Source organism: Arthrobacter sp. Bz4, assembly GCF_003075455.1.
In the GTDB taxonomy this organism is placed as follows: Bacteria; Actinomycetota; Actinomycetes; order Actinomycetales; family Micrococcaceae; genus Arthrobacter_D.
On sequence record NZ_QDAE01000004.1, the window covers coordinates 114910 to 172580 of the forward strand.

The following is a 57671-nucleotide window of genomic DNA, read 5'->3' on the forward strand; positions in this document are numbered from 1 at the left end:
ATCTTGCCGCCTTCGGCGTGCACGGCGTCAGTGACCGAGCGCCAGCCAGCAACCTGCTCAGTGGTGTGCAGACCGGGGGTGAACGGGTAACCCTGGCCCAGGGCATTGGGCTGCGTCCCCTCGGAGATGATCAATCCGGCCGACGCGCGCTGCGCGTAATAGGTGGCCATCATGTCGGTGGGAACGCCGTCGTCGTCGGCCCGGGAGCGGGTCATCGGCGCCATGACGGCGCGGTTGGCGAGCTGGAGACCCCCGACGGTGGTGGTGTCAAAAAGTGTTGCGTCAGCCATAGCGATGCCTATCGGTCGATTGGTTGGTACGATAAACAACGTACAACGATGAAAGCCTTAGTACAACTTTCGTCGTACTAGATCTCGATCGAAGGACTCATTCATGAGTGCAGAACCTCTCCCGCGGCAGGTCGGGCACCCGCTGTCCGACGAGTTCCGTCTAACCGAGGTATTGCATGCACTCTCGGATCCGCTCCGGCTGAGCATCGTGGCAGCCCTGGCGGAATCCGGCGCCGAATTATCCTGCAGCGCTTTCCACCTTCCTGTCACCAAATCAACCAGCACGCACCACTTCCGTGTTCTTCGCGAGGCGGGCATCGTGCGACAGCGGTACGAAGGGACAGCTCGGATGAACAGTCTGCGCCGGGAAGACCTCGACGCCGTCTTTCCAGGGCTGCTGACGTCAGTGCTCGCGTCGGCGGGCCAGAACCAATAGATATTGAAGGCGATAACATTCGATTTTGATTATGCTCAATACCCGCGCGATTAGAGATGACAGTGAATACTAAACCCACACAGGAGATCACTCCCTGGCGTGGTCTTTTCGGCATCCCGTTGATCACCACGGTGACCTTCATGGGACTGATGCTGATCACTGCTGTCATTAGCGGGCTGCCGGTGCGTGATCCTGACGGCTTCCTGGGCCCCAGCTATGTGCGGCTGCCGCTAATCGTTTTCCTGGTGATGATCGCCGATGTTGTGCCACGAGTGATCGCACAGCGACCTTCGGTCAAGGGCATGCTGGGTACCGCCGGAGGGGTCATCAAGTCACGCTGGACGCTGCAGCGAATTGCTGCGATTACTGCCGGGATGGCGAGTTTTTACCTCGCGTATGTGGCGTATCGGAATTTGAAAAGCTTTTTGCCCTTTCTTAGGGATCGTCTGACGGACTCCATGCTGGTAACCACCGATCGATGGTTCGCTGGGGGTGGTAACCCGGGTGACGTCCTTCACGATTTGTTGGGAACGGGCTTCGCAGCGGAATTCCTCTCGGTCGTTTACGTGTCTTTCCTGATTTTTGTCCCCGTGTCGCTTGCCGTCGCGATGGTCTGGTCCGATGACCTCTCCCGCGGAGCCTGGTACGTAAGCGCTCTCTGTTTCAACTGGATTCTCGGTACGGCCGCCTACTATCTGCTTCCGTCCTTGGGCCCGATCTACGTAGAGGAGTCGTCCTTCACCGACCTGCCGGTCACCGCGACGTCGGACTTGCAGGATTCGCTCTACGACAACCGGCTGGCTGTCCTTGTCGATCCTCATGCGACGGAGTCGGTCCAGGGCATCGCGGCGTTCGCCTCGCTGCATGTGTCCATCGTGTTCACGGCGGCCCTGATGGCGCAGCTAGTCCGTTTGCCCAGGCCGGTTCGTTGGTTGTTGTGGGCCTACGTTGCCCTGACGGGACTGGCGACCGTGTATTTCGGTTGGCACTACATTCTCGATGTTCCGGCAGGCCTTGCAATCGGGGGCTTGTCCGTCTGGTTGGCGGCCTTGGCCACCGGCATCATCCGTTTCCCGGGTCGGAGCCGGGACATCGCGAAGCTTCGTCCGATGGCCTAGTCAAGTTACTGAATTCCTGACGCACTCCTGAGCGAATATTGCACCTCCGAGGTAGGTCGCCAATCTAGGCTAAGTCGAGAGTCTCACGGGGGAGAGATATGACTGCTGGTGCGGGCGCTGCTGAACAGGCGCGGCGGGCGTCACAGCGGGTGGTGCGCCTTCAGAATGAGTTGGCGCAGGCTACTGAAACCGTGGCTCGGTTGCAGAGTCAGCTTCGGCATGCCGAACGGACGCACCGGGCCTGGAACGCTGGGGCTGCTGGGGAGTTGCTGGTAGCAGACCGCCTTGACCTGCTTGAAAGCCATGGCTGGCTTGTGCTTCACGATCTGCGCTGGCCGGGGAGACCTAAAGCCAACCTCGACCACGTAATTGTTGGGCCCGGCGGGGTGCTGGTGATCGATGCGAAGAATTGGGCTGGTGACGTTCACCTGCGGCGCGGAGAACTGGTCCAGAACGGGTATCTCAGGGTCAAAGAGTCGGCGGCTGCCCTGGAGCAAGCGAGTGCTATCGCAGCCCTGCTCGAACCCCAGCACAGACAGTTTGTTCAGACGTGGATTTGTCTGGTCGGTCAGCCAGATCTGAAAGGAGTGACCGCTTTGGGTGTGCGGATTGAGGGGCTGAACACAATCGCACCGTCTGTTAAGGCTCTCCCGAGAGTTTTAGAGCCGGAGTTTGTCCGCGCAATTTACCACTATCTCTCACGACTGCTGGCCGGAAACACGAGCCCTGTGCTGCTGACAACCGCAGGGGCCGGAGCCGAGGATGCGGCCGTCTCAACCTTGCGCCGACGTCGGACAGGTCCGGGGCGCTCCGGACGTATCCCGGTTGGGCGGTCTGCGCAGACAAATGACTCCGGCAACCCCAGCAACCCCGGATGCTCACGCGCCGCGGGTCCGCATCGCCGGTCGGGTAAATCCACAAAAGTGACGAAGGGGTATGGCTGTCTGGGAGTATCCGTACGACTGGCAGGAGTCGCCCTGGCATTAGCCATCACCGTTAACCTTTTGAGTGGACTGGCTCAATCGCAGTTAATCCAACCGCAACCCGATCCGACAATCACCAACCAGACGGCGAGCCCTGGTGCTGGGTAGCAAAGATTAACTAAGCACCGAGATCCTCGGGGTCCCGATTTAAAACGTGCATGCACCATTTAATTCGGACATAACTAGTCTGCGGGTCCCAAGATCCGCTGCGCGTCGGCTTGAGACAGCAACTCCTCAGGACTGACGACCGCGCCCCGCAGAGATGAAGAGCCGCGGAGTAGTCGGCGAAGCTCGGCTGGCGAATAGGGATTAGGCGCCCGGAGATGCGCCATTTCATGGCAGTTGGCGCACATCGGGACCAGGTCGGTCAGTGGGTCCAGCACATAGTCGGCGGTCAGTTGCGGGCCGGGCACGATGTGGTGGACCTGGATGAAGCCAGCACCAAGGGCGCCATAGGTCTCCTCGAAGTTGAAGCGGCAGACGGTACAGCTGCTGCCATGGTGGGCGATGCTTTGACGGTGAGCTTCGGGGTCGTGCTCGTAGCGGTTGACGCGGCTTCGCAGCAGGGCGCTGGCGGGAAGTGTGCCAGCGGTCGGGTCGACGGGATGAGCCTCCGACGACGGCGCATAGTCGGCCCACACGGCCCGGAGGAGCTGTTCATGGTCGACGGTGAGAACGGCCGCGCCATCGTCGAAGGGGAGGCCCGGCACGCGGCCGAACAGCACTGCCTCGGGGATGTGTTCGCCGCGGGGGAGGAGGAGGTCGACGTCGAGGAGTCCGCCGTCGTCGGGCGTCGTGACGACAGTCCCGTGACCGAACAGGCCTCGTTCGTTGGCGCCCTGCAGAACCAGCCAGACATCAGTGCCGGGGGGAACGGGCGGAACGACGGCGGGCCACCGAACGGAAGCGAATCCGGCGTCGTGCACGGCATCCTGCACCGAAGAGTAGGCGAACTGCCACCCCTCCCGCAGATCGGGATTCCAGCCGAGCATGATTGCCGTCATGGCACTCATTGTGCCACCAGCCTTAACGGCGTTGGCCGTGAACCGAACGTCCGGTGCACGGCCAACGCGATGGTGCGGCTGTTTAGGCTGGGTCGGTCGAGCCTTCGGCTGCCGGGGTGGCGTCCGACGCTGACGCGGCGTCGGCTGCCAGGGTCTTCCGGCGACGGTAGAGCTGAACACCGATCGCAACGGGGATCGCGGCCAGCGCGGTGGCACGCATCCAGGGCCGGTCGAGGACGTGGCCGGTAACCGAGTCCAGGGACACAGCGCCAGCGCCCGCGATGGCGAATGAGGTGGCAGCGAGTCCCAGCACGGCCGGGTATTCGAAGCCTCCCTCTGTCGCGAAGAAACCGTTTGGCGTGTGGACGCTTGCCGCGACACCCATGGTCGTCGCGGCAGCAGCACCGGCAGCCGGGGTACCGAGCCCGACGGCGAGTGCCAGACCCGCGCCAGCCTCACCCAATCCGGCAAGGACGGCGCTGGTCTTTGCCGGGCGGAAACCCATGGCGTCCATACCCTTGCTGGTTCCGTCGATGCCTCCTCCGCCGAACCAGCCGAACAGTTTCTGTGAACCGTGGGCGACGAGGACGCCGCCAAGGGCTACCCGGAAGATGGTCTGCGCGGCGGTTGCTGCAACCGGCGTGTTTGTTTGATACGTCATGGAATTCCTTCGGTGGGGGGTGTGGTGCTGCGGACAGCTCTCCTTCTATAAGGCATCCCGGAGCCAGTTTCTTCCCCGGAAGCCGAAACCGGTCAGGACCTCCGGCGGGCGCGCAGCACCGCATCGTGGATGGTCAGGGCCTCGCCGTCGTGAGTCTGCACCCGTTCCCGCGACTCGGTCACCATGTCCCACTGCCCCGGATCCAGGAGCAAACCAATCTCCTCGGCGGTGTAGAAGAGGTCGGAGCGGGGAGGCCGGTGCGCGCCAGATTCCATGTCGGTCGGGTGGTGGCCCACGATCAGCAGGGTGCCGCCGGGCGCGACGGCGGCCGCCAGCCGGGTAAATAACGGTTCACGCTCTTCCTTGGGCAGGTGCATGAACTGGGCTGAGATGAGGTCGAAGGAGGACACTGGGGGAGCCCACTCCAGCAGGTTCTGGCGGGTCCAGGTGATCCGGGCGGCCGACGCCTGATCGGTTGCAGCATTCTCGGCACCGCGGGTGAGGGCCACCTGGGAGATGTCGACGGCGGTCACCGTCCACCCCTGGCGGGCGAGCCAGATGGCGTCTGCGCCTTCTCCGCAGCCGACGTCGAGCGCAGTTCCCGGCGTCAGGTCGGCTACCTCGGTGACGAGTTGTGCGTTGGGCTGTCCGCTCCAGACGGAGGGCCGATCGTTGTAGAACGCGTCCCAGTACGTCTGGTCGTATTCGGTGAACGCCTGCTCGGGGGTGTCGTGCGGCTGGTGGTCGTGGGAGGTCATGAGGCGGTCACCTTCGAGGTTGAGTTGGTTTGGTCGAGGCCGCGGTGCGCTGCGAGGTCGCGCTGCAGTTCCTCTTCCATAAGGACCATGTTAATCATCGCGCCGGTCCACGAGCCATCGGCCGCCGACCCGAGCACCCGCGGCAGATATCCGACGGCGACTAGCCGGACGACCGCTCGTCGCACCACACCCGCAGATGGGCCCAATCTGTCAGCCACCCATTGACTGTTCCTGTGGTCAGACCTAAGGTCTTATTCGTTGGTAGAAATCTTATTCCACAATGTGGAAGTGCTTCGTCGTGTGAAACGCGCGGTCGGTGGCGTTCATAGTCGTGGAGTCATTCGGTAGCCTCAGTCAAAGGGGACTGGTTTATGGACAATCTTGCGGTGCTTAGTTTGTTGGCGTTGGCGCCGATCCTGGTAGTGGGGGTATTGCTGGCGGGGTTCCGCTGGCCAGCGAAATACGCCATGCCGGTCGGCTACGTTTTAGCAGTGCTGGTGGCACTGCTGGTTTGGGAGATGGATTTCACGGGCGTTCTCGCGGCGTCGCTCGAAGGGTTGATCGTCGCCGCGACCCTGCTCTATATCGTCTTCGGTGCGCTGCTGTTGCTCTCGACGCTCACCATCGGTGGCGCCATGGCGACCATCAGGGCGGGCTTCAATAACATCTCGGCCGACCGCCGGGTGCAGGCCATCATCATCGGCTGGCTGTTCGGCAGCTTCATCGAGGGTGCGTCGGGCTTCGGTACGCCGGCCGCCGTCGTCGCCCCGTTGTTGCTGGCCATGGGCTTCCCGGCGATGGCAGCCGTCATGGTGGGTCTGATCATCCAGAGCACGCCGGTGAGCTTCGGCGCAGTCGGTACGCCCATCCTGGTGGGTGTGACCAATGGGCTGGGTGGAGACCCGGCAGTGGGCGAGCGTATCGCCGTGCTCGGGCTGACCATGCCGGAGTACGTCTCGAACATCGGTTTCCAGGTCGCAGCCATCCACGCAATTGTCGGCATCCTGATCCCGCTGATCCTGGTCTGCATGCTCACCGGTTTCTTTGGCCCGGAGCGGCGTTTCCGTGACGGCCTGGCCGTCTGGCCGTTCGCCATTTACGCGTCGCTCGCGATGACCATCCCGTATGTGACCGTTGCGCGTTTCCTCGGACCGGAGTTCCCGTCCCTGTTCGGTGGACTGATCGGGCTGATGCTGGTCATGTTCACCTCCAGCAAGGGCTTCCTGATGCCGAAGGACACCTTCGACTTCGGGCCGCGCTCCTCCTGGTCCGACCGCTGGATGGGCACCATCGAACCGTCCGAGGCAACTGACGTCCGGACCCACATGAGCATCATCAGCGCCTGGTCGCCCTACGTGCTGATGGCGGTCCTGCTGGTCGGCACCCGGGTGATCGCTCCGCTGAAGGAGTTCCTGACCGGAATCCAGATTCCCTTTGAGAACATCCTCGGCACGAGCATCACCACCAATGTGCAGCCGTTCTACTCGCCGGCGTTCCTGATGATCCTCGCCGCCATCTTCGGTTACCTGATTCACCGGATGAACGGGCAGCAGATTGCCCAGACGCTGAAGGTGTCAGGAAAGCAGTTGGCTGGCACCGCCGTCGCCCTGCTGTTCGCCGTCCCGCTGGTGCGGGTGCTGATCCAGTCGGGTCCGGACCTCAACGACTCGGGTCTCTCAAGCATGCCGGTCACCCTGGCCGAGGGCGCCGCAGCCATCTCCGGTGTCTCGTGGCCGGTCATCGCGCCGTTCATCGGCGCGCTGGGGGCGTTTGTTGCCGGGTCGAACACCGTGTCGAACCTGACCTTCGCCCAGTTCCAGTTCTCCACCGGTGTGGCCATCGGTGTTCCGCCTGAGCAGGTTGTCGCTGCACAGGCGGTGGGCGGTGCCGGTGGTAACCCGATTGCGATCCACAACATCGTTGCGGCCTCCGCGACCGTGGGCCTGCTGGGCAGGGAGGGTGACCTGCTCCGCAAGACCATCCTCGTGACCCTGTACTACTGTCTCGCGGCCGGTGCCGTGGCGTCGCTGTTCATCTTCGGCTTCGGCCTGAACCTTGGCACCTTTGTGCTGGTGGGGCTGCTGATCGGACTGGTCTTCCTGGCCCGATGGATGATGCGCTTCCAGGGCAAGGATGCGCTCTCGCTGGTCGGCGGTGGATCCGGGAATGGTGATGGTGCTGTCAATAGTGCTGGTGCGACGACCGGTAGCGGCTCGACCACCCGCCGGTCGACCGGACGCGGTTCGACTGGGCGCGATTCGGCACCGGGTGACGACGACGTCGACAACCGGGATCGGCTCTAAGCCACACCGGCGTGTCTAGGTCACTCAGCAGGGCCTAGGCACGACCAACGAAGGGGCGGCATCCACAGAACCCGGATGCCGTCCCTTCGCACGTCACAAAGAAGTGCACGAACCGCACGGCGTCCACGGAAAAGTGGTCAACCCGCAGGATTGCTGTTGGGCGACCACTCTTGTGCGGCTACGGCACTTCTCTGCGCGCCAGCCTGTTCGTCTTCGACACCCGGGCTGGCCCGCACCAGGAAAAGCGCACAAAAAAGAGGGGCGGCCCGGGTAGCCGGGCCGCCCCTCGCGAGAGACCTAGATGGCCTTGCCGGGGTTGAGGAGTCCGTGTGGGTCGATAGCGTCCTTGATGGACCGCATCACGTCGAGGGATACCTCGCCCAGTTCGGGCAGCAGCCAGTCACGCTTGAGCAGCCCGATGCCGTGTTCCCCGGTGAGGGTGCCGCCGAGGCTCTTCGCCAGGTAGAACATCTCGCCGAGTGCGACCTTCGCCGGCCCCTCGGTGACCGAGTCCTCGGGATTCAGGACCAGCATGGGGTGCAGATTGCCGTCCGACGCGTGGACCACCGAGTAGATCCGCACCCCGGTGCGCTCGGAAATGTCCTTCAACCCGACCGCCACCTCGGCCAGCCGGCCCCGCGGCACGCCGATATCGCCGATGGACACCCGGCCCAGTTTCTCCAGGCAGGGAATGGCTTCCCGGCGGGCGGTAATGAGTTCCGCGGCGTGTTCGTCGTCCTTCGCTTTCTCAATCGAGGTGGCGAACGGCCTGATGGCCTCGATCAGCACATCCTGTTCCAGATGGGCGCCGTACCCGTCGGTCTGAGCCAGCAGGAACGCTCCGCCCTGCGACCGGTAGGTGGTGCCCATCGCCATATCAATCGCCTCGAGCGTCTGGCCGTCGATCAGCTCCAGCATGGACGGCTGAATCCGGGACGCGATGACCGCCGATGCCGCCTGCGCCGCGGTGGCGAAGTCCGGGAAAAAGGCCGCGACGGTCGCCGTCGCCACCGGGAGCGGGCGGAGCCGCAGCGTCGCCTCGGTGACGACGCCGAGCGTACCCTCGGAGCCGACGATCAAGGCGTTGAGGTCATACCCCGAGACGCCTTTCATGGTTTCGCGGCCGGTCCGGAGCTGACGGCCATCGGCGAGCACCACGTTCAGTGACAGCACCGCGTCCCGGGTGACACCGTATTTCGCGCAGCGCATGCCGCCGGCGTTGGTGGCGACGTTGCCGCCGATCGAGCAGATGGATGTGCTGGCCGGATCCGGCGCGTAGAACAGTCCGTATTCTCCGACGGCGGCGTTCAGGTCGGCGTTCAGGACTCCGGGTTCGACGACGGCGAGCTGCTCTACCGGGTCGATGCGCAGGATTTTGTTCATCCGGGATACGTCGAGGACCACCTCGCCGGACCGTGCGGAGGCACCGGCGGCCAGCCCGGTGCCAGCACCACGCGTGACGATCGGGGTACGGTGGGCGGCGGCCAGCCGGAGGGTGGAAACGACGTCGTCGGTGGTCTCGGCGAAGACAACCCCGTCCGGCAGGGACTGCGAAACGTAGCCGGAGCGGTCGGTACTCGCATCGCGCCGGTCTGCTTCGGACAGGGAAGCTGACCGTGCCCCGGCCAGGACGGCTGATGTGGAGCTGGTGTGCAGTGACATTGGCGTAAAACCCCTTTGTTGTACGGATCAGCGGTGATCAATGACGATGCGTTTATTCGCATTGTGGAAGAACACTTCTGCTGATTGGATAAAATCCTAGGGGGTCTCACGGGGTGGGTCAATGTAGCTGCGCCGAATGCCCTCGCCTGTGCGACGGAAGGATGCCACTGCCCCGAACCCAGGACCAAACCGGGCGGGTCAATGAAACGCGGCCGGGGGTCGCGCTGCGGCGCAGTTCGCCTACGCTACAGCCGAGGCCTGACTATTCGCCGGGCTGTACTCGGCCCGGACCAGGATGGGGAGGTGGTCTGAAGCGCCGCGCGGCAGGGTCTCAACGCTCTGGATGTCCAGCCCGCGGGAGGTCGCGAAATCGAAGTGCCCCCGGAAGACTCGGTACCGGGTATAGGTCCTCAGATCGCTGAGCGACAGGTCGTACCCGGAGTCCTTCATATGCCTGGTGAGACGCTGCGTGAAGAACGGGTAGTTGAAATCGCCCAGCATGAGGGTCGCCACTCCAGTGCCCATCCCGAGGAGCTCGGCGTGCGAGGCATGGATCTGTTTGCGGCGCAACGAATTCGACGCCGTCAGCGGAGCAGCGTGGAAGGATCCCACCACGAGGCCTTGATTGGTCTGGTTCTCGATCAACTGGAGGCCGATCAGTCGCTCATGTGCGGGAGCGAGCACTCGGTCGTGAAGCGACTTTTTCAGCATCATCGCCCTGGTATGAAGGGCGGTGAAGCGCTCTTCCCGATAGTAGAGGGCAAGCCCGAGCCGGTTTTCCCGCGTGGCAATCGCCAACTGCAGGTCGCCCACGGTTGCCGGCAGATCGGAGGCATCGCACTCCTGAAGGCACAGCAGATCGACTGCGTACCGCTGGACAAGGTCCTCCAGCTCATCGCTGGCCTTGTGTTCGCGCAGGTTGTAACTGATGGCCCGTATCAGGTGAACACTCCTTCATCTGGCTGATGACAGCAGGATTATTGTACGCACCTCAACGATAGACAGGGTAGGAGGGCTAATTGGTCTGGCGGCAGAAAACAGATCACTGACTGAGCTTGCCGCCCGGGTCGTCTCGGCGCGCCTTCGTGGCATCGAAGCATGCTGTGCTTGGCTCAGCAGATGGGTGATGAGCAAACCAGTGCCGCGGTCGAAGTTTTTGGTACGTCGATTAGCCTGATTGATGTGCTGACCGCCGTTGGCATCCTGGTTGCGGCTGGTGTGACGGCGTTCGTGCTGCGCAGAATCATTTTGCGTCGCTCCCGCACCCAGCAGAGCACCCATCTCTCAACCTGGTACACCCTGTCACGGCTGGTTGCCTACACCGTTCTGGCGGTCGGCTTCTTCCTGGCGATTTCAGCGCTCGGGGTGCCGCTGAGTGACTTCGCCGTGTTGGCTGGCGCACTGGGGGTGGGCCTCGGTTTTGGGCTACAGGCAATATTCAGCAACTTCATTTCGGGCGTGGTGCTGCTGCTCGATAAGTCGCTGAAGATCGGCGATTTTGTGGAACTCGAGTCCGGCGTGACCGGCGAGGTGCGCGACATCAAGATCCGAGCGACGACGATCGTCACCAACGACAACATTGACATCCTGGTTCCGAACTCCGAGTTTGTCTCCGGCCGGGTGGTGAACTGGACTCACCGTGACGTGCTGCGGCGACTTCGCGTGCCCTTTGGGGTTGCCTACGGCACGGAAAAGAACGTGGTGAAGAAAGCGGCCCTCGAAGCGGCCGCAGCCGTGCCCTTCACCCTTCACCTCGACGGCCCCCAGCGGCCGCAAGTCTGGCTCAGCAAGTTCGATACGAGCTCGCTGAACTTCGAACTGGTCGTCTGGCTCAACCCCGAGGCCACCAAGAAACCGGTGGCCGTGACGGCGGCGTACAACTGGGCGCTGCACTCCGCCCTGCAGGCGCATGGGATCGAAATTCCGTTCCCGCAGCGTGACCTGCACGTCAAGACGCTTTTCGGTCTCAGCGACGATGATGCCCGGCATGCACTGGGACTGGCCGGGAACCTCACCCCGGACGAGGCGGGTGCCCGGCACTCACAGTCGACAACCGAAGGCGAGGACAAAGACGACAACGACCATAACGATGCCGCCGACGATGTGGGTGCCGACAATGTCCCCGATGACACCGCAGCCGGGGCTCGTTCTGCTACGGACGATTGACCCGCCCCGCCGGTGCAGCTAGGAAATCTGCAGCCCACCGTTGATGTCGTAGGTGGCGGCCGTGATGTAACCGGCGTCGGGGCCGACCAGGAAGCAGATCAGGGCGGCGATGTCGTCGACAGTGCCGACCCGGCCCATCAGGATGTCCTTGGACATGTCCTGCTTGCGTTCCTCGGTGAGGGTGCCGCCCATGATGTCGGTGTCCACCGGGCCGGGTGCCACAGCGTTGACGGTGATGCCGTGCTCGCCCATTTCGCGGGCCAGCGCCCGGGTGAAGCCGATGATGCCGGCCTTCGACGCGCTGTAGGCGACCTTCGAGTAGGTGCCGCCGCCGCGCTGCGCCGAAATCGAGGAAATGCTCACCACGCGGCCGAGCTTCCGCTCGATCATCCCGTGCAGAGCGCGCTGCGTGACCAGGAACGTGCCGGTCATGTTGACGGCGAACACCCGGTCCCAGGCCGCCTTGGTCTCCTGCATGAACTCGGTGGGGGAGCTGATCCCGGCCAGGTTGACCAGCGCGACGATGGGCGGCACCGAAGCTTCAACAGTGGTCAGAGCCGCATCAACCGAGGCCTCATCCGACACGTCAGCGGCGACGCCAACCGTCTGCACGCCGTGGCGCTGGGCAATGTCCGCAGCGGCTTCTTCGGCTGCGGCGCCGTCGATGTCCAGGATGGCGATGGACCAGCCGTCGCGGGCCAGCCGGTCGGCTGTCGCGCGGCCGATGCCGCGGGCCGAGGCTGCGCCGGTGAGGACTGCTGTGCGTTCTGTCGGGAAGGTCATGTGGTCTCCTGCTGTTGTTTTTCTGGGTGAATGAAGTGCTCGTAGTCGTCGTACGTCTGGTTGATGTGGGCCTGCATCGCCCTGCGTGCCACCTCGGGGTTGCGGGTGCGGATCGCGTCAAGCACCAGGCGGTGGTGCTCGATGGCGTGCTGCTGCACCTCGTGGAACGACGACGTTTCACGCCGCATCGTGTACAGCAGCTGGCTGAGCGGTCCGAGGATCACCGGCACAAAGGGATTCGCCGAGGCGCGGAAGATCGCCTCATGAAACGCAAGGTCGGTGGCTGTCACAGCGTCAAGGTCCTTCGCCTCATGCGCTGCCTGCAACGCGACGTTGGCTTCCTCCATTCGCGCGAGGTCCTCATCGGTGGCGTGCAGCGCGGCCAGTTCGGCGGCACCCGTTTCCACCATCCGCCGGATTTCGAGGAGCCGCAGCGAGATGTCGGGGGAGTCGGCGGTGGTCGACGCGTACCTGACGATTGCCTGCAGATCGGTCCACTGTGCCGCCGGATTCACGTAAGTGCCAAGCCCCCGTTTGATCTGCACGATGTGCTGCGCCTGGAGCTGCTTGAGCGCCTCGCGCACCGTCAGCCGGCTCACCTCGAGGGAAGCGGCCAGATCGTTTTCCGGAGGCAGCGCGGAGCCGGGTGGAAAGGTGCCGTCGATGACCTGTTCGAGGAGGTCATCGAACACCGACTCAGCGAGCGGCTTCCGTGCCATCTGCATCCCCTCCAACGGTCCTGCGCCGGGGTGCCACCACTTTGATCACTGCTGAATCATCGGCGGTACCCAACCCCTGTGTCTGGCCCAGCAGGAACAGCTGCTCGGCGGCCGCAGCCACCGGCGCCGCGAGTCCCGCACTCCGTGCGGCTTTGCCGACGATGCCGAGGTCCTTCACGAAGATGTCCAGCCGGCTCAGCACGTCGGCGTCGCCGTCGTACCCCTGCACCATGCGCGGACCGCGGTTCGAAAGCATGAACGACGACGCCGCCCCGGTCTCCAGTGCGGCCAGCGCCTGCTGCTGGTCCAGTCCGAGTGCATCGGCCAGGGCCAACGCCTCAGCGGCTGCGGCAATGTGCACACCGCACAGCAGTTGGTTCACGGTCTTCATCGCCTGACCGTCACCGGCCTTGTTCCCCACCACGGTCAGCGTCGAAGCAAGTCGCTCCAGCACGGGGCGCGCCGTCTCCAAGACCACGGGGTCGGCGCCCACCACGATCAGCAGGTCGCCTTCGCCGGCTCGCACCGGGCCGCCGGATAAGGGTGCGTCGACCAGGGCCACGCCCAGTGCGCCGAGCCGCTCGGTCCATGAGGCGACGGCGTCCATCCCCACGGTGCTGGTCATGACGACGACGGCGCCCGGTGTCAGTGCCGGGGCAATGCCGTCCTCACCGAAGAGGACACCTTCCACCTGGGCGGCGTCGCGGACCGCGAGTAGAACCAGCCCGGCACCGCTGACGGCGTCGGCGGCCGTCGTGGCACAGGTCAGCCCGGTCGCTTCGGCCCGTTCCCGTGAGGCTGGCATCGGGTCATACCCGGTGACAGTGAAGGCGCCTGCGAGCCGGGTTGCCATCGGCAGGCCCATGGCACCGAGGCCCAGGACGGCGACCCCAGTCTGGTCGTTATTGGCAGTCTGCGAGGTGCTAGACGTCATCGGGTGTTCCAGTCGTAGTGGGGGAGGCAGTAACGGGCGAGCGGAGGATGTCCACCACGTCAGCGAGGGAGTCGTCGGTGCCCACGTTGCCGGCGAAGACCACGAACGGAATGGAGAGCGCCGGGCCGTCTGCCGGCTGCCAGAGGGAGACGATGCCCGGCAGCATTGGCCCTCGCACCAGCGCGTGACGGATGGACAGCCCGTGGGCGGCGACGTCGGAGGAGGTGATCCCGCCCTTGGCGATCACAAACCTCACGGGAGCCGTCGCGATGGTGGAGCTGACGACGTCGACTATTGCCTGCGAAATGGTGCGGGCGAACTGGAGGCTCTGCTCTGGATCGTCGGAGCGGATCAGGCGGCGGCTGGTGTGCAGGATGACTTCGCCGGTGGGCAAGCCCTCGACGACGGCGCGGACGGCTTCGGCTACTCCGGCATCCCGGCGTTCGGGATCGAGGACGGCTTCGACGTCGAGCTCAACGAGGCGGGCCTCGGGTCGCCGGGCCACCAGGGCATCCAGCTGCCGGGTGGTCAGCCCCACATGGGAGCCCACCACAATGAGCCCGCCCGAGTCTGGGGCGTCCAGATCGGCGAAGACTTCCTCCGCCGTCAACGGTGGGCGTTCTTTCTGGCCAATCCGAGCCCTGACGAAGGGTGGCCCCACGCGGTAGAGCAACTTCTTGCCCCGGCGTTCGGCTTCCTCGAGGCCCAGGGCGAGGGCCCGCAGGTCATCCTCGGTGACGGCGTCGACGACGATCGGGACGGCGTCGGCCGCCTGATCGAGGACATCGGCGATGCCCTGCGAGCCGCCGCGGATGGTCGACAGGTCCAGCCGAATGGCGGCGTCCCCGGAACCGCCGGTCTTCTCGGCCACGTAATCGCCCAGGTCCGAGGACGTGAACCCGAAGGTGGCGTCCTTGGCGAACTCGGTGTCGGCCACGGGGGTGAGGGCGCCGTCGTTCCCGCGCAGGTAGTGGACGCTGCCGATGGTGACGCGACCGGCGTCGGGAAAGGCTGGAACCATGACGACACCGTCGGTCTCGGTGCCCGCGAGCGAGAGCAGGGTGGCGGCGATGACGTCGGTCTCGAGCGGGAAGTGACCGCGGAGGGTCGAGTCGCTGCGGCTGACAAACCCGATGGTGACTCCGGCGGCCGTTGCGGCGTCGAGGGAGTTGGTGACGATTTCGCGGTTGCGCGACGCGGTGGTCTCGGGGTCGAGACTGCGGGTGTTGGTGAGGACGTAGACCGCTGGTGCCGGTGCGCCGCCGATGCGCTGGGCGAAGGCCCACGCGAAGTCGCTCGGCTCCCAGGAGGTGAGGACCGGCAGGTCGGCGACGGACTGGGTGCCGGTCGGGTCGTCGTCGAGCACCACCAGGATCCGTCCGGACGCCTGTACGGCGGCAGCGATCACCTCCGGCTGGATGGCCTGGACAGCTGGGTAGCCGCTGAGCAACTCTTCTTCGAGTATCACTAGTCCGCACTTTCGTCACTGGGTCTTCGCCACAGGCACTTGTCAGATGTCTTATGTCTGGTGCTATTGTGACAGGCAGCACAGTGCCCGTCAAAAGAATCGACCAGGCCGGTGTGAACCCCTGAGGTGGCAACGAGGCCTGCTCAGTGACCGAGGAGCAGTACGTGGATATACAACTTCTTTTGGCGCTCGTCCTGGGTATCGCCACCATCATTGTTTTGGTGCTGAAGACCCGGCTCGATGCGTTTGTAGCACTCTTGATCGCTGCGCTGGTGACCGGCATTGTTGCTGGCCAGGCGCCGCTGGATATCGTTTCGGCAATTACGACCGGCTTCGGTAACACCCTGGCGTCGATCGGCATTGTGATTGGCCTGGGCGTCGGAATCGGCAAGATCCTCGAGGTTTCGGGGGCGGCTAACTCGCTGGCCATGGCCTTCCTGAAGCTCTTCGGCAAGGGCCGTGAGCCCTGGGCCCTGGGTAGCGTGGGCGCGCTGGTGTCCATCCCGGTGTTCTGCGACTCCGGCTACGTCATCATGAACCCGCTGGCCCGCTCGATTGCACGGGTCAAGCGCGCCGGGTACATCACCCTCGCGCTGGCCCTCGGCTGCGGCATGACGCTGACCCACCACCTGGTGCCGCCGACGCCCGGCCCGCTGGCCGTCGCCGGCATCCTGGGCGCCGACCTCGGTGCCTTGATCCTTGCGGGTCTTGCGTTCACTGTTCTGCTGCTGCCGATCGTCGTCTTCTACGCTCAGTGGATTGGCCCGAAGATCGAGCCATCCATGAACGAAACGGTTCGCGAGGCTGTCTACGGCACGTCTCACGCCAGGACCGGACGTCGTAGCGGCGGCACCGCTGTTGTCGACCACGACGGCGGCGCCAGCACCGATGACGATGCTCCGTCGATGGACATCGACAACACCACCCTCGGCACTCCTCCTGCGGGCGCCAAGCCTCACCGGGTAGGCGCGTTCGTTGCGTCGCTGCCGCTGCTGGTTCCACTGCTGCTCATCATCATGAACACCGTCAGCGGTGCGATCGACCAGAACAACCAGGGCGTTGTGGGCACCGGGGAGTACACGCCGTCATCGTGGGTTGTTCCCCTCGCCTTTATCGGTAACCCGGTTGTGGCACTGGTGATCGGCGTCATCCTGGCCGTCTACGTGCTGCTGCCCCGCTGGACCCCGCGTTCGAAGGTGCAGGGCTGGTTCGGTGAGGCTGCTGCCTCGGCCGGTCTGATCCTTCTCATCACCGGTGCCGGTGGCGCACTCGGTCAGGTGCTGCGTAGCTCGGGAGTGGGCGACGCCCTCGCCGAGGCAATCGCCAGTACTCCGCTGCCAGCGTTCCTGGTGCCGTTCCTGATCGCAACGTTGGTCCGCATCGCTCAGGGTTCAGGCACGGTTGCGATGATAACCGCGGCATCAGTGACCGCGCCGCTGGTCGGCTCACTTGGTATTGATCCGATCGTTGCGGCGCTGGCTTGCACGGCTGGTTCGATGGTGTTCAGCTACTTCAATGACTCCTACTTCTGGGTGGTCACCCGCTTCTCCGGTCTGGAAGGTGTTGCTGCGCTCAAGGGCTGGTCGGGCATTACGACGGCGGTCTGGGCGGGTTCGATCCCGCTGCTGTTCATCGCCAACGCGATCCTCGGCTGATCTAGCTGATTTACCTTAACAGTGGCCGGGCGGCTCGGATGTGTATCCGAGTCTCCCGGCCACTGCTGTTTCTAGCGGATCTGATCCGTAGGCTATTTGCTGTAGTGGTAGCGGCATTGTGCGATGCGGATCTCGTCCGCGACCACCTTGTAAACCAAACGGTGCTCGTCATTGATCCGGCGGGACCAATAGCCCTGAAATCCGTGTTTGAGTGGCTCGGGCTTACCCATGCCCTCGTTCCCGTTCCGCTGGATGTCCTTAATGAGGACGTTGATCCGCTTCAAGATTCTGCGGTCTTCGGCTTGCCACCAGACATAGTCCTCCCATGCCCGCTCATCCCAGAGCAAGGTCATTCGGCAAGCTCGTGGGCAACCCCATCGCCTCGCTCCAGGTTCTCGATGGCACCAAGGAGTCGGCGGGCATTCTCTGGGCTGCGGAGCAAGTACGCAGTTTCCTTCAGTGACTGATAGTCCTCAAGGGAAACGATGACTACCGGCTCCTTCCCTGCGCGGGTGATCACCACCTCTTCGCGGTCGTCGAGTACTGCATCGAGGGTTGCGGCGTAGTTTGCACGTGATTCTGAGTAGGTCATGGTCTTCATAGCATTCTCCTTACGTACGTAATATTGTACGCTCCAGAGTTTGTCTTGTCGCGGGTTCCCCGCAGCTGTTCATCACCGACTCAATCCTTGGCTGATTCAGCTCTTCCCGGAAGATCTGATCCATGATGCCTACAGCTGGGGGACGCAGGGGCCGGTGCCGAGCAGAGCGAGGCCAGCTCTGTCTCCGTCGCCGAGGGCGGTGAGGCCGTTGTTTCCCTCGTGCATGAGTTGGCTGGGGTCATCGACGTGATCGAGCCCGACGACGTGAGCTAGCTCGTGCACGATGATGGCCCTCACCTGGTCGCGACCATCCGGGTATTGAATGATGTTGGTAAGGTCAGGCGCGTCGAGCTGGACCTGGCCAGCGACATAGACAAAGGGCTTGCTCGGGGTGTGAGCGTAGGGGCTGCCGCCGAGACCGGCGACGTCCCCTTCCAGGCCAGGGATCTCTGCCGGGCTGGTCCAGGTGATCAGGATGGGTGCCCATCGTTTGCCGTAGCGATCAGGCTGGTAGGTCTCCCGGTCCTCACTGGGTGCCTCGGTGGTGATACCGCGGTAAACGAACGTCAGTCCGGTGGCAGCCGATATTTCGGCGACGGCTTCCTCAATCAGTCCGTCGGATCCCGCGGGAGCGAAGTCAGGCCGCACCACATAGTGCACCGGTCGACACGGGTCGTAGGCCACGAAGTCTTGAGAACTGTCGGGTGATTCGTGCAGCGCAAATGACGTGGATCCATTGGTTGCCGGCGGGAGGCCTAATGGGACATCCGAGGCGTCGACACCGCGAGGTGGGACGGGGGATCCAGGAAGGTGGGGGAGCGCAACGGCGAGGATGTAACGGTCGAAGACTGTCGGAGTCAGGTACAGGCCGACCACCAGGGCAATAACTCCAAACGTGCCGAGTCTCAGTCCGCGGCCGGTGGACCGCCGACGTCGTTGCCTGCGGATGCGCTTGGGTTTGGTGTTGTTGTCCTGATAAAACCAGTCACGATCCATCGCCCCCATGGCATTGCTTCCCCCCGAGATTTCTGCTGTTCCTGGTTCAGCATTACCGATGCCATCGTGTGGACGGTGTTTCCTTCGGCAATCCTGATGGAACGCTGAGCCAAGTTTCGAAGTAGATCGCAGGGTCCACCGTAGGCTTCAATCACGAGCATGAGCCGGGGGACATCATGCGCTGGGGGTCCAGGCGTTCAAGTTCTTCTACCTGTGTGTCGCGTTGTGCTAAATCCATTCGCGTTATCAGTCCACGGAGAACAAGTGAAAACAATCAGAGCTGCCCTCATGATGCTCGCGGTGCTGGTGATTGGCGCCGGTACCCTCGTCGCACCGACCCAGGCAACCGCCGCGACAACGTTCCGGGATGTACCGTCCACCAGCCAGTTCCACACCGAGATCACCTGGCTGGCTACTCAGGAAATTTCGATGGGATGGCCGGACGGCACATTCCGACCATTGCAGTCGGTAGCCCGTGACGCGATGGCTGCCTTTCTTTACCGGTTGGCCGGCGAACGGCTTACATGGCACCTAAGCAGTCGTGGTTTACCGATGTGCCAGTGGGAACCAAATTCTACAAAGAGATCCACTGGCTTGCATCGGAAGGCATCACCACCGGCTACCCAGACCGAACCTTCAAGCCTCTCAGCTCAGTCAACCGGGACGCGATGGCGGCTTTCCTCTACCGTTTCTCCGTGAAGCCAGCGTTCACAGCCTCCAAAACCAGCGCGTTTCGTGATGTGCCCACCAACAACATGTTCTACAAAGAGATCAGTTGGCTCGCGAACACCGGGATCTCGACCGGCTGGCCCGATGGCCGATTCCTACCACTGCAGGCGGTCAAACGTGACGCCATGGCAGCCTTCATGTACCGCACTAAGACCGAACTTCCGCTGAACCGTCCAGCCGAATACGGGTCCACCGCGATCCAGGTTCTGCAAACCATCCCGGTCAAGGGGCGGGCACCGAAAACCGGGTATAGCCGCGATAACTTTGGGCCATCCTGGTTTGATACCGACAACAACGGCTGCGACACCCGCAACGACATGCTGAAGGCGCAGCTCACTAACATCACCTACACCTACGGAACCTGTCAGGTAGCAACGGGTGTCCTGAACGATCCGTACACCGCCATGGTGATCAACTTTGTACGCGGAACCACCACCAGCACCAAGGTGCAGATTGACCACGTTGTCGCGCTCTCCGATGCATGGCAGAAGGGCGCGCAGCAGCTAAGTGCCGACCAGCGGCTGATCTTCGCCAACGATCCACTGAACCTGCAGGCCACCGATGGTCCGACGAACGGACAAAAGGGCGACGGCGACGCCGCCACCTGGCTTCCGCCGAACAATTCCTATCGCTGCACCTACGTTTCCCGCCAGATCTCGACCAAGGCAATCCACGGCTTGTGGGTGACTCAGGCGGAGCGAGATGCGATGGCAGGTGTGTTAAGTAAGTGTGCCGGACAACCAGCAGCGGTGACTCAGCCGGCTCCGGTTGTGCTGACTCCGGCCCCAAAGCCTGCGCCGGCCCCAAAGCCTGCACCAGCTCCAGCACCGAAGCCGAGTCCCGCGCCAAAGCCAGCGAATCCCGGAGATACCAAGAACTGCGGTGACTTCAGCACCTGGCGGGAAGCTCAGACCTGGTACGAAAAGTACTTCCCGTACTACGGCGACGTGGCTCGGCTCGATGGCAACAACGATGGCATCGTCTGCGAGTCGCTTCCCGGCGCACCATAAGGACGACAGTAAGTATTGACCGGGGGCCGTGTTTCATCCTGGCCCCCGGTTGTCGCTGCTAGGCTTCGCTGAGTGACCGATCTTCCCTGTTTGTCTCTTCTCCGAACCATCGCCCGAATCGTGCTGGGCGCGTTCCTCCTCTTCGCCGGGGTGGCGCACCTGTTTTTTGCCCGCGCCGAGTTCGCGGCCCAGGTCCCCGTATGGATGCCGCTCGATACTGACTTTGTGGTGGTGGCGTCCGGGATCGTCGAGGTGGTTCTGGGGGCTGCGCTCATCTTCCTACCGCGCTGGCGAGTCCTCGTTGGCTGGATCGTCGCGGCCTTCTTCGTCGCTGTTTTCCCAGGCAACATCGCCCAGTACGTCGACGGTGTCGACGCGTTCGGTCTGGATACCGATAGTGCTCGTCTGATCCGCTTGTTCTTCCAGCCGGCCCCGATCGCATGGGCACTGTGGTCGACCGGAGCCTGGCGGGACCGCGGCTTGTTGCGCAAATCCAGCGAGCGCCGCGGCCAGTAGGTCAAAAGGCCTTTCACCTGGTTAACCATCAGCACACCGTCAGAATCTATCCAATACCGGCGAGGACGTGCAGCCCCGCACAGGTGTCGATTGTCTGGATGGACAGTGCACCAATCTCATCGGTGGTCACAGCATTGAGACGGGTTCTGTGGATAATCTCCATTGAATGCCATGGCAGCGGTCGGTCAGGTAAATGCCTAGGGAATCCCGACATACTCTAAACAGGTGAATGTTCATATGGGGATGGAAGAGGATCAGCGCGATGAGTCTTTCGACGCGCGGCTCCGGCGCGAAGCTATGGCATGGTTGGCGATACGGACCAACGACGGAGCGGACGAGCTTCACTGGAGCGACTACGAGGATTTCACTTTTGATGGCGAAGCGTTCAAATTGCGGGACCGTTACAAAGGAATTTGGAAACCTCGACGGCTAGATGCGGCACTCTCCTTCAGCACTACCTTCCGGGCTCCAGGGCAGTCGCGTCCGTACGAAGATGACACTGGGTCAGACGGATTGTTTCGTTACAAATGGCAGGGTGATGACCCTGACCATGCTGACAACCGGGCTTTGAGGCAAGCTCAAAAACTCGGACTTCCTTTGATTTGGTTTTTTGCGGTTCGCACCGGTTGGTACTTACCGGTTTTCCCGGTCTTTCTCCTGGAAGAAGAAGCTCACCTGAAGCAATTCGTCGTCGACCTCGATCCGTTGCGGGCTAACGTGGGCAACTTACCGTTAGAGATCAACTTCCCCTTACATTTTGAGCGTCGCTACCGGAACCAGCAGGTAAAAAGGCGGCTCCATCAGGGACTATTTCGCGCCGACGTGATGCGTGCTTACGCCACGAAATGTGCTGTGTGTTCCCTAGGACACAGGCAGTTACTGGATGCCGCTCACATTGTCCCGGACTCGCACGAAGATGGCGTTGCCACCGTCGCCAACGGTTTGGCGCTCTGCAAGATTCATCATGCGGCCTTTGACGTGAACATTCTTGGCATCCGCCCAGACCATGTAGTAGAAATTCGGGCCGACCTTCTAGAGGAAATGGACGGTCCTATGCTCCAGTTTGGGTTGAAAGAACATCACAATACGAGGTTGATGAACGTTCCTCCACGAAGGGCAGACCTCCCCAGCGGAGATCTGCTCGAGATTGCTTACCAACGGTTCCGCAGCGCAGGGTGAGCCATCGGTCCTTAACTTGATCGGCCCCTCGGTCACTATGTAACTCGCACCAGTACATTTCCACTACTTAGGAACTCCGGCATACAATGCTCCGATTCAGCGGAGGTCGGGTCCGCCCGCCTCGGCGAGCTCGTTAAGCACGCTAATGGCTTCATCGGCGTCGTCTGATAGATCGTCACTGAATGTTTCAGGTATTTCTTCGTTTGCGAGATGCGGATACTTTTCAATAAGAAACCGGCGCCGGTATTCGACGTCCGCGACATCGACAATTGATTCGAGGGTTGTCCAATTGAGGGTAAACCCGACGAGGACGCCGACGGCAGGCACCACCTTGCCGAGCCCCTGCTTCGTCAGACGTTTTCCAAATGCCTTAGAGAACTGTTTCGATACCTGCGAGATAACGGACCTGTCCAGAACCTCCCAAGTTTTTCCGCGGACCAAAGACTGGGTAAGTCGCGAAATGTCGGAAAGTGCAGCAGTCTTGGCGCTGGCTGAGGCGGCGGTGCCCGCATTAACGACAGACAAGATGAAGAGCTTTTCCGCAGGCTCTTCAGGGTCATAACCGTAGAGCAGCGAGATATGACCAACCGATCTAGAGGCGAGTCCTAGAACCAGCGCGGCGTCACTTACAAATGCTCCGGCAATGGCTGCGCCCGACGGTGCCGCTGCCGCCCCGGCAGAAGTGGCTGTTGCGAGTTGCCCACCCGAAATGACTATTCCGGCAGTTGCTCCAGACATTGCTGCAGCAAGAGGATAGAGCCAACTCGTTCCTCGTCCATGGACCGCATCTATCTGTTCAAGGTCGAGCTGTCGCAAATCAAGAAGCCTTGCCACATCGTGACCGTGCTTTTTATGGCTTGCCACAACGCGTTTGGGGGAAAGCCCGGCCCGTGAAACGCGTCCCGCCGTCTGTCTCACAGACCCAAAAGCAGTGTCGCTCCAATTTGGAAGTGCGTTGGCTGCCTTTCGAGCGCCGGCTCCAACCGTCTGTGTGCCCTTTGCGACCACGGATTGACCCCGCGAGACGGCAGATTGGGCGCCGGGGTGGCCGTTTAGAAACTTTGTTGCATGCTTACCGATGCTAGTCGCGCCATTAGAAACTTGCTGTCCAGCATTCCTCATCGCCCTTGAGAGAGGACGGCCTCGGAATCGTTGGATGTTGCGCCATGCATCGAGTTCATACTCAGAGGGTTCAATCATTCTGCAATTATGCCTTAATGACGACGAAAATTTTTGGAAATAGCGACACTTCGAAGGTCGATTGGAAAGGAAGCCGTTTTGGGGGTTCACGGAATTCTTTATGCCAATGATTTAGGTGCTTTCCCCAGCCGCGGCTGACCGAATCAAATCAGCTGGTAGCTGCCGGACTCCACTTTTCCGCTCTTCCGAGCGCTCGTTCCAACTCTCGCCCACCGGCCTCCGCAAGCAGCGTCGAGTCCCCGACTACAACCAGAAGGCTTCGCGCACGGGATAGCCCGACGTACAGTTGCTCGGCAGCACGATCCATCTCTTTGAAGCCGTCAACACACAGGACGACTACTGAACGCTCGAGACCCTTGAATCCGAGGACGTGCCCATAGAACTCGGTCTCCATCGCATGAAAGTCGCGCCAGTATTCGTCAGTGGTTCCACTGTCGAAGTGTTCCTGGTGGATCGGGTGACGGCGGCGGGTGGTGAGCAGGGCGATCTGGTTCGCGGCCCAGCCATCATTGATGAGGGAGTCAATACAGTCACTGGCGATGTCCAGCGCGTCCTCGGTGGCGCACTCTACCCGGCGAACGGGCAGTCCCGTACCGCCGCGGGGAGTGAAGTGCTCCCCGGCGAAAGACTTGAATACTTCGGCTATACGGCGTGTGTTCCGGAGGTTGTCGTCAATGTGGATGGGAACGAGCTCTGCTGCCGGCCCCTGGGCGAGGTCTGCGGTGGCCCCACCCCAGCGGCGGTACACATCCTGCCGGTCGTCCATGAACGCATAGATCTGGCCCACCAGGGGGTCTTTCAAGCAGGCGAGCAGAGCTTCCCACCACAGCGGCGCGAAGTCCTGCGCCTCGTCGATGATGACCGCATCCAACTTCTGCTCCGATGGCAGGCTGGCAGCCTTCTCTATCAACAGGCGCGGCATGTCCTCGTCGAAGTAGGCCTGTCCGGTGCCGTCCGGGATGCCAAGGGACCGCACAAAGTCGTGGAACTCGCCCGTGAAAACCGGTTTGGCTTGCCGCCACCCCGAGACCTGGTTCTGCAGGTGCTGTCCCAGGCCCTTGTTGTAGCAGAACAGGCCGACCCGGTTGCCGTCGCGGCATAGTTGGCGCGCTTTCGCGACGGCCAGCCAGGTCTTGCCGCTGCCCGCTCCGCCGGTGAATCGGATCCGCGGAATGTCGCGGGTGGCGGAGAGGAGCCCGCTCTGCCGCTCCGTCAGATGGTCCTGCAGATCCTCGAGTTCTTGTTGGTTGGTCTCCGATCCCGATGGCGTCTCAAGCTTCCCGTCCAGCCTCTTGCAGATTCGTTCCAAATACTGCGGCGCAAGCGGAATGGCTCCGTTGCCTTCAGTTTCGATGGCACGGCGGATTTTGTCGGCGGGTGACTGGAGGTCGTCCTGGTCGAGCAGGAGAACCCGAGGGCAGCCGGTCATAGACCAGTTTGATGGGACGGGGGTATAGGGCAGAGCAACCATGTAGGCGAAGCGGCTGGTCAGCGGCGAACCGAGCTGGCCGACGATCCAATCCCGAAAGGCATGCATTGAACTCTGCGATTGGGCAACCGGACTTTTGAGCCTATGGCGCCCGTCCCTATCCGACTGATACCACTGGGCGCTATCAATGCTGATCTGCCCGCCCTTGACTTCGATGGCGGCGAGCCCAACCCCGGGCCACAAGACGAGAATGTCGATCTCGCACTCGGCGCGACCATGACGGACCTGTACCGAATGGGCAATCACGACGTCGTCCGGCAGGGAAGCGCGCAGCCGCTCCCAGACAGCCCGTTCAGCGGACTGGCCGTCTTCGAACTCAGGTTCCCCCGGAATGCAACGCATTATTTCCCCCATTTTCTTGACGGCGGAGAACCCCGCCACCGTCTGTATTTGCAGGCTATCAACCCTTGCCCACATTTTCGTGACGCATTCCACAATGTCGGTGGGGGAATGGACTATGGAACTAGATAACGCAGATGCGGGAGGGAAATGAATGCTGAAGATCGAAGTGGATTCGCAGTTGGAACTGATGCTTCTGGTACAACCGGAAGAGTCCTTAGAATGGCAGGCCCAGGTTGAGGGAGCCTACACGGGGTGGCACGACGTCGAATCGTCAGACCACCTGGTGGGAGTCGTCAAGATGATTGCTGGCGACGGCGACTGGCTCACCGTCCAGACCAAGGGGCTCGATCAACTGAGGGTGGGTCGATACGCGCAGACGATGAACACCGGTACGGGGTACCAGCTGGAGGTCGCACGGGCCGACGGTGGCACCACCTACAACTGGCGGATTGGCCTCGGGGCAGCGGCGGCCGACGCCGGTAACGAGCCGTACGCGGCAGCCGTTAGTTCGCAAGACCTCGGCCTGGCGGCGGTGATCGAGGTACTAGTCTCCTGGCTGCGCGGCCAAGGGCTACCGCTCGGCTACGGAGCGGCGCTCCGGATCTATCGATGAGACCTTGGCAAACAACTGTGTACTGCGGTAACCAACTCATTCTATACAGGCGAGTCCGGGTCAGGTGAGATGCGGCGCAGGCTCACCGTGCCTCCCGGTACATCACTTCCGCACCGGCATCCCTGCAGAAGATCAGCGCCAGCCGGCTCACGGACTGCCCGGTGATCCCCTGGACCATATCCGCGTAGGTCGAGAGCTGGCGCCAGTAGGCGGCGATGGTTTCCTCCTGCGGGGTGCTGTCGGTTTTGAAGTCGGCAATGACCAGGGTGCCGTCGTCCTCCCGGTACATCAGGTCAATCACGCCCTCAACGGTCACGCCGCCGCGGGGTACGACGACGGGAAGCTCCAGCCAGTGCTCCCGTTGGGCCGCGCGACGCACCGGCTCGCTGGAAAGAGCCGCACGTGCGCGGGCTGCCAGCGCCGGGGCAGTGACTCCGTGCGCCAATAGGGCGACGCTGCCTGCGATGGCTTCGACATCTGCTGACTCCTGCAGGTCGCTGAGCTCCATCACGCGGTGCAGGGCTGTTCCAAATTCCGCGCCCCGTTCCGCATTGGCTGGAGCAGGCGACGGGAGCGTTTCGTCGTCAAGCGGTAAAAATTGAAGCTCTCCCTCGATTGGCCCCCCATCCGCCGTGCCTTTGGCGAGTGCGGTGACCGAGGTGGTTGAGACGATTGCTGAGCTAGCCTGCCATTCGGCACGCTGCCTGTTCCACTCGTCCCATGGCTGAACCGGTTGGACGTCCGTGTGCCTCCTCGCTACGGACTCGCTCGGCGGCGGGAGTTCGAGCGACGGCACAGCAGGGTCATCGACGTTCTGGAGGAGCTGACCGAGGCTGCTTCTGGAGTTTGTATAGTACGAGAGAACCAGGTGACTCTCGGCTCGGGTGCACGCGACGTACAACAGACGGCATCTTTCGGCCTCGTTGAACTGTCTCTCCACCGATTGGGCGTCGCCGTACCCCGCGGAGGTGATGCCCTTGACGAAGGAAACGTGCAGCGTGCCGTCGGCGTCCCAGAGGGCAGCGTCGTAGGAGGTCCGCGGTGCGGAGCCGGTACCGGCAAGGATGACCATCGGAAATTCCAGGCCCTTTGAGGCGTGGATGGTCATGATGCGGACGGCGTCGACGTCGGTCTCCGGCACCACAGCCTCGCGGACCCGGGTGTTCTCCTCCTGCTGCGTGCCCGCCCAGACTAGGTAATCCCGGAGGCTGCCGTGGGTGGCCTCGCTCCAGGCACGGGCCTGGTCAATGACGAAGCGGAGCCGCCGCCACACGTCCCGGTAGCGCGGTGAATCGATTGCTGTTTCCATCATCCGCCGCTCGGTGACCAGGGTGTCCATCAGCTCAGCGGGAGTGAGGACGCTGATCTGCCGGCACAGCTCTGACAGGTATTCGATGCCCTGGGCTACCGGTGAGCTCTCCAGGCCCGCGGGTGCAGGCGCGAAGAGGTTCCAGGATCCGCCCGAGGTCTTCCATTCGAACAGTTCGTCATCCCCGCACCCGAACGGCGCAGACCGCAAACAAAGGACCAAGGCTGCCGTATCCGCGGTGTTCGCGACCGCCTTGAGCGCCAGCAGCAGGTCGTTGACTTCCTGCGTCGAGTAGACCAGGGAGGAAGCCTCCGCCCGGTACTCAACGCTGGCGTCGTCAAGCGCGTCCTCCAGCGCTGTCAGCGCGGTCCGGGTGGGCAGCAGGATGGTGACGTCCTTGAGGCGGAGGGGAGTGGTCGCGAAGCCCTCGGAGCGCTTGGCTTGCTTCAGCCAGGCAGGCTCGCCCGATCGTCCGGTGGCGAGGAGGATGGCGGCGGCGACGTCGGCGGCTTCCTGCTTCCGCATCTCGTCGGCCGAAACCTTGCCCGATTCGCCGGCGACGGCGCCCTCCCGGCCGATGATGGAGACCGCCGGGCCATCGGTGTCGTCCCACGCAGGTCGGGCCGGATCCGCTGTGAGCAGCTGATAGGGCGGCTGGACGTTCCCGTTCGCCTGAATGAGCTGACTGAAGCTCGTGTTGATCCAGTCAAGCAGGGCGTCCGTTGAACGGAAGTTGGTGCGCAGGGAAGCGATCCGTGAGTGCTCGTTCCGCTCGAACCGGCGCTGGGTGTCCAGGTAGGTGGCGATGTCGGCACGCCGGAACCGATAGATGGACTGCTTGGGATCGCCGACGGTGAAAAGCCTGCCGGCTGGGATGACCAGCGACTGCCAGTCATCCACTCCGCATACCGTCGTGGCGGTGATGCGGGTGGCGATTTCGGCCTGGACGGGGTCGGTGTCCTGGAATTCGTCGAGCATGATGCACCGGTACCGCTCGCGGAGGGCGCGGTGCACGTCGGTGGTCCGCTGGCCGGTGCCGACGAGGAGGTCGCGGGCGTGAATGAGGAGGTCGTTGTACTCGAGTTCACCGCTGCGCTGGCGTTCGCGTGCCGCTTCGACGAACAGTTCGGCCATCGCGGCGGTGACGGTGTCCACCGCCGGGGCGACGAAGCTGTCCCGCAGTGCGTTCGCCGCTTCGCCGAGCTTGGCGCACGCGTCGCGCACGGCGGTGATGTCGATCGCCCAGTTTCCCTTCTTGCCCTGTTTCGGCGTGAGGGGAATGTCATCGAGAATTTCGAGCACCATCACCAGTTCGCCGGTGCCCGCGTTCTGGAGTCGACCGTGCCAGGAACGGACCTTCTCTAGGGCGACGAGAAGGAGGTCGTCGGCATCCGAGCAATGTTGTGTATGGTCCAGCACCTCCGCGGTTTGCCGGAGCAACGGACCGAGGTCTGCGGCCGGAATGGGGCGCCGCTGGGGCGGGTGGCTTTCCAACCGGTCCCAGTTGGCGTCCAGCGCCGAGGCGAGGGTCTCCAGATGATTGAGCGACGCACCGACGGCGAGGAGGACTCGCAGTGCGTCGTCGAGGGTCGGATCGCTGAACAGTTGCTGACGAATCAGTTCCCACCGGCGGGTGAACGCGATCTGTGAGCGGAGTTCGTCGACCACTGTGATCAGCGGGGGCACACCGGCCTCGATGGGGTGTTCGCTGATGATGCGGGCCGCAAAGGAATGGATGGTGCCGATGGGGGCGGTGTCCAGTTGGGCCAGGGCCACCTCGCGTATCGGGGTCTTGTCTTCCGCGAGCCTGCGCCGGACACGGGCGCGGAGTTCTCCGGCGGCCTTTTCGGTGAAGGTGATCGCGGCGATGTTTTTTAGCTCAACACGGTTGTCCACGAGGGCGAGGATGCGCTCGACCAGTTCGTGGGTCTTGCCACTGCCCGCGCCGGCCTCGACAAAGATGTTGACCAGCCGCTCCTCCTTAATCAGGGTGCGGTCTGACTGGTCTGCGAGGTCCAGAACGTCGAGATTCATTTTTCACCCTTCAGGAGGCGTGCGTAGGAGGAAAGCGAGGGTGCTGACTGCAGCTCGACCCAGTGCTGGTCCATGCCCAGCTGACCGGCCAGCGACGTGAAGGACTTCCGATCCCTGGTGGGCTCCGGCTTGGGCGGGAAGACACCGTTGCGGATGCCCGCGATGATGAGGCCGGAATCCTGCCGCAGCTGATCGATGACTTCGTCAGTCACGGCATAGCCGATCTGTTCGAAGCCGCCCGTACGGGAGGTGAACCAGTAGGAGGCGGCGACGTCGTCGTCATTTCTCGCCAGCGATCGAGCGAACAGGCCGTAGACGGGCAGTTGAAACTTGGTGCCGTAGGCGGTGGGATGTTTGTTGAGGTTCGTGAACTTTTTTGCATTACCGGTCTTGTAGTCGATGACACGGACCCGGCCGTCGGGGTGCTTGTCGATGCGGTCCACCTTGCCGCCGAAGCGGAGGACGGTGCTGTCGTCGAGTTCGAGTTCGACGGCAGGAGCGGTGCCGTCCATGCCGAAGGATGCCTCGGCTGCGTCGTAGACCCAGCCTTCGAAGGCCGCCTCCTCGTCGTCGCGGAAGACGCGGTGGAAGTCCTGGCGCATTCTCGCTTGGTTCTGGTCCCAGACGTGCTGCAGCCAGTGCGGGTTGGCGAAGTCTGCAAAGGCGGCTTCAGCAAGCTCTATCAGCCGGTTCACCGAGCGCGGCTGCTGTTTGTCGGTGACTTCCCGCACGTAGTCCTCCAGCACCTTGTGCATCAGGTTGCCGCGCTGCATCGGGTTGATCTGCACTTCGCGTTCAACATCTTCGAAGATGTCCACTTTGAGGACGTGTTTGAGGAAAAAGCTGAAAGGGCTGAGCGCCCAGTCTTCGAGGCGGGTCGGGGACAGCGCTTTGGACTCCTCGATGATACGGCCCGCGTATCGGCCGAGGTTGCCGTTGAAGCGGGTGAACCCACCGGTGCGGCGGTCACGGGCCACTTCGACTGCCCGCTGCAGGATGATGTCCTCGCTCAGGGCCCCGGTTCCGGTTGCCGCGGTGAGGAGGTAGCGCAGGCGCCATTCCTGCTCGGTGGCGGCGACCGGCGCACCACCCTGCAGTGCGGTAGGGGAGCCGTGCTCGATGCCATGGGCGAAGGACAGCAGTTCCCGCTTCTCTCCGGTGGCGATCCAGCGTGAGAGAAGCTGGTCCCCGGCGCCACGGAGGTCACCGCGCGGGCTCATGATGGTTTTCGTGGTTCCGGCTGCCAGCGCGGCGAGGAACTGTTGGTGCGCCTCCTCGGCGCGTTGCTCGACGGTCAGCAGGTCCCCGCCGACGACCGCGGCGACGGAGTCGGGCAGCAGCGGGTTTTCGCGGATCCGGGCTGGCGCGAGACCTTCTGCCGCGCCGATGAGGTAGACGACATCCAGGTCCCGTCCCACGGCATCCGCGTAGTTGCCGACGACGACGCCGGTGCCGCTCTTTCCGCTCCAGCCCGCTTTCGCTGCGATGCTGTCCTCAAGAGTGCTGCGAATCAGGAGCGGGCGGGGTGCGGGACCGATACCGCCGAGCTCTTCGAGTCTCCGGATGATGTCCAGCAGCGCTGCGCGGGTCACGGCTTTCTCGGGTGGCTCGGTGTCGCCGCGGCGGCCCATGAAGTCGGTGAGGAGTTCTATCAGGGCCACCGAAACCGCGGACCAGGATTGAGCTTCGAGCACCCGACCGACGCACTGGGTGAGCGCGGTTATGAAGCTTTCGAACAGGGCCAGCTTTGCGCGACGCCTGGCGAGGTCTTCGTCGAGTTCGCCGTCGTCGTCGGCGTTTGCTCCGGTGTCGATACCACTGGCCGTTGGGGGAGGGTTTACGTGCAATCGCTCGCAGGTGGCGCTGCTGGGGAGGTCGTGGTTCCGCCAGACGAGGGTGCCTTCGGCGAGGACGTTGAGAATGATGCGCTTGTCGGGTTCGCGAGGGTCGAGCGTTAATAGCTGTACCAGTCCGCGCGCCAGTGGCGCGTCGGCGAGGCGCCGCGAGGCGGGGCCCACGAAGGTGATGCCTGCCTGCCTGAGACGTTGGGCGAGGAGCGCGCGGTAGGGGTCGGCGGTGGAGTGGAAAACACCGATCCGGTGGCCAGGAACTCCGCTGCGGAGTTGTTCGATGATGAGGCGGACGACGCTGCGGACCTCATCCTCGGCATCGGACGCGGTGATTACCTCGGTTGCGTCGTCGACGGTGCCGCTGGCGCTGATGTGTCGGAGTCCTGCCTGCTCAAGGTCGCGCCGGAAGGCGGCGACGGCCGGTTGGACCGGCGCGCCGAGCATGAAGCCGATGAGGGTGCCCAGCCGCCTCTGGATGGCAGGAATGTGCAACAGGCGGCTGGCGCAGATGAAGAGGTCATGGTCCGTGTACCACCGGTCTTCGAGCGACATCAGGGCGGTGCGGTGAATGCGCAGCACCTCCCTCACCAATCCCGGGCACACGGCGTCGTAGTCGGAATGAATCGAGTCGAGCAGCGGAGCGGTGCGTGTGATTGCCCGGGCGGTGGCAGGCTGATCGGCCACCTGGTGAAAGTCCCCCGGGTTATCGGTGAGTGCTCGGCTAATGGCTGCCTGGCGCACCGGGACGGGAAGAGGTTGCCGCCCGATCATCGAGGGGTCAGCAGCGACCACCTCGGACGCGAGGTCCTTGAGGGTGTAGGCGCGGACGCCGACGCTGCCGGCGCCGTTGTTGAGGGTGCGGCCGAGGTAGCGGGTGACATCCAGCCCGGCGGCGTGCGAGGGCACGAGCACGGTGATCGGAGCGAGCGGATCCGAAACTTTCGCTTCGGTGATATGCGCGGCGAGTTCAAGTAGCGCTTGGCTTACGGTGCCGACGGTCTGCGTAATCATAAAGCCCCCACTTCTGTGATTCACAACATAACAGGGGGTGGTGACAGTTCTGCGCCGCACCCTCGGCGCCATGGATTGCTATTGGGCCGCTAGCCCCTTACTCGCCCGAATCGAGCAGCCTGTCGAAGCTTGTCAAACCCAGGTCCGGCGCAGTCATGCAGATGAAGATGGTGGTGGTGACGATGGGCTTCGGCTGGTTCTGCACCGGCTTGCCCTTCACTTTTGCCGAAGGCTTCGGCGCCGGTGAAGGCGGCGTGTTCTGTCTGGACCGGAGTTCAACACCGGGAACACCGTTGACGAGGAGTGAGCGGGAGTGCTGCCTCTTGATCAGGGCGCGCAGATCGGACGCGGACAGCCGGTCATTGGGGTTGCCGGTGATGCCAAGGACGGTGTCGTTGATCTTGTCCAGCAGGTCGCGGAGGAATGCCTTTTGGAGAGAGGCGCTGGAGCCGATCCCTGCCCACGTAATGACGACGCCGACAATAAAGGCGAGAATGGTGGCTGCGGAACCATTTCTGAGCGGGGGAATAAAGATCATCAGGATGCCCGCGAGGATGTATCCGATGATGACTGCGCCAATAAACATGCTGCAGCCGCCCGTGCCGGGACGGCCGTTCCATTGTTCAGAGGTAAATGAGGTAAGAATTCGCCGCTCAGAGTTAGAGTTTTGCATGTCAGTCCTCCTTCAGTTCGAGCAGGGCTTCCGCAAGCGCGATGGCTTCCCGCGCGTCGCCGAGTTCGTCCCGCAGCAACGGGTCCCGAGCTTCGCTGATCGACGCTTCCGGTGTGCCGGCCAGATCGGCCATTGCTTTGCGCAGGTTTTCGCGGTCGGCATGGAGCATCCGAGATGATTCCAGCTTCAGCTTGCTGCGCTCGAGCTCCCGCAGGGAGCGATCGATTTCATCGCAGCGCTGTTGTACGACTGCCAGTCGCTCATTGATCCGATCGGTGCGCTTGCGGAACATGGTCTCCATGTTCCGTGCGACATCCTGCAGGTCGGTGAGGGACTTGTACGCGTTCGGCGTGTTTGTGTGACCATCGACCTTCTGTGCCACGAGTGCCCGACGCCGTTCCCACTGTTGGAGTCCGGTGAAGTGCCTGGTGTGCAGCCAAATCAGCACGTCGAGACTGGTGCCTACTGACTCCCGGCGCCGATGGAGGTTGGCGGAGGCAGCGTCAAGGCGCTGGATGAACTCGGTGTAGTTGTCGATGGCTGCTCCTTTGACTGATGAAGATATGTTTAGCAGCTGGCTGTGACATTCCGAAGGCCAAAAGACAGCTGTGAGGGATTCGGGGCATCAATCTTCGAGTACGGCTAGTGCTTCCCGGTATTTCTGTGCAAACCGTTCCCGGTCCGCAGGTGGCAGCTGGCGGGTACGCTCCTCGTCGGTATTGTCCGCGATGTCTGCTAGTTTCACCGCTAGGGCGATCGGGTTTCTCCGGATGGCTCTGTAGTAGTTGTCCTTGCTGACGCTTTCGGTGCGGGTCAGAAGCTCGACGGCGTCCACCACGTCCTGGCTGATGTCAGCGACGAGCAGATCCTGAGCGCTGATTTCGCAGTCCTCGATCACGTCGTGCAACCAGGCAGCGGCCACTTCGCGGGGCTCCGATAACCTCGCCGCAACCCTGCGCGGATGGTCAATATAAGCCATTCCGATCTTGTCTTCCTGCCCACGGTGCGCGATCACGGCGATGGCTTTCGCGGCGGCGACCTCGGGAGTCAGAGGTTGGGTATCCATATCGGATCCTTTCGGTTGATGCTGATTCGGAACGCCGGTGGCTTGGCTCCGTTTTACAAACCAACTCCTACGACATGTGCAGGTTACTAGCTGGCACCCACATTTATCGTGAGAGCAAAGTCGCAGGGGATGGACGGTCCCCGTCGCTCCGGCGTCTCCCAGATTGTCAGTGCAGGGCGACATGATGAGGGTGAGGCCGAACCGCAGAAAAGGTGCCCGCCATGCTGAATATTCCTACCGCCCCACAGGCCATCGAGAACACAGGTACCCGACGAGAGAACTGCACTCGATTTACTCCTCCGTCCGTCACCAGAGGAGGGATTCGAGTGGAGCGTCAGCCTGAATGGCCACTGCACTGACTGGCGGGATCCCATCAGGACGGCACAGTGGTCCACAACTGGCGGATTGGCTTGGGGATGGGAGCGGGCGACGACGGCAACGCGCCTTATAGATGCCCCGCACCGTCGCAGCGGCTTCCGTTTGCAGGCGTCACGGAAGTGCTGGATTTCTGGCTGAGAGGCCACGGGAGGTGCGGGCAGGTTCCCCATCCGTGTATGTATTCTGAAGGCCTCTTCGAGGAGGCGCCGGTTCAGCGGCGACACCGGGTCGTCGGGTATTGAAAACTACAACGAAAGTGACGAAGCATGCGAATAGACCTGCACACCCACTCTCTCCTGAGCGACGGTTCGGACACCCCTACTGAACTTGTCGAACGAGCTGCCACGGCCGGCCTCGATGTGGTCGCCTTGACTGACCATGACACTGTCGCGGGATGGGACGAGGCAATCGCTGCCGGGCGTCGGCTGGGCGTCACGGTAGTGCGCGGGACTGAGTTTTCTACGACCAACGAGGGCCGCGGACAGCACCTGCTTGGTTACAATTTCGACCCGTATCATCCGGCTATCGCGAGATGCTTCGGCGAGGCGGTGCTTCCCGCGAAAGAAGGGCGGCAGACCCCTTCGACCTACTGGACAGCATGGGCTTGGGGGTGGACCGCGGCTATGTTAACCACTTGGCTGGCGGTATCCCGAGCCGGAAGTACATGGCTGCCGGCATGGTGAAGGCGCAGCATGTCGCGACGGACGACGAGGCGTTTGAACGGTATCTCAATGAAGGATGTGACGCGTACGTTCAGCGATATCGACCAACGATCGAGGACGCGATTGTTGGGATTCGGGCTGCGGGTGGCGTGTCTGTCATTGCGCATCCGCGCCACGGCAAGATAGGTCCTGGAATCACCGAGGCGCGGTTTGCCCAGCTTGCTGCGGTTGGCCTCGACGGGATTGAGGTTGACCATCAGCAACACAGCCCTGAGGTTCGCGCGGAGCTACGGCAGATCGCGTCCAATCGAGGCCTCGCGGCGACCGGGTCAAGTGATTACCACGGGACGCGCAAGGTCGACCACGATCTCGGTTGCATCCTCACCGATGTTGAGGTTGCACGAAGCCTGCTCGGTTCCAACTTCGACGGCAGCTAACCATGAGGTACCGGTTGTGCGTATGCATTTCAGTGCGGCTGGCCTCTTTGCCATCACTGCCATGCATCTGGAATGCGAAGAAACTAGGTGGCACCGCTTAGCTCCGCGTGTGCAGCGAAGTTTCGGGCGGTCTGCTCGTTGTGCGCCCCGCTGTGTTTTCCGATCAGCAGGTCAACGGCTGCTTCGACGTCCTTTGTTTCTGCAGGGACACCACGGCGTACATAGCCCTCAGGATCAACATAGATGTAGCCCCAACCGAACAAGGCGTCACATCCGAGACTGCAAACAAGCATTGCTACCGAGCGGAAGTTCTTGCGCTCCTCCTCGGTGCAGCTATTGCGCGGCTTGATGTGTCCTGCGACCAGGAGTTTAGCTGGGCGCTCTTCACCACAGACAGAGCATGATGCTATTGGCCTGCCGTTAAGGAGATGCCTCCGCAGATCGGCTTGTTCTTGCCGGACGGTTCCCAGAGAAACTTCATCTGTTTCTCCGCCGTCCCATTCATCCGGACGGCCGTAAAGTCCATCCATCATGGCCGCTGAGGCGGCCATTCCAAGCTCGTGCAACAGAGAGCGCCCGTCTTCTTCGGACAGAGCGGAAAGAAATTTCTGCTGCGGATGGCCAGCAGCGTTGATTGGGCTCCCAGGACCGTTCCTGATCAGCTCCGCCGCACGTGAATAGTGAAGCGCCAGACCTGTTTGAATGGGATCCACAGTAACCAGCCACCCGTCATCATTCTCTGCGGAATAAACCTTTGGGTTTTCCTCTGGCCGAGACCAGGGCTGCCATGAAGTGGCCACTCGGCTCACTGCGCGCAGGTAGCTCTTCTGGTAATGGAACACCTTGTCACCAGGTTGCAAGGATTGGATCAGCATCCGGGCCTTTTCTGTGTTCTTACCGGCCCGCGGGCAGGTCCACAGAGTGCCTTGTCGGATTGCCTCCTCATAATTCATGCCTTGACTCGCCCACCAGTAATTCACCATTTGACGTTCCCCTCCGCAACTCCGTGTCTCCGGCAGCTTAGACCGCGAGCATCCTGGCAATCCAGCAAGCACGCGACCGGCAACTCGTGGCGTGACCGACTAGCAATGATAAACCGTCTCACTACTGACGTGGGTTACAGTTCAAAACATGCGCGTCTTTGACACTTCCTTCGACTACAAGACCGACAATCCTCGGAAGACCCGGCCCGACGCCGACAGGGACAGTCAGAGGCTCCGGTTGGACCATGAGCTCCTGTGGTCCAAGGAACTGCGCTCCGGCGTTCTTTTCGAGCCGAAAGTGCCGTCCGTGCCACGGGACCGTCGTGGGAACTACCTCATGTTCGAGGACTCTGACGGAGGGAAGCATGTGTACGGCAGCGACGCCATCACCGCTTCCTACAGTTCCTGGTTGCGGCCAAAGCCTCTGGTCACCGCCATCTCGACGTTAAACGCGGGGGAGCGGTCCCGCTACCTTAACCCGCAGTACACCATCGGTAGCGCGATGATTTGGCCCGTTCGGAAGAAGGATCGCCCCACCATAAACACGGCACGAGGGTTACGTAGGAAGATTGCTGACCGCATGGACCTCACCCTTGAGTGTGGACGCGAAACTACGCCAGCAGCTCCGCGGTCAGCTCAAAGACCTGCAGCGTCAGTTCGGCATCACCACCGTCTACGTCACACATGACCAGGACGAAGCCCTCTCGATGTCTGACCGGATCGCAGTGCTCAACAAGGGGCGGATCGAGCAGGTAGGAACCCCCCACGAGATCTACGTCCGATCGGCCACCGAGTTTGTCTGCACCTTCATTGGCGACGTCAACCGGCTCACTCCCCAGCTGGTGAAACGCCTCGCTGCGGCGCCAGGCTCTGAGCTAAAGCCCGACGCCGTCACCTACCTTCGCACCGAGCGGGTAACAATCGTCCCCGACGAGGCAGGGGCCTCCGCCTACACCATCGGCGGAACCATCAAGGAACGCTCCTACCAGGGCACCAGCTCCACCTACTCAGTGGATTGCGGCGACAACGGAATGCTGCGAACCATCATGCGGGAGGACGACACTGACTACCGGACAGGGGATTGGGTGACGCTCTCCCTGCACCCCGACCACCTCCTGCAATACCCCGACGGCGATCAGGCCAGCCCTGGCTCCGGCCTGCAGGGAACAGGCCACCAGGCAGCCGAAGAATCCGATGGACAGGCAGTCCTCCGGTGACCAACGTGCGCCAGATGCTGCGCAACCCGCTCTTCCTGGTCCTGACACTGTTCCTGACCTGGTTCATTTTCACCTTCCTCCTGATGCCGAACTTCGCGATCCTGCGGTCGGTGTTCGTCTCGCCCGAGGGAAGCCTGACCTTTCGATCGGTCGAGCGACTCCTGTCCTCCGAACGAGCCGTTGACGCACTGCGCAACAGCTTTGTCCTCGCCGTCGTTCTCTCGGTGACGGTCAATATCGTCGGTATTTTCATCGTCCTCGTCACCAGGTTCTACGACATCAAGGGCGGGCGCATCCTGTGGCTCGGCTACGCGACAACCCTCATCTACGGGGGAGTGGTTCTGGTCGCCGGGTACAAGACGGTGTACGGGCCGAACGGTGTCCTCACCCAGGTCATCGGTTCAGTGCTGCCGGGCATTGACCCGCAATGGTTCTCCGGGATGATCGCCGTGATCTTCGTGATGACCATTTCGTCCACCGGCTACCACCTGCTGTTCATGTCAGCAGCAATCGCCCGGGTGGACTACCAGACGGTCGAAGCCGCCCGGATGATGGGCGGGTCAGACTGGGCCGTGCTGCGCCGGGTGGTGCTGCCGATGCTGAAGCCGATCATCTTTGCGATCACCATCCTGACCTTCCTCGCCGGGCTGGCCGCGCTCGCCGCCCCACAGATTCTCGGCGGTGAGTTCCAGACCATCACCCCGATGATCCTCGCCTTCGCCAACAGTCCAACCTCACGGGACCTGGCAGCCACGCTGGCCATCATCCTGGGCATCTCAACCATCGCCCTGCTGGCGCTGATGAACCGCTTCGAGAAGGGCGGCGTGTACTTCTCCGTCTCCAAAGTGCCCGTGGCACTGCAGAAGCAGAAGATCCAGAACCGGACCGCCAACATCGTGGTGCACGTGATGGCCTACGTCCTGTTCCTCATCTACGTGCTGCCGCCAGCACTGATCGTGTTGTTCTCCTTCACCGACGCCCGCTCCATCAACTCCGGGACGATCAGCCTGGACAGCTTCACCCTGGAGAACTACATCAATGTCCTGACCGAAGAGCGCGGCTACCGGCCCTTCCTGGTCAGCATTGGCTACGGTGCGGTGACGGCCGTCGTCGTCATTGTCCTGATGCTTTTCACCGCGCGGATGATCCAGCGGTACCGGAACAAGCTGACGATTGTGATGGAATACCTGCTGCATATCCCCTGGATCCTGCCGACCACCATGATTGCGCTGGGACTGATCCTGACCTTCGACCACGCCCAACCTCTGGTGGGTGGCCAGGTCCTCACTGGAACGGTCGGTATCCTCGCGATCGCGTACGTGATCGTGAAAATACCCTTCACGTTCAGGTTGCTGAAGGCGGCGTTCGCCGGGGTCCCCGACAACGTCGAGGACGCCGCAGCAATTCTTGGCGCCGGTTCAATGTATACGTTCCGCAGGGTCCTGGTTCCGCTGGTGTTGCCGGCGGCTGCGGCCATCACCGCGCTGAACTTCAACAGCCTGCTGGACGACTACGACACCGCGGTGTTCCTCTCGCACCCGATCTATCAGCCGCTGGGTGTGGTGATCCGCAACGCCACCACCGGGGACCAGATCAACGACACCACCGCGCTGACCTTCGTCTACACGGTGCTGTTGATGATCATCTCCACCTTCACCATGTGGCTGGTCTATGGGCGGAAGTCAGCAAGTGACCGGGCCAACAAGCGCCAACGGAAGGCTGCCGCCGGGTCGCAGGGCCCGGCGTCGACGTCCACGGTGGAACCCGCCGACAAGGCACCCGTTCGCAACGACAGCTTGCCCTGATCCATTCACAACCTAAGGATGTCCATGTTCGGGCAAGACCAGTTCCACTCCATCAACTCGCTGCTCAACAACAGGTTCGCCGAGAAGAACCCCCTGGTGGCCGTGCACCGCGGGACAGGGTTAGGCATGATCGTCGAGAACACCTCGCATGCCGTGACGGCTGCGCTCCGCAGCGGCGCCGACATGGTGGAAATCGACGTCATCCAATCCACCGACGGCGATTTCTACGTTTTCCATGACGGCACCGAACCGGAGAACTTCGGGATCGATCACCTCATCACCACGCTCAGCACCGTTGAGGTTGACGAGCTGGTCTACACCCAGAAGACCGCGGCGCCCCGGGTCCACGTCGAGAAACTCGAGCACACCCTGACCTCTTTCCCCGACGTGCTGTTCAACATCGACCGCTCCTGGTTCTACTGGGACCTGCTGCTGCCCTGGCTTGACCAGTTCGACATGACCGAGCAGCTCATCCTCAAGGCTCCCCCGACACAGGCGGCGATGGATCTCCTCCGCGCCCACCCGGTGAAGTACCCGCTGGTGGCCATCGTCTCCAGTCAGGAACAGCTGGCGGCGGTGCTCGAGGACCCGGAGATCAATCTCGTGGGGGTCGAGCTGCTGGCGGACAGCCCGGCCCACGCCTTCTGCGATCCGGCCGTGGCCAAGGCCTTCCAGGACCGCGGACTGCTGGTCTACCTGAATGCTTTGAACCTCAGCGACGGAACCGTCCTGATGGCCGGCTGGGATGACAATCTTTCGGTGACCGGCAACCCGGATGACGGCTGGGGGCGCCTCGTCGGCCTGGGCGCCGACGTTATCCAGACCGACTGGCCTGCGCTGCTGAACGCCTACCTTGGCCGGGATATCCGCGGACTAAGCTGGCAATCAAGTGCACACTCAATGCAGCGGAGCTAGCGGTGAGGATGGATCGCTTGGCAGAGAAGAAGAACGACGACGCCAGACCGGCCTCTGCGTGGTCAAAGGTGACCATGTCCGACGTCGCACGGGAAGCCAACGTGTCAACGGCAACCGTGTCCCGGTTTCTCGACGGGATGGTGCCGGTCCTGGAACCCACCAGGGCCAAGGTGATGGAGGCGATCAAGAAGACCGGCTACATCCGCAACGAGGCCGCCACGCGGCTGGCACGCGGAACCTCCGACACCGTCGGACTGCTGATCCGCGACCCGAACAACCCGTACTACGGAATCCTGCATTCCGAACTGCAGCTCGGTGCGGCCGAGCATAAACTCCACTTGCTGACCGTCGCATCCCCTCCGGGGTTCAACCCGATGACTGAAAACTTCGGACTCCGCCGGCTGCTTGAGCAACGGGTCGGCGGCATCCTCGTCGCCACCGGTACCATCGCGCCCGATGAGCTGTCCTCGTTTGTCCGCGACGTTCCCACGGTCGTTCTGGGTCGGCCCGAGGAACATCCGACCCTGAACACCGTGTCGCTGGACGAGGTTGCCAATGCCCAGCTGATCGTCGACGCCGTCCTCGCCCGCGGGCACCAGGACATCGTTGTCACCTTTCCCGAAACCAACCACTCGGGTCTGCTCATCGAGCATCTGCGTGGCACCTGGCTGACGCGCCACCTGCGGGAAGCCGGAGCCAACGTCATCACCGTCGACACGCCTTCCTTGTCGTCGGCGGATATCGAATCGACTCACCGGCAGGTCATCGACCTGGTGCGGGACGAGAAGGTGACTGCGGCGCTCTTCACCTCTGATATGAAACTACTGGGCTTCCTCAAGGCCGCCCAGGAAGCCGGCATCCGGGTCCCCGAGGACGTTTCCGCCACGGGATTTGACGGCCTGCTCCCCGGCACCGAGTTGTTGGGGCTGGCCACGGTGCGGCTGCCCGTGGAGGCGCTGGCCAGGCGCGGCATGGAAATCATCCACGAGGAGATGGTCAGCGACGCCAGACTGCCGGTCCGCCATGAGTCGCTGGTCGGATCGTTCCTGCCCGGACGCACCCTGGCAGTGCGGCTTCCCCAATAGCGTGGATGGGCGGTTCTTGGGGGGATCGCCCATCCCGAGTACCCCAGGTAACCAGCCGGTTATTTCAGCCGCTTCCGATACTCTTGACACTGACGAGCGGGTGATCGCCGCTCACGGCGTAAGACTGGGGCTCATGTGCATCGTTTTCTAATCCGCTTGCTGGTGGTTCTGACATTAATCCTGGGGGTTAACTATGTCGCCTGGCGGTGGCTGGAATCCCTGAACTGGTCGGCCTGGTGGATCGCTGTTCCGCTCATTATCGCGGAAACGTACAGCCTGATCGACGTCCTGCTCTTCGGGCTGACAACCTGGCGAACCAGGGAAAGAACCCCTCCGCCGGCTCCTGAGGGACTGGCCGTCGATGTGTTCATCACCACCTACAACGAGCCGCTCGACATGGTCATGAACACCGCCCTGGCTTCCCAGCGGATCACCTACCCTCACGCAACCTGGATCCTCGACGACGGAGCCAGGGATGAGCTGCGGTTGCTGGCCGAAGCGCACGGGATCGGCTATGTGACCCGAGGGGAAGAATGGGCGCATCGCCCGCGACATGCGAAAGCCGGGAACCTGAACAACGCACTCATGACGACGCGCGGTGAATTCCTGCTCATTCTCGACGCGGACCAGATCCCCAAACCGGAAATACTGGACCGGACGCTTGGCTATTTCAATAACCGCAAGGTTTCTTTGGTCCAGACACCCCAATGGTTCGTCAATGTTCCCGACGACGATCCACTAGGTAGTCAAGCGCCACTGTTTTACGGTCCGCTCCAGCAAGGCAAAGACGGATGGAATGCCGCCTTCTTCTGTGGCTCCAACGCACTCCTGCGCCGTGAGGCACTGATGCAGCTGGGGTTGGTGGGCTACGTAGCCGAAGTGGAACGCAATATCCGGTCGGCGCTCAAGGGTGCCCGGTCGGCGGTGCGCAAGGCGCGAAAATCCAACGAAGCAGCCGCGCCAATGGTGGCCCAACTACTTGACGACGTGGAGGTGGCCATCCACAAGGCCAGTGCCGAACTCAAAGCCGGCAAGTCCTTCAGCGAGATCACGTATAACCTGCGACGCACGGTCGACGCGGCCGTCCAGGAGCTCGTAGCAGCGGATTTCTCGGTGCTCCAGGCCGACCTGGCCGAAATCATGGCGATGGGCTTGGACGACGGTGGCGCCCCGTTGACCCCGGCCGATGTTGACGAGGCTGTCGCGCACCTGTCCTCGCGAGAGTGGTCCCCGTTGGGAGCTTTGGAGTCGGTTCAGGTGGTGCTGGAAGCCATCTCGGTTGAGCGCGGTGACGAGGCCCAACCGGTTATGCCGCTGGCAACGATATCCGTGACCGAGGATATGGCTACCTCAATGCGTATGCACTCACTCGGTTGGAAGAGTGTGTATCACCACGAGATTCTCGCGATAGGTCTTGCACCGGAAGACCTCAAAACCATGCTCACCCAACGACTGCGCTGGGCGCAAGGCACTATCCAGGTCCTTCTGCGAGAGAATCCACTTTCGCAGAAGGGGATGAAATGGACCCAACGGCTGATGTACTTCGCGACGATGTGGAGTTATCTATCCGGGTTCGCGGCAGTTGTGTACATTGCGGCCCCAATTATCTACTTGCTGCTGGGCATTCTTCCGGTGAATAGCCTCAGCTCCGAGTTCTTTATTCGTTTCATTCCGTTCATGATCGTCAACCAACTCCTCTTTATGGTGGCCGGTCGCGGCGCCAAAACGTGGCGTGGCCAGCAGTACAGCCTTGCCCTGTTCCCGATCTGGATCAAGGCCTGTACCACCGCAGCGCGGAACGTGTGGTTCGGCCGACCCCTGGATTTTGCTGTCACTCCAAAGGTGAAGCAGGACCGCAGCCACGATTGGCATTTGATTCGCCCTCAACTGGTTGCGATGGGGCTGCTAGTTGTAGCTGCCATCGTCGGCCTGGTTCGTCTGGCGGTCGGTTTGAACGAACCGCTGGGCACAGCCGTGAACGTGTTCTGGGTAGTTTATGACCTCATTGTGCTGAGCGTGCTGTTCAAGGCCGTGCGCTATGAGGGATTCAGCCCGGCAGAGGAAACTACGAAGGTGTTGAAAGCCTGACCCGATAGTCGGGGATCCAGATTGGAACCTGTAGTTGTCGCTCATTCGATGATCAGCGGCGGCTGGCGAGGGCGGCTTTGAAAGCGCTGGTTGAGGATTCACTGCTGTTGATGCGCCAATCGGCTTCCTTGTTGATGTGGAACCAGATGAGCGCCACAACATCTGCTTGCGCTGAGAGGTAGCTAAACAGCTCGGTATTCCAGGCGGCTTTTGATCCGCCGAGTTCAGACGACGCCGTTTCGGCGATCATGATGGGTTTACCGGGGGCGAGCTGCCTGATTTGTGACAGTCCCGCACCGAAGAGGTCCTTCGGTTCCTGCCACGTACTCCAACTTTGAGACGTGCCCCAGTTGTAGCCGTCGAGCGCCACCACGTCGACATAGCCGGGGCCCGGATACAGTTGGGTCAACGGAGTTGACCCCCAGTAAGGTACATTCGGATTCCAGACCCAGCGGATGTTGGTTGCTCCAGTAGAGGCGAGGACGTCGTGCACATGCCGGTAGGCTGCAACGTAGTCGCCTGTCCCGTTGCCATTGACCCCTTCGGACCAGGGATACCAGTCGCCGTTCATTTCATGACCGAACCGTAGGTAGACCGGGTGGCCCCACTTGCCTAGCGCCGTACCCCACTGATGCAAGTAGTTGTCAAAATCGCCTGAGGCGATGCGGTCCAGGGAGTATGCAGGTTGCTCCACCCCGTTCCCCCACGCCCACGGCTCCCACGTCAACAAGGTGTCGGCTCCCCGTGCACGCACCGCGTCAAGCTCGGCCAAGGGCGGAGCCTGGTTGAAGTCCTTATATGACAGGACGAGCGAGGGCGCCTCCCCGGCCATCGCCGTCACCTCATCGAGCTCCATGGTGGCGGCCGGGCCACCGTTTGTCCCCACCCCGAACCGGATCCCCTTTGGGGCGGAAGCAGCAACATCCAGTGCAGGCGTAGGGGCAACGACCGTGAAAACTGAAAAGGCTGATGCTGAGCTAACTTTCGCGGTAACAACCACAGAAGAGGCCCCGGCCGGAATCACGACGGCGATCTGGAAAGCCCCCGTTGCATTGGTGCGCATCACAGTGGTGGTGGTGCCAGCAACCACAGATCCCTTGGTGTTCTTGGGGAAACCGGTACCGGTAACCGTTACGGATGTCCCCGCCTGCCCGGACGTGTGGCTGAGGCTGATTGCTGCTCCCGCCTGGGCTGCGGGAACAACTCCAAGAGCGAAGATCATGACGGTGCAGATCAGCAGCAGGATACTCACGATAGGGTTTCGACGAGTCAGCTCGCGAGGGGCGGGAGGGGATAGCGACACGGCAGAGACCATAGCTGGCGGCACCTTCGGGGGTTGGTAGCCCGGCTGACCCGCAGGGGCCCCGTGGCTTTGCGTCCCCGGTTCACACCGGGTTTGCCTTTTGCATCCAGACGGTTGCCTAAATGTGCCCGGCCAAACGCTTGGTCGGGGTTCTTATTGTCTCGCAGGAATATCGACTGGTCCGATGAAATCCATAAACATTAGTGCAGGGTTTCCGCAGGATCGGCATAGGTGCCGGGTGGTGCCAGCTCAGTCCTGCGATGTTCGAGACAGCACCCAGGTGTTAGTGGCATCCTGCCGTTCAAACGTGACCGTGGTAACCAGCGCCTGAATAAGAGCCAATCCACGACCTGACTCCGCGTCCTGGTCTGGAGTCCTCGGTTCCATCGACCCATACGGAGGCTTTGCATGATAGGCGCTGAGGCGAGCCCTTAGCTGTGAGGGCCGAACCTCAAGGTCCACACTAATTTCCAGTGGGTCCTCACCGGCAGGTTCTGCGTGCTTGACTATGTTGGAGGTCGACTCAATTACCGCAGTGGTAAAGGTCATTTGATCCATGTCCTGGACCAAAGGGAGCTCACCCCAGAGGCTATCGAGCTCGTTATGAACCGCATCGACAGCGCTTTCGGTGGCCAAGCCGCGATAGCTCCGAGAAGCCAGGATGTCAGTCATTGCTGAACGCTTCTTCAGCTGTCGCGTATGGCGTCAGCACCTTGTCCATGCTGGTGAGTTGAAGCACCATCTTCACTTGCGGCTGAACGGCCGCAATCCTCAGATCGCCGCCAGCCTGCCGTGCGGCCTTCAGGCAGCCGATAAGTGCTCCTAGCCCTGATGAATCCATGAACACCGCCTGTTCCAGGTTGACCACGATGCGTGTCGATCCATCAGAGATCAGCTCGGACACAAACTCCCGCAACTCCGGGGCAGAGACCATATTCAGGCGACCGTCCGCCTTGACCTCGGCATATGACTCCTTGGTCTCGTAACTGAATTTCACTTATTACCTCACATACCTACGACTTGCCACGGGCAAAAAGAATCTTCTAAAGCATTACATGAGCTACGCCATTAGTGATGCATCCAAACAAATTGGGGTCAGTCCCTGCGCAGGATCAAAACGGTCACGTCGTCGGTGGGGGTGCCCGCGCTGCTGATGAGCAGGTCGAGATCGGCAGAGAGGTTGTCGCTGGAGGATAGTTTCGCCAACTCGCAGGCGAGCTCGTCAAGGTTTTCGTTAAGCAGTTCAAGGAGACCGTCGCTGGGGATAACGAGCGCATCGCCCGAGTCGAGGGTAAATGTGTGGGTGTTCCACTGCAGGCCCGGCATGATGCCCAGAGGGCCGCTGCCGGTAGCGAGTCGGCGGGCTCCGGCGCCGGCCGGAACGTGGTGCGCCAGCCCATGACCGGCATCCGCATAGGTCACAATCCCTGTGACAGGGTCGAGTTCGCCGTGGAATGCAGTGACGAAACTTTCAGTCCGCGCGAGGTTATCGATAAGTTCCCTGGATACCGTGGTCAGGGCTGATGCCGGATCAACGTCCGCGGTAGCCCTCAGGCCAGCCCGGATAGTGGCGGTGAGGATCGCCGGGCCGGTGCCCTTGCCCATGACATCCGCCAAGGTAAAACGGAATCGGCCGTTCACAAGGTCCCAGTCGTAGAAATCGCCGGAAAGATCACCGGCCGGGCGGAATGCGGCGGTGATGGTGTAACCGGGGATAGGCGGAGCCTGCTCAGGCAGGTGCGCTTGCTGGATTCTGGCGCCGTTCCTCAGGTCGGTGCGGACATTGATCTCGCGTTGGACGATAGCGGCAAGATCCTGCAGTACTTTTTCCTGTTCCCCATTGAACGCGCGGGGCTCCTGGTCGCTGATACAAAGCGTGCCAATGTTATGACCGCCTGGACCTTGCAGGGGCTGTCCTGCATAGAATCGGATGTTGGGTAGGCCTACCACATAGGGGTTGGTCCTGAACCGTTCGTCCTCCTCGGCGTCCTCAACCACGAGGGTGTCGGGGGTCATGATGGTGTGGGTGCAGAATGATTCAGCCCTTGGCCCGTTCACCTCCAGGTTGCCAGCGATCGATTTGAGGAACTGCCTGTCCTCGGCGATGAGCGAGACCGAAGCGGCACTGACACCGAAGAGCTTCTGGGCCAGCCTGGTGATCCGGTCGAATCCCTCTTCGGCCGGGGTGTCGAGTAATCCCGTGTCGGCGAGGGATTCGAGTCTTTCAGCTTCACCCTTTGGCAGCGCAGGGAGGTCCCGTCTCTGGAGGTCGAGCACGGACTCATTCACGCGGATACTTGCCCTTCATAGTGTCGGCCGCGGGGCGGCTGATCAGGTTAATACACATCGATCGTAACCGTTCTGGGTTCACGTCAAGGTGAAGGAAGCGACTTTTGTCAGGAGCTGCCAGCCAGCTGATGGCCGCTTGGCTCTAGATCATTCGGCCGCGCGGCCTGCTCAGCGGTTCTGCGCACGGCGAGGACGGTCACGTCATCAGGGTTATTGGTGGTCAAAGCAAGCTTTTGTACCGTCTCCACTATGTCTTTGGCAGAGGTGGCGGTGAGTGCCAGCTGAGCGATTTCGTCGATGGCAGCCAGGGTGCCGTCGTACAGGTCCAGCACTCCGTCACTGAGGCTGACAATCATGTCTCCGGGACCCAACCAAATCTCGAAAGAATTCCAGGTGGATTCCGGAAGTAGTCCAACGGGAAGTTCCCTTGAGGAGAGCCTTTCCCAACTGTCGTCTGCACGGATGAGTAAGGTCAGCCCGTGGCCCGCGTCTGAAAACAGGACACGCCCGTCCGAGGCGCGGAGGCGCGCGTGGAAGATCGTGGCGAATGAGGCTGCCTGGCTTAGTTCTGTTGTCAGGCAATCTGATGTGAGGCTGAGGGCAACGGCCGGATCTTCGCTGTTTCTCGCGCTGCGGATCACAGCGCGGGTGGTTGCGGCGATCATTCCTGCGCCTGCACCTTTGCCCATGACGTCCCCCAGAGTGAACCCGAGACCTCCGTCGATCTCATACCAGTCGAAGAAGTCTCCGCCAACAGCCTTGGAAGGGACGCACGCACCGGCGGTTTCGTAACCAGTCAACAGTGCTGCTTCTTTTGGCAAAAGATAACCCTGAATTTCAGCAGCCCGGCTCAGTTCCTCAGCGGAGGCTGCGGCCTGTGCCCTTGCGGACTTCAGGCGCCTGCGCGCTCTGGAAGCCAACTCATTGACAACTCCTGCAGCCAGCGAAAAAACAATCACACTGTAAAAACCACGAAGCAGCTCGTTCGGGTTGTCGTCTGTGCCAGCGCCCAAGGCGAAGGGCACGAGAATAGCCACGGCAGCGCCGAGAGCAGCGTAAAGAATGAACCGTCTACCTTCGATCGCGGCCAACCACAGAATGGGAAGGAGTACCAGGGAAGCATAGATTGACTGACTGTCACCTGTCCCGTGACGAAGCAGCCCTGCTGCGAGGAAGTCCGCGGCAGGAATGAGTAGCAACAAACGCGGCGTGGACTGCCGTGAAACGATCACAGCCCACAGCGTTGCGGCGACTATCAGTACGGTGCCAGCAACCAGGGACGGCCAACTGCTGACCGTGAGGGTCGAAATGAAACTGCTCATCAGTGCTGCGGCCAGGAAAAGCACAGCAATGGGAAGCTGTTTAGCCAACGGCGAGACATCATAAGATCCTGGAAGATGTCGAACAGGACCAAAGGTCATGCTGTAGTTCCTTTCATAAATGCCGGTAGTCCGCAGTTCGCAGCATGTCACCCCAACCTAGAACGCAGTACCAAGCCTGCTTGATCCTACCTAGGAAGTCTCTGATTCCTACCGCGGGGAAGGTGCAAAGAACAACTTGGGGGCACAATCGTGATCAGAAAATTGTTGAACAATACCTTGCGTAGATTGTTCAACAACCTGTAGGGTCGTCTCCACTACTAAATGTGACTCCAGTCACCTTGAAGTTACGGACGGGCCCATGGCAGATACCGAGAACAAACCGAAGCTGAGCTCCTCTGCTCGGCGCACCGCGCTCCTGGGAGCCATGTTCCTCATGGCGACCAGCGCCATTGGGCCTGGCTTCATCACCCAGACCACAGTGTTCACCGCCCAGATCGGCGCAGCGTTCGCGTTCGCCATCCTGGCGTCGATCCTCATCGACATCGCCGTGCAGATGAATGTCTGGCGGGTCATCGGTGTTTCCGGGTTGCGTGCCCATGAGCTCGGCAACAAGGTCCTTCCCGGCGTGGGTTGGTTCCTGGCAGGTCTGGTCTTCATTGGCGGGGTGGTCTTCAACATCGGCAACATCGCCGGCACCGGGCTCGGCGCCAACGCGATGCTCGGTATCGACCCGAAGATTGGCGGCGCGATCTCCGCCCTCATCGCCATCATGATTTTCGTCAGCAAAAAGGCTGGCATGGCGTTGGACCGGATTGTGGTGTTCCTCGGCGCCATCATGATCCTCCTGATGATCTACGTGGCCATTGTCGCCGCTCCTCCCGTTGGCGAGGCCCTCAAAAACGCGATCCTCCCCGAACAGATCGACTTCCTCATCATCACCACCCTGGTCGGCGGCACCGTTGGTGGCTACATCACCTACGCCGGTGCCCACCGCATGCTCGACTCCGGGGTCACCGGTCCGGACAACGTCGGGGAAATCACCCGCAGCTCGGTGATCGGCATCCTGGTCACCGGAGTTATGCGGGTGCTGCTGTTTCTGGCGATCTTCGGCGTCGTTGCCGGCGGTGCGGTGCTGACCAGCGACAACATGGCCGCAGAGGCCTTCGGTATTGCGGCCGGCGAGATTGGCATGCGGGTCTTCGGCATCGTCCTCTGGGCCGCCGCAATCACGTCGGTGATCGGTGCCGCGTTCACCTCGGTCTCCTTCATCACCACTTCAAAGACTCCCGAACGCAAACGGAACCTCATTACGGTTGCCTTCATCGCCGGTTGCGCCGTGGCCTACCTGTTCCTTGGCCAGGCACCACAGGAACTGCTGATCTTCGCAGGCGCATTCAATGGTCTGATTCTGCCGGTCGGCTTCGGCGTGCTGCTTTTTGTTGCCTGGCGCCGCCGCGACCTGATGCACGGTTACGTCTACCCCAAGTGGCTGCTGATTGTCGGCATCATCACCTGGTTCCTCACCCTGTTCCTCGGCTACACCTCCATCACCGGGCTGGCAAAGCTGTGGGGCTGATCAAGCTGCCGGCTGAGCCCGCGGCGATGCTGCCCGCCGACGCGCGCGCCGCCTTCCGCGCCGGACTGGTGAGCCCGACGTCGGGCTGGTCCCGCGGCTACGCGCAGGTGAACGTGTTGGCGATCCCGCGGGCGCAGGCGTTCGATCTGCTCCTTTTCGCCCAGCGCAATCCGAAGCCGTGCCCCATCCTCGGAGTGCTGGAGCCGGGTGAAACCTCCGGGCCGCTGCTGGCCGGCGGCGACATCCGGACCGACGTCCCCAAGTACACCGTCTATCACGACGGCGTCCTGGTGGACGAGCCCACCGACATTACCGAGCACTGGCGCGATGACCTGGTGACGTTCCTGTTCGGTTGCTCCTTCACCTTCGAGACCGCGCTGCAGGACGGCGGCGTCCGGATTGCGCACATCGACCAGGGCGTGAACGTGCCGATGTACCGGACGAACCGGGAGGCAGCCCCCGCTGGCGCCATGTCCGGGCCGCTGGTGGTGTCCATGCGCCCGGTTCCAGCAGCCCAGGTGGCCGACGCCGTCCGCATCACCTCCCGCTACCCGGCCGTTCACGGAGCACCCGTGCACGTGGGGAATCCGGCGGAGTTGGGTGTCGACCTGGGTTCGCCGGACTTCGGCGACGCCGTGCAAATCCCCGAGGGTCACCTTCCGGTGTTCTGGGCTTGCGGGGTCACCCCGCAGGCGGCGGTGATGCAGTCACGGCCGCCGCTGGCGATCGGCCACGCACCGGGACACATGCTCATCACCGACGCGCGGGACAGCGATTACCTGGTGCCCTGACTGGTGACGTCCTGGGACGCTTCGTCCGCGAGGTGGCCCAGGAGCTCGGCCTCAGCCGAGTCCAGGTAGGCGCGCAGCCCCGCGGCGGCTTCGTCACGCTGCCCGGCCCGGAGCCGCTCGACCAGCTGCACGTTGCGGTCCACGTAGTGGCTGTGAAAGTCGGGCGCGGAGGCCATGGCATAAAACACGAGGCGCATTTCGGCGAGGACCCGGTCCATCAGGGTGCGCAGCGATTCGCTGCCGGTCAGGCCGACGACGGCGCTGTGCAGTGCCTGATTGGCGTCGGCCATGTCGGGCACCGATCCGGCATCGCGCGCCGCCTGGGCCCGGCGGACAATGGCTCCCATGTTCTCAAGGACCTCGGGGGTGACCTCGCCCCACAGGGCGGCGGCGGGTTCGATCATCCGGCGGACGCGGTAAATCTCGCGTACCTCCTCGGCTCCCGGGGACGCCACAAACACGCCGCGATTGGGGATCCGCGTGACAATCGACTCGCCGGCAAGCGTGGAGAACGCTTCACGCAAGGTATTGCGGGAGACCCCGAGCGCCGTCGACAACGACTGCTCCGACAACTTGGACCCCGGCGTCAGCTCACCTGCGGCGATCCGACCCCGCAGGACGGTCGCGATCCACGCCGCCGTATGCGCGTGCTCGGCCGAACCCGAACCCGTTGGCTCGTTGTCCAGTTCCGCTGCTGCCTCTAAAACCATTGCCATCCCCCAACGTCGTCAACAACAGATGCTAGCCGACCGTGCTGAGAACCTTCCCCAGGACTTCTCCACGTGCGACGGCGCCACCCGGCTCCTGCCCGCCCCGCTGGAACGTGCCGGCCGACGTGGAGAGCACCTCGGTTTCCATTTTCATGGCCTCCACGACGGCGACGGGCTGGCCCGCGGTGATCGTGGCGCCGTCGTCGGCCAGCCACTTCACCAGGGTGCCGCCCATCGAGGCGGTGACTGCGCCGTCGTCGTTGGTTGCAGTGTCGGGGGACTGCGCGGTGGCGCTTCCGTTAGCGTTGCCGCCACCGTTCATCAGCGCGGCGAAAACCTCCGGCGGCAAGCCCAGCTGGACCGCTTTGCCGTCGATTTCCACGGTGAGGGTTTCCCTGCGGGCGAGTGGACCAGTGGTGCCACTCGACAACGCGGCGTCCAACCGTTCAGCGAAGGCATTCTCGATCCACGTGGTGTAGACGCCGAGCCGTTCCGGGTTGGTGAAGTCGGGGTCCCGCACCACCGCCCGGTGGAAAGGAATCACCGTGGGGAGGCCTTCGATCCGCAGTTCGTCGAGCGCAGCGCGGGCCCGGCGGAGAGCCTGCGGCCGGTCTTCGCCGTGAACGATGAGCTTGGCCATCAGGGAGTCGTACTCGGCGGGGACGCTGGAGCCGGAGCGCACCCCGGTGTCCACGCGGATGCCCGCACCGGTGGGCGCCTCGAATATGTCGATCGGGCCTGGGGAGGGCAGGAACCCGCGGCCGGCGTCCTCGGCGTTGAGCCGGAACTCGATGGCGTGGCCCTGCGGCGCCGGATCCTCGGTGATGCTGACGGGCAGGCCGGCGGCGATCCGGAACTGCTCGCGGACCAGGTCGATGCCCGACGTCGCCTCGGTCACCGGATGCTCCACCTGCAGGCGGGTGTTGACCTCCAGGAAGGAGATCACGCCGTCGGGCGCCACCAGATACTCAACTGTGCCCGCGCTGGTGTACCCGGCCTCGCGGCAGATGGCGCGGGCCGACTCGTGGATGCGGCTGCGCTGATCATCGGTCAGGAATGGGGCGGGGGCTTCTTCAACGAGCTTCTGGTTGCGGCGCTGCAGGGAGCAGTCGCGGGTCCCGACGACGACGACGTTGCCGTGCGTATCGGCGAGGATCTGCGCCTCGACGTGACGCGGCTTGTCGAGGAACCGTTCGGCGAAGCACTCGCCGCGCCCGAACGCGACGGTGGCTTCGCGGACCGCCGACTCGAACGCGTCGTCGATATCTTCCATCCGGTGGGCTATCCGCATCCCGCGACCGCCGCCGCCGTACGCAGCCTTGATGGCGACGGGGACGCCGAACTCCTCGGCAAAGGCCCGGACTTCCTCGGCGTTGGCGACCGGTCCGTCGGATCCGGGGACCAGCGGGGCGCCGACCTTGACCGCGATCTCGCGGGCGGTGACCTTGTTGCCGAGGCTGCGGATGGCATCGGGTGACGGGCCGATCCAGATCAGTCCGGCGTCCTGCACGGCGTCGGCGAAGTCGGCGTTCTCGGAGAGGAAGCCGTAGCCGGGGTGCACGGCGTCGGCGTCGGCCTGCTTCGCGATGGCGAGGAGCTTGTCCATGTTGAGGTACGTGTCGGCGCTGGCCGACCCACCGAGGGCGTAGGCCTCGTCGCTGAGGCGGACGTGGAGGGCGTCGGCGTCGGGCTCGGAGTACACGGCCACCGAGGTCAGCTCCGCGTCGGTGCACGCGCGGGCGATGCGGACAGCGATTTCCCCGCGATTGGCGATCAGGACCTTCTTCATGGTTGCTACTTTCACGAGCTTCGGGTGGTGATCGGGTGCTGTGTCTTTGTCAGGGGTCGCAGAGTCTCCGGGTCCACTGACTCGAACCGCAGCATCGTTCCGGGCGGCAGCTGGGCCGCGATCGGCAGGTCATCGGGGACGACGACGCCGATCACCGGATACCCGCCGGTCACCGGATGGTCGGCCAGGAACAGTACGGGCAGCCCCGAGGGCGGCACCTGCAGCGATCCGGCGACGACTCCTTCGCTGGGAAGTTCATCGGCAGTGAGGCGTTCGAGCGGGGCTGCGGCATCCTGGTTCTCGTCCGTGGCGAGCCGGACGCCGATCCGGTTCGATTCGGCGGTCACGGTCCAGGTCTGGCTGGTGATTGCTGTCTGGGATACGTCAGTGAACCAGTCGTGCCGGGGGCCGCCGGTGATCCGCAGGAGCACAGGGGTTTCCAAACCCAGCCGGACGGCGTCGGGGAGCGTCGACGGTTCCGCTGCGCCGACCGTGCGGCCCTGGTCAATTGCCCCAATTGGCAGGACCACCCCGGCTGCGAGGGGATCCGGTCCGATCCCCGACATCACATCGGTGGACCGGCTGCCCAGCACTTCGGGCACATCGATTCCGCCGCGGATGGCCAGGTAGGTGCGGAGCCCGGCGTCGGGCTGGTCGAGGGTGAGGGTTTCGCCGTCGTGCAGCGCGAACGGTGAACACATCGGTGCCGTGCGGGTGTTGTCGCCGCCGGCGTCGTTGGTGGTGCTGATCTCGGCGGGTGTGATGGCTCCCGCCAGGGCGAGCGTGAGTTCGCCGTGGGCCCGGACGGTGAGGCCGCCGAGGATAGTTTCGATCACCGCGTCGCCCGGTGCGTTGCCGACCAGCCGGTTGGCTTGGCGGGCGCTCGCGGTATCGGCGGCGCCGGCTTTGGAGACGCCGACGTCGCCGAGGCCGGGGCGGCCCAGATCCTGGATGAGCGACTGCGGTCCTGGCGTGAGGATCTCGAGCGAATGACCGGTTTCGTTGGGCGCGTCCGTCGACGTCCCCGCACCGGATACTGGGTCTGACACCGTGACCGTTTCCCGCACAGCCACGTACTGCACGGCGGTGCCCGGACGGAGCAGTGCCGGTTGGTCCCGACCCAGATCCCAGAGGCGGGACGCGGTCCTGCCGATCAGCTGCCAGCCGCCGGGGGAGCGCCGCGGATAGACGGCCGAGAAGTTGCCGGCCAGCGCCACCGCTCCGGCGGGGACGGCGGTGCGTGGTGAGGTGCGGCGGGGAACGGTGAGCGTCTCGTTCTCGCCGACCAGGTACGCGAATCCGGGGGCGAAGCCGCCAAACGCAGCCGTCCACAGTTGGCCGGTGTGCGCGGCAATGACACCGTCAGGTTCGAGGCCTGTGAGGCGGCCCACTTCGGCGAGGTCGTCGCCGTCGTACACCACCTCGATCCGCACCGGATCGCCGACCGGCGCTGAGTCAGTGGCCGGTGATGTGTCCAGTTGCGCGACGGCGGTCCGGGCGGCGCGGGCGCTGGTGCCGGAATCGAAGACGGCGAGCACGGTCCGGGCGGCGGCGAGGACGTCGACCTGCCCACGGAGTGGGTGCTGCTGCAGGTGGGCGTGGACCGCGAGGACCGATTCGAGCGATTCGAGTTGGATCAGGAGGGCGCGGGGCCCGGCCCAGCGAATCTCGGGAGGGGTCACACGAAGCTCCGGATGTCGATGCCAGCGGCCTCAAGATCGCGGCGGACGGCGGCGGACATGGAGACCGCGCCGGTGGTGTCGCCGTGGAGGCAGATGCTTTCGGCGGTGGTCTTCAGGGTTGAGCCGTCGCGGGCGATGATGACTCCCTCGGTGGCGAGGCGGACCATGTTGGCGGCGACCTCGTCCTCGTCGTGGAGGACGGCTCCGGGTTCGCGGCGTGAGACCAGGGTGCCGTCGGGGTTGTAGGCGCGGTCGGCGAAGGCTTCGGCCACGCCGCGGAGGCCCGCCTTCTCTGCTGCGTCGAGGGCTACCGACCCGGGGAGGAGCAGTAGTGGGAGGTCGCCGCCGAACGCCTTGACGGCGTCGACCACTGCCTGGGCCTGTACCTCGTGGGTGACGATGGTGTTGTAGAGGGCGCCGTGGGGTTTGACGTATTTGATGGTGCCGCCTGCGGCCCGGGAGATCGCGTCGAGGGCGCCGATTTGGTACAGCACGTCGTCGGCGAGCTCTGTGGAGGAGAGGTCGAGGAAGCGGCGGCCGAATCCGGCCAGGTCCCGGTATCCGACATGGGCGCCGATGGTGACGCCGGCTTCGACGGCGTCCCGGCAGGTCTGCGCGATGGTGGAGGGGTCCCCGGCGTGGAAGCCGCAGGCGACGTTGGCGCTGGAAACGGAGCGGAAGATGGCGGCGTCGTCGCCCATGGTCCAGTTTCCGAATGATTCGCCGACGTCGCTGTTGAGGTCGATGTACACCATTGTGATCCTCGTCTCTCCTGAGTGGTCTCTCTAGGATGCACGAGTTTAACGGATTGTTCAACAATTATTCATCCGAGACTTTTGGGCGGCAAGGGTGGCATCATCGATTGATGAGCCCTAAGAGCCGCACGCGCAAGCCGAAATCAGCGGGCAAGGAGAGGCGAAACGCCCCTCCGCCCAATCCCATCGCCGAACTGTACCGCCGGGTCGCGCCGCATTTCGCTGCGGACTTGGACCAGACGTCGTCGTTGGAATCGGAGCAGATGGCTTCGGCCGTCTACGCAGGCATGCACCAGACCACCAATCTGGGCGCAGGCATCGACAACACATTGTTCAGCGACTGGGTGGGCCACGCTGAACGTCAAGCTAATCGGACCTCAGCCGCGGTGCTGTGGGCGATGGCGCAGGTAGTCGATGCGCCCGGTGACGCCCAGGCTGCAGCCGCCGCCGGACGGCTGGCCGAGGCCGGGGTCGAGCCGCCCGCCTGGCTTGCCCCGCTGCGGAAGCTGGAAGCCACCGCGGCCTGGATGCTTACTGACGTATTCGGTGACTTCATTGAAATTGTCATCGAGTTCCGCGCCGGGCGACGTAAACATGGTCTGTACCTGAGCATCGACACCAACCATCTGGGCGGCTACGCCACTGAGGTGTTATTCAGCGACAGTGCACGCGATCTCCTCAAGACCCTTGAACGCTCGGCATTGAGAATGGCTGGGGCAGCGGTGGTGCCGGTTGGACTGCCGGAAGCACGCCGGCTGGGCCTTGATGCCATCGCGGCCACTGACATCACCAGCAACCCGGAGGTGGGTCCCACCTACGACCAGGACCGGGCTTTGGCGCTGAAGCGGTTACTCGCGCTGCCGGAGAGCGGCGTCGTCGACCTCAATACGCGGAGGGCGCAGAGCGAAGCCGAAGAACAGGCGCAAATTCAAGCTGATGAGGTTCAGTCCGAGCGGTTGGTTGCCACCTTCATGCGGGACATTCAACAGGACATAGCTCCTGCATCGGCGCGGGCATTCAAAGAGCAGTTCATTCGCCTTGCCGACTTGGCGATTGGCTTTGGCCGTGACTACGACGGCGGCCGGCTGGTGCGTGTGAGTCCGCCGAAAATGGACACATTTGTTGGATGGTTCCTTCCGCGCAAAGTGATGCTCGACGACGTCGAGTTGGAGGCACTTCCCTGGTTCCTCAACGCGTGGGTTGACTGGTGCGCCGCGCAGATGGGGCTCCCCGAGGCGGCCGTGGACTTGCTGGTGGATGCTGTCGGGGAAGCTCTCGACGACGCTGAAGAATTGAGGAACTCGGATGAGGACGAACGGTCACCGGGGATGGCCTTTCTTGAAGGACTGGATCTGGCGAACCTTGAGGAGGCGCAGGCTGCGATGGACCGTCGACAACTGGCGATGCCGTACTTTGGCACCTGGATTGGCGACGATGACTACCCGCAGCTGAACGCGAACAAGCCTCACGAATTGCGGTTGCTGGTGCTGGGGGAGCTGGAGGAACTGCACACGGTGGGAATGGACGAGTATCCTTCCAGTGCCGCACCCGATGGTTCTCCGGTGTGGAGCGCTGCGCTGCGTGAACTGGTGGTGTCACAGCTGTGGAACGATGAACCACCTCAAGTGTGGCAAGCAGCTCAGCGACTGCGGACACAGGGGCTGGGTCGTGAGGAGATCCTGGATCAACTGCAGGCGGTGCTCGCCGGCCATGTGGATGCGACCAAGGTTCAGCCGGGCTCCGGGTTTGGCTCGGCTGTGCATATCAAGGGTTACATGGCCGCGCTGGCAGCTGTCGGCGCTGCTGGACGAAAAGGCGGCCACCTTCGGTCGGTATAGAGGACCTGGTTTGGTAGGTGCGGTGCTATATCCGATTCAAACTGTGCATGCACTGCATCCATTGCATGCACTTTTCGAAACTGAGAATGCATGCATCGCATGCACTGCATGCGCCTTTTCAAACGCATACCCTCCCACACACCCTTAGCCGGTTCCCGCTACGCTCTTCCCATGACTAGCAGCCAACCACCGAAGCGAGCGTTCGCCGGGCCATCCGCATCGACATCGACATCGGCGGTAACGGCGACGGTCGACATCGTCGCCGTCCAGCGGCGTACCGTCTGGGTGCTGATTGTCGGGCAGATCCTGGGCGGGATCGGGATCGGGTGCACCGTTTCGATCGGGGCGGTGATGGCCGCCAACATTTCCGGGTCGGATGCGCTGTCCGGTACGGCGACGACGTTGAGCACCCTGGGTGCCGCGGCGAGTGCCATTCCGCTGGCGCGGCTCGCGCAACGGCTGGGCCGACGTCGGGCGCTGACCACTGG

Annotated in this window: 52 protein-coding genes, 1 pseudogene and 1 riboswitch (2 of these 54 only partly in view); of the genes and pseudogenes, 21 read left to right on the forward strand and 32 right to left on the reverse strand. The window is 62.7% G+C overall.

All coding sequences use genetic code 11. The features are described 5' to 3' along the window. On the reverse strand, positions 1 to 290 hold the 5' portion of the coding sequence (locus DDA93_RS05010; protein ID WP_024476067.1) for an alkene reductase. It extends 799 nt beyond the left edge of the window; the window shows 290 of its 1089 coding nt (coding positions 1-290); its start codon is at positions 288 to 290; the stop codon falls past the left edge of the window. A gap of 103 nt (positions 291 to 393) precedes the next feature. Here DDA93_RS05010 and DDA93_RS05015 point away from each other — a divergent pair, with 103 nt between their 5' ends. Together DDA93_RS05015 and DDA93_RS05020 are read left to right on the forward strand one after the other, a co-directional pair. Continuing rightward, positions 394 to 726, forward strand: coding sequence for a helix-turn-helix domain-containing protein (locus DDA93_RS05015; RefSeq protein WP_024476066.1), 333 nt, complete (start codon positions 394 to 396; stop codon positions 724 to 726). 62 nt (positions 727 to 788) lie between these two features. Then, on the forward strand, positions 789 to 1844 hold the full coding sequence (locus tag DDA93_RS05020; protein WP_162148026.1) for a phosphatase PAP2 family protein: 1056 nt from the start codon (positions 789 to 791) through the stop codon (positions 1842 to 1844). A 140-nt stretch (positions 1845 to 1984) separates the two neighbouring features. Here the strand turns inward: DDA93_RS05020 and DDA93_RS16675 are convergent, their stop codons facing one another. The 5 genes from DDA93_RS16675 to DDA93_RS05045 form a co-directional block, all read right to left on the reverse strand. Further along, positions 1985 to 2341, reverse strand: coding sequence for a hypothetical protein (locus tag DDA93_RS16675; RefSeq protein ID WP_237742089.1), 357 nt, complete (start codon positions 2339 to 2341; stop codon positions 1985 to 1987). Positions 2342 to 3009: 668 nt separating this feature from the next. Further along, complete coding sequence (locus DDA93_RS05030; RefSeq protein ID WP_165802570.1) at positions 3010 to 3831, reverse strand: HNH endonuclease; 822 nt, start codon at positions 3829 to 3831, stop codon at positions 3010 to 3012. Positions 3832 to 3913: 82 nt separating this feature from the next. Then, positions 3914 to 4492, reverse strand: coding sequence for a DoxX family protein (locus tag DDA93_RS05035; protein WP_019481870.1), 579 nt, complete (start codon positions 4490 to 4492; stop codon positions 3914 to 3916). Between the two features lie 92 nt (positions 4493 to 4584). Continuing rightward, entirely contained in the window at positions 4585 to 5250 is a 666-nt protein-coding gene (locus DDA93_RS05040; protein ID WP_116778178.1) for a class I SAM-dependent methyltransferase, read from the reverse strand. Continuing rightward, positions 5247 to 5468, reverse strand: a complete 222-nt coding sequence (locus DDA93_RS05045; protein WP_116778179.1) for a hypothetical protein — start codon at positions 5466 to 5468, stop codon at positions 5247 to 5249. The genes DDA93_RS05040 and DDA93_RS05045 overlap by 4 nt, the downstream gene beginning before the upstream one ends. A gap of 153 nt (positions 5469 to 5621) precedes the next feature. Between DDA93_RS05045 and DDA93_RS05050 the strand changes: the two genes are divergently transcribed. Further along, a complete protein-coding gene (locus DDA93_RS05050; protein WP_116778180.1) occupies positions 5622 to 7553 on the forward strand; it encodes an L-lactate permease in 1932 nt (643 codons plus the stop codon). Positions 7554 to 7850: 297 nt separating this feature from the next. Here DDA93_RS05050 and DDA93_RS05055 read toward each other — a convergent pair whose 3' ends face one another. Then, positions 7851 to 9215 (reverse strand): FAD-linked oxidase C-terminal domain-containing protein, encoded by a 1365-nt coding sequence (locus DDA93_RS05055; RefSeq protein ID WP_019481866.1) that lies wholly within the window; start codon positions 9213 to 9215, stop codon positions 7851 to 7853. A gap of 240 nt (positions 9216 to 9455) precedes the next feature. Further along, complete coding sequence (locus DDA93_RS05060; protein WP_116778181.1) at positions 9456 to 10154, reverse strand: endonuclease/exonuclease/phosphatase family protein; 699 nt, start codon at positions 10152 to 10154, stop codon at positions 9456 to 9458. 159 nt (positions 10155 to 10313) lie between these two features. On the opposite strand from DDA93_RS05060, the gene DDA93_RS05065 reads away from it, so the two are divergent. Then, positions 10314 to 11381, forward strand: a complete 1068-nt coding sequence (locus tag DDA93_RS05065) for a mechanosensitive ion channel domain-containing protein (protein ID WP_116778182.1) — start codon at positions 10314 to 10316, stop codon at positions 11379 to 11381. 18 nt (positions 11382 to 11399) lie between these two features. Here the strand turns inward: DDA93_RS05065 and DDA93_RS05070 are convergent, their stop codons facing one another. From DDA93_RS05070 to DDA93_RS05085, 4 genes are read right to left on the reverse strand one after another with little or no spacing between them, the layout of a single operon-like run. Continuing rightward, complete coding sequence (locus DDA93_RS05070; RefSeq protein WP_116778183.1) at positions 11400 to 12164, reverse strand: SDR family oxidoreductase; 765 nt, start codon at positions 12162 to 12164, stop codon at positions 11400 to 11402. Further along, positions 12161 to 12883 (reverse strand): FadR/GntR family transcriptional regulator, encoded by a 723-nt coding sequence (locus tag DDA93_RS05075; protein ID WP_116778184.1) that lies wholly within the window; start codon positions 12881 to 12883, stop codon positions 12161 to 12163. The genes DDA93_RS05070 and DDA93_RS05075 overlap by 4 nt, the downstream gene beginning before the upstream one ends. Beyond that, positions 12861 to 13817, reverse strand: coding sequence for an NAD(P)-dependent oxidoreductase (locus DDA93_RS05080; protein ID WP_116778185.1), 957 nt, complete (start codon positions 13815 to 13817; stop codon positions 12861 to 12863). Before DDA93_RS05080 ends, DDA93_RS05075 begins: the two co-directional genes overlap by 23 nt. After that, positions 13807 to 15285 carry a four-carbon acid sugar kinase family protein gene (locus DDA93_RS05085; protein ID WP_116778186.1) on the reverse strand — a complete coding sequence of 493 codons (1479 nt, stop codon included), beginning with the start codon at positions 15283 to 15285 and terminating at the stop codon, positions 13807 to 13809. Before DDA93_RS05085 ends, DDA93_RS05080 begins: the two co-directional genes overlap by 11 nt. Positions 15286 to 15449: 164 nt before the next feature. On the opposite strand from DDA93_RS05085, the gene DDA93_RS05090 reads away from it, so the two are divergent. Continuing rightward, entirely contained in the window at positions 15450 to 16940 is a 1491-nt protein-coding gene (locus DDA93_RS05090; protein ID WP_116778243.1) for a GntP family permease, read from the forward strand. 92 nt (positions 16941 to 17032) lie between these two features. Here the strand turns inward: DDA93_RS05090 and DDA93_RS05095 are convergent, their stop codons facing one another. The 3 genes from DDA93_RS05095 to DDA93_RS05105 all read right to left on the reverse strand — a co-directional run bounded on the left by DDA93_RS05095 (position 17033) and on the right by DDA93_RS05105 (position 18546). Next, complete coding sequence (locus tag DDA93_RS05095) at positions 17033 to 17293, reverse strand: Txe/YoeB family addiction module toxin (protein WP_116778187.1); 261 nt, start codon at positions 17291 to 17293, stop codon at positions 17033 to 17035. Beyond that, positions 17290 to 17541 carry a type II toxin-antitoxin system prevent-host-death family antitoxin gene (locus tag DDA93_RS05100; protein WP_116778188.1) on the reverse strand — a complete coding sequence of 84 codons (252 nt, stop codon included), beginning with the start codon at positions 17539 to 17541 and terminating at the stop codon, positions 17290 to 17292. Before DDA93_RS05100 ends, DDA93_RS05095 begins: the two co-directional genes overlap by 4 nt. A gap of 129 nt (positions 17542 to 17670) precedes the next feature. Further along, positions 17671 to 18546, reverse strand: a complete 876-nt coding sequence (locus tag DDA93_RS05105; protein ID WP_243400512.1) for a peptidase — start codon at positions 18544 to 18546, stop codon at positions 17671 to 17673. A gap of 282 nt (positions 18547 to 18828) precedes the next feature. Here DDA93_RS05105 and DDA93_RS16680 point away from each other — a divergent pair, with 282 nt between their 5' ends. The 4 genes from DDA93_RS16680 to DDA93_RS05120 all read left to right on the forward strand — a co-directional run bounded on the left by DDA93_RS16680 (position 18829) and on the right by DDA93_RS05120 (position 21971). After that, the gene (locus DDA93_RS16680; RefSeq protein ID WP_243400525.1) at positions 18829 to 19236 is read left to right on the forward strand and encodes an S-layer homology domain-containing protein; all 408 of its coding nucleotides are present in this window, start codon (positions 18829 to 18831) and stop codon (positions 19234 to 19236) included. After that, a complete protein-coding gene (locus DDA93_RS16685; protein WP_243400526.1) occupies positions 19122 to 20276 on the forward strand; it encodes a DUF1524 domain-containing protein in 1155 nt (384 codons plus the stop codon). The genes DDA93_RS16680 and DDA93_RS16685 overlap by 115 nt, the downstream gene beginning before the upstream one ends. A 72-nt stretch (positions 20277 to 20348) precedes the next feature. Then, on the forward strand, positions 20349 to 20792 hold the full coding sequence (locus DDA93_RS05115) for a hypothetical protein (protein ID WP_243400513.1): 444 nt from the start codon (positions 20349 to 20351) through the stop codon (positions 20790 to 20792). A gap of 225 nt (positions 20793 to 21017) precedes the next feature. Next, a complete protein-coding gene (locus DDA93_RS05120) occupies positions 21018 to 21971 on the forward strand; it encodes an HNH endonuclease (protein WP_243400514.1) in 954 nt (317 codons plus the stop codon). A 96-nt stretch (positions 21972 to 22067) separates the two neighbouring features. Here the strand turns inward: DDA93_RS05120 and DDA93_RS05125 are convergent, their stop codons facing one another. Next, positions 22068 to 22805 carry an EcsC family protein gene (locus DDA93_RS05125; protein ID WP_243400515.1) on the reverse strand — a complete coding sequence of 246 codons (738 nt, stop codon included), beginning with the start codon at positions 22803 to 22805 and terminating at the stop codon, positions 22068 to 22070. A 514-nt stretch (positions 22806 to 23319) separates the two neighbouring features. Continuing rightward, on the reverse strand, positions 23320 to 25002 hold the full coding sequence (locus DDA93_RS05130) for an NERD domain-containing protein (protein WP_116778190.1): 1683 nt from the start codon (positions 25000 to 25002) through the stop codon (positions 23320 to 23322). Positions 25003 to 25153: 151 nt separating this feature from the next. Here DDA93_RS05130 and DDA93_RS05135 point away from each other — a divergent pair, with 151 nt between their 5' ends. Next, a complete protein-coding gene (locus DDA93_RS05135; RefSeq protein ID WP_116778191.1) occupies positions 25154 to 25615 on the forward strand; it encodes a hypothetical protein in 462 nt (153 codons plus the stop codon). 82 nt (positions 25616 to 25697) lie between these two features. On the opposite strand, the gene DDA93_RS05140 is transcribed toward DDA93_RS05135, so the two are convergent. The 5 genes from DDA93_RS05140 to DDA93_RS05160 all read right to left on the reverse strand — a co-directional run bounded on the left by DDA93_RS05140 (position 25698) and on the right by DDA93_RS05160 (position 33558). Beyond that, positions 25698 to 28958, reverse strand: coding sequence for a UvrD-helicase domain-containing protein (locus DDA93_RS05140; RefSeq protein WP_116778192.1), 3261 nt, complete (start codon positions 28956 to 28958; stop codon positions 25698 to 25700). After that, a complete protein-coding gene (locus DDA93_RS05145; protein WP_165802571.1) occupies positions 28955 to 31819 on the reverse strand; it encodes a PD-(D/E)XK nuclease family protein in 2865 nt (954 codons plus the stop codon). Before DDA93_RS05145 ends, DDA93_RS05140 begins: the two co-directional genes overlap by 4 nt. A gap of 97 nt (positions 31820 to 31916) precedes the next feature. Beyond that, positions 31917 to 32492 (reverse strand): hypothetical protein, encoded by a 576-nt coding sequence (locus DDA93_RS05150; protein WP_133185431.1) that lies wholly within the window; start codon positions 32490 to 32492, stop codon positions 31917 to 31919. Position 32493: 1 nt separating this feature from the next. Then, complete coding sequence (locus DDA93_RS05155; protein ID WP_133185433.1) at positions 32494 to 32874, reverse strand: hypothetical protein; 381 nt, start codon at positions 32872 to 32874, stop codon at positions 32494 to 32496. Positions 32875 to 33117: 243 nt separating this feature from the next. Further along, positions 33118 to 33558, reverse strand: a complete 441-nt coding sequence (locus DDA93_RS05160) for an HD domain-containing protein (protein WP_116778196.1) — start codon at positions 33556 to 33558, stop codon at positions 33118 to 33120. A gap of 644 nt (positions 33559 to 34202) precedes the next feature. Here DDA93_RS05160 and DDA93_RS16690 point away from each other — a divergent pair. Both DDA93_RS16690 and DDA93_RS05170 read left to right on the forward strand, forming a co-directional pair. Further along, a pseudogene (locus tag DDA93_RS16690) lies at positions 34203 to 34397 on the forward strand (PHP domain-containing protein); the annotation flags it as partial. Between the two features lie 71 nt (positions 34398 to 34468). Continuing rightward, entirely contained in the window at positions 34469 to 35035 is a 567-nt protein-coding gene (locus DDA93_RS05170; RefSeq protein ID WP_243400530.1) for a hypothetical protein, read from the forward strand. A gap of 83 nt (positions 35036 to 35118) precedes the next feature. Here DDA93_RS05170 and DDA93_RS05175 read toward each other — a convergent pair whose 3' ends face one another. Next, positions 35119 to 36018: a hypothetical protein gene (locus DDA93_RS05175; RefSeq protein WP_133185437.1), complete on the reverse strand. Its 900-nt coding sequence runs from the start codon at positions 36016 to 36018 to the stop codon at positions 35119 to 35121. Between the two features lie 569 nt (positions 36019 to 36587). Here DDA93_RS05175 and DDA93_RS16975 point away from each other — a divergent pair. The 5 genes from DDA93_RS16975 to DDA93_RS05200 all read left to right on the forward strand — a co-directional run bounded on the left by DDA93_RS16975 (position 36588) and on the right by DDA93_RS05200 (position 43128). Continuing rightward, positions 36588 to 37235 (forward strand): ABC transporter ATP-binding protein, encoded by a 648-nt coding sequence (locus DDA93_RS16975; protein WP_279325265.1) that lies wholly within the window; start codon positions 36588 to 36590, stop codon positions 37233 to 37235. Further along, complete coding sequence (locus tag DDA93_RS05185; RefSeq protein WP_116778200.1) at positions 37232 to 39040, forward strand: iron ABC transporter permease; 1809 nt, start codon at positions 37232 to 37234, stop codon at positions 39038 to 39040. Before DDA93_RS16975 ends, DDA93_RS05185 begins: the two co-directional genes overlap by 4 nt. Before the next feature lie 24 nt (positions 39041 to 39064). Further along, positions 39065 to 39955: a glycerophosphodiester phosphodiesterase family protein gene (locus DDA93_RS05190; protein WP_116778201.1), complete on the forward strand. Its 891-nt coding sequence runs from the start codon at positions 39065 to 39067 to the stop codon at positions 39953 to 39955. A 17-nt stretch (positions 39956 to 39972) separates the two neighbouring features. Beyond that, positions 39973 to 41040: a LacI family DNA-binding transcriptional regulator gene (locus tag DDA93_RS05195; RefSeq protein ID WP_165802573.1), complete on the forward strand. Its 1068-nt coding sequence runs from the start codon at positions 39973 to 39975 to the stop codon at positions 41038 to 41040. Positions 41041 to 41175: 135 nt separating this feature from the next. Then, the gene (locus tag DDA93_RS05200) at positions 41176 to 43128 is read left to right on the forward strand and encodes a glycosyltransferase (RefSeq protein ID WP_116778203.1); all 1953 of its coding nucleotides are present in this window, start codon (positions 41176 to 41178) and stop codon (positions 43126 to 43128) included. Between the two features lie 52 nt (positions 43129 to 43180). Here DDA93_RS05200 and DDA93_RS05205 read toward each other — a convergent pair whose 3' ends face one another. The 5 genes from DDA93_RS05205 to DDA93_RS05225 form a co-directional block, all read right to left on the reverse strand. Then, positions 43181 to 44350: a glycosyl hydrolase gene (locus DDA93_RS05205; protein ID WP_116778248.1), complete on the reverse strand. Its 1170-nt coding sequence runs from the start codon at positions 44348 to 44350 to the stop codon at positions 43181 to 43183. Between the two features lie 113 nt (positions 44351 to 44463). Continuing rightward, positions 44464 to 44539: riboswitch (cyclic di-GMP riboswitch) on the reverse strand. Positions 44540 to 44680: 141 nt separating this feature from the next. Next, complete coding sequence (locus DDA93_RS05210) at positions 44681 to 45103, reverse strand: ATP-binding protein (protein ID WP_116778204.1); 423 nt, start codon at positions 45101 to 45103, stop codon at positions 44681 to 44683. After that, positions 45096 to 45428 (reverse strand): STAS domain-containing protein, encoded by a 333-nt coding sequence (locus tag DDA93_RS05215; protein ID WP_116778205.1) that lies wholly within the window; start codon positions 45426 to 45428, stop codon positions 45096 to 45098. The genes DDA93_RS05210 and DDA93_RS05215 overlap by 8 nt, the downstream gene beginning before the upstream one ends. Positions 45429 to 45526: 98 nt before the next feature. Next, a complete protein-coding gene (locus tag DDA93_RS05220) occupies positions 45527 to 46720 on the reverse strand; it encodes a GAF domain-containing SpoIIE family protein phosphatase (RefSeq protein WP_116778206.1) in 1194 nt (397 codons plus the stop codon). 107 nt (positions 46721 to 46827) lie between these two features. Further along, positions 46828 to 48141, reverse strand: coding sequence for a SpoIIE family protein phosphatase (locus DDA93_RS05225; protein WP_116778207.1), 1314 nt, complete (start codon positions 48139 to 48141; stop codon positions 46828 to 46830). 259 nt (positions 48142 to 48400) lie between these two features. On the opposite strand from DDA93_RS05225, the gene DDA93_RS05230 reads away from it, so the two are divergent. After that, on the forward strand, positions 48401 to 49618 hold the full coding sequence (locus tag DDA93_RS05230) for an NRAMP family divalent metal transporter (protein WP_116778208.1): 1218 nt from the start codon (positions 48401 to 48403) through the stop codon (positions 49616 to 49618). A 26-nt stretch (positions 49619 to 49644) separates the two neighbouring features. Further along, positions 49645 to 50409 carry a putative hydro-lyase gene (locus DDA93_RS05235; RefSeq protein WP_116778249.1) on the forward strand — a complete coding sequence of 255 codons (765 nt, stop codon included), beginning with the start codon at positions 49645 to 49647 and terminating at the stop codon, positions 50407 to 50409. On the opposite strand, the gene DDA93_RS05240 is transcribed toward DDA93_RS05235, so the two are convergent. Genes DDA93_RS05240 through DDA93_RS05255 form a run of 4 tightly spaced genes read right to left on the reverse strand, consistent with a single transcriptional unit; the run spans position 50394 to position 55345 of the window. After that, positions 50394 to 51119, reverse strand: a complete 726-nt coding sequence (locus tag DDA93_RS05240; protein ID WP_116778209.1) for a GntR family transcriptional regulator — start codon at positions 51117 to 51119, stop codon at positions 50394 to 50396. The genes DDA93_RS05235 and DDA93_RS05240 overlap by 16 nt on opposite strands. Positions 51120 to 51150: 31 nt before the next feature. After that, positions 51151 to 52908 (reverse strand): biotin carboxylase N-terminal domain-containing protein, encoded by a 1758-nt coding sequence (locus tag DDA93_RS05245; protein ID WP_116778210.1) that lies wholly within the window; start codon positions 52906 to 52908, stop codon positions 51151 to 51153. An 11-nt stretch (positions 52909 to 52919) separates the two neighbouring features. Then, a complete protein-coding gene (locus DDA93_RS05250; protein ID WP_116778211.1) occupies positions 52920 to 54590 on the reverse strand; it encodes a 5-oxoprolinase/urea amidolyase family protein in 1671 nt (556 codons plus the stop codon). Beyond that, entirely contained in the window at positions 54587 to 55345 is a 759-nt protein-coding gene (locus DDA93_RS05255) for a 5-oxoprolinase subunit PxpA (RefSeq protein WP_019481898.1), read from the reverse strand. The genes DDA93_RS05250 and DDA93_RS05255 overlap by 4 nt, the downstream gene beginning before the upstream one ends. 110 nt (positions 55346 to 55455) lie before the next feature. Here DDA93_RS05255 and DDA93_RS05260 point away from each other — a divergent pair, with 110 nt between their 5' ends. Both DDA93_RS05260 and DDA93_RS05265 read left to right on the forward strand, forming a co-directional pair. Beyond that, positions 55456 to 57183, forward strand: a complete 1728-nt coding sequence (locus DDA93_RS05260) for a hypothetical protein (RefSeq protein WP_133185439.1) — start codon at positions 55456 to 55458, stop codon at positions 57181 to 57183. A gap of 171 nt (positions 57184 to 57354) precedes the next feature. After that, positions 57355 to 57671, forward strand: the beginning of a protein-coding gene (locus tag DDA93_RS05265) for an MFS transporter (RefSeq protein ID WP_243400516.1). 994 nt of this gene lie beyond the right edge of the window; 317 of the gene's 1311 nt are visible here — the first part of the coding sequence; its start codon is at positions 57355 to 57357; the stop codon falls past the right edge of the window.

What these genes read in the sequence shown, in the direction of transcription:
- DDA93_RS05015 (WP_024476066.1), top strand. Translation starts at nt 394, where the DNA reads ATGAGTGCAGAACCTCTCCCGCGGCAGGTCGGGCACCCGCTGTCCGAC.
- DDA93_RS05030 (WP_165802570.1), bottom strand. Translation starts at nt 3,831, where the DNA reads ATGACGGCAATCATGCTCGGCTGGAATCCCGATCTGCGGGAGGGGTGG.
- DDA93_RS05035 (WP_019481870.1), bottom strand. Translation starts at nt 4,492, where the DNA reads ATGACGTATCAAACAAACACGCCGGTTGCAGCAACCGCCGCGCAGACC.
- DDA93_RS05040 (WP_116778178.1), bottom strand. Translation starts at nt 5,250, where the DNA reads ATGACCTCCCACGACCACCAGCCGCACGACACCCCCGAGCAGGCGTTC.
- DDA93_RS05050 (WP_116778180.1), top strand. Translation starts at nt 5,622, where the DNA reads ATGGACAATCTTGCGGTGCTTAGTTTGTTGGCGTTGGCGCCGATCCTG.
- DDA93_RS05055 (WP_019481866.1), bottom strand. Translation starts at nt 9,215, where the DNA reads ATGTCACTGCACACCAGCTCCACATCAGCCGTCCTGGCCGGGGCACGG.
- DDA93_RS05065 (WP_116778182.1), top strand. Translation starts at nt 10,314, where the DNA reads ATGCTGTGCTTGGCTCAGCAGATGGGTGATGAGCAAACCAGTGCCGCG.
- DDA93_RS05070 (WP_116778183.1), bottom strand. Translation starts at nt 12,164, where the DNA reads ATGACCTTCCCGACAGAACGCACAGCAGTCCTCACCGGCGCAGCCTCG.
- DDA93_RS05075 (WP_116778184.1), bottom strand. Translation starts at nt 12,883, where the DNA reads ATGGCACGGAAGCCGCTCGCTGAGTCGGTGTTCGATGACCTCCTCGAA.
- DDA93_RS05080 (WP_116778185.1), bottom strand. Translation starts at nt 13,817, where the DNA reads ATGACGTCTAGCACCTCGCAGACTGCCAATAACGACCAGACTGGGGTC.
- DDA93_RS05095 (WP_116778187.1), bottom strand. Translation starts at nt 17,293, where the DNA reads ATGACCTTGCTCTGGGATGAGCGGGCATGGGAGGACTATGTCTGGTGG.
- DDA93_RS05100 (WP_116778188.1), bottom strand. Translation starts at nt 17,541, where the DNA reads ATGAAGACCATGACCTACTCAGAATCACGTGCAAACTACGCCGCAACC.
- DDA93_RS05105 (WP_243400512.1), bottom strand. Translation starts at nt 18,546, where the DNA reads ATGGGGGCGATGGATCGTGACTGGTTTTATCAGGACAACAACACCAAA.
- DDA93_RS16680 (WP_243400525.1), top strand. Translation starts at nt 18,829, where the DNA reads ATGCTCGCGGTGCTGGTGATTGGCGCCGGTACCCTCGTCGCACCGACC.
- DDA93_RS05130 (WP_116778190.1), bottom strand. Translation starts at nt 25,002, where the DNA reads ATGCGTTGCATTCCGGGGGAACCTGAGTTCGAAGACGGCCAGTCCGCT.
- DDA93_RS05135 (WP_116778191.1), top strand. Translation starts at nt 25,154, where the DNA reads ATGCTGAAGATCGAAGTGGATTCGCAGTTGGAACTGATGCTTCTGGTA.
- DDA93_RS05140 (WP_116778192.1), bottom strand. Translation starts at nt 28,958, where the DNA reads ATGAATCTCGACGTTCTGGACCTCGCAGACCAGTCAGACCGCACCCTG.
- DDA93_RS05145 (WP_165802571.1), bottom strand. Translation starts at nt 31,819, where the DNA reads ATGATTACGCAGACCGTCGGCACCGTAAGCCAAGCGCTACTTGAACTC.
- DDA93_RS05150 (WP_133185431.1), bottom strand. Translation starts at nt 32,492, where the DNA reads ATGCAAAACTCTAACTCTGAGCGGCGAATTCTTACCTCATTTACCTCT.
- DDA93_RS05160 (WP_116778196.1), bottom strand. Translation starts at nt 33,558, where the DNA reads ATGGATACCCAACCTCTGACTCCCGAGGTCGCCGCCGCGAAAGCCATC.
- DDA93_RS05170 (WP_243400530.1), top strand. Translation starts at nt 34,469, where the DNA reads ATGCTTCGGCGAGGCGGTGCTTCCCGCGAAAGAAGGGCGGCAGACCCC.
- DDA93_RS05175 (WP_133185437.1), bottom strand. Translation starts at nt 36,018, where the DNA reads ATGGTGAATTACTGGTGGGCGAGTCAAGGCATGAATTATGAGGAGGCA.
- DDA93_RS05190 (WP_116778201.1), top strand. Translation starts at nt 39,065, where the DNA reads ATGTTCGGGCAAGACCAGTTCCACTCCATCAACTCGCTGCTCAACAAC.
- DDA93_RS05205 (WP_116778248.1), bottom strand. Translation starts at nt 44,350, where the DNA reads ATGATCTTCGCTCTTGGAGTTGTTCCCGCAGCCCAGGCGGGAGCAGCA.
- DDA93_RS05210 (WP_116778204.1), bottom strand. Translation starts at nt 45,103, where the DNA reads ATGACTGACATCCTGGCTTCTCGGAGCTATCGCGGCTTGGCCACCGAA.
- DDA93_RS05225 (WP_116778207.1), bottom strand. Translation starts at nt 48,141, where the DNA reads ATGACCTTTGGTCCTGTTCGACATCTTCCAGGATCTTATGATGTCTCG.
- DDA93_RS05230 (WP_116778208.1), top strand. Translation starts at nt 48,401, where the DNA reads ATGGCAGATACCGAGAACAAACCGAAGCTGAGCTCCTCTGCTCGGCGC.
- DDA93_RS05235 (WP_116778249.1), top strand. Translation starts at nt 49,645, where the DNA reads ATGCTGCCCGCCGACGCGCGCGCCGCCTTCCGCGCCGGACTGGTGAGC.
- DDA93_RS05240 (WP_116778209.1), bottom strand. Translation starts at nt 51,119, where the DNA reads ATGGTTTTAGAGGCAGCAGCGGAACTGGACAACGAGCCAACGGGTTCG.
- DDA93_RS05245 (WP_116778210.1), bottom strand. Translation starts at nt 52,908, where the DNA reads ATGAAGAAGGTCCTGATCGCCAATCGCGGGGAAATCGCTGTCCGCATC.
- DDA93_RS05255 (WP_019481898.1), bottom strand. Translation starts at nt 55,345, where the DNA reads ATGGTGTACATCGACCTCAACAGCGACGTCGGCGAATCATTCGGAAAC.
- DDA93_RS05260 (WP_133185439.1), top strand. Translation starts at nt 55,456, where the DNA reads ATGAGCCCTAAGAGCCGCACGCGCAAGCCGAAATCAGCGGGCAAGGAG.